Below are 41196 nucleotides of genomic sequence, written 5' to 3'. Positions count from 1 at the left end.
GTTAAAAACACAACAATATTATATGAGCCAATAATATTTGATTTCGAATTGGTAGAGTGGTGGAGTGGGTTTCTTAAAGCGGGGATAAAAAAAAGAGTCAAACCTCTTTTGAAGTTTGACTCTCTGTTGGGTGGCAGATGGGACTCGAACCCACGACATTCAGAACCACAATCTGACGCTCTAACCAACTGAACTACAGCCACCATGTTATTTGCTTTACTTAGCAGTATTGCTTAGTTCTTTAAAGCGAGTGCAAAGGTACGGGTTTTGTTTTAAACTACCAAATGTTTTGTCAACTTTTTTTGGATAAATCGTGTTTTTACTTGTTTATTGGTGCTATTGTAGGAATAATGTGCTCTATATTGCTAATTATTTCCCATATTCATATCTTTTGATACAGTTCGCTGGTATCAGTGTTGAACGTACCGAAAGTCATAAAAAAAACGTCTAAGACATTGCTTAGACGTTTTATTGTAATTGGGGCGTAATTTTCTTTTACTCTTTTGGTGTAGAGAGGTTCTTGCAAATTACTTTGCAGGAGCCTGCTGTGCTGGTGCCTGCTGAGCACCTTCAGCTGCTGGTGCTGCCTGCTGCTGGCTTGAACCGAAACCAGGAGTAGTGTTTGGGTTTGTTGTCTGAGTTTCAGTTGCAGTCTTCTCCATAACGCTTGTACCCTCTGTAGAAACAGGAGCCACGTGAGCGCATACGATGCTGAGAACAACCATTGTGATTGCGAGACCCCATGTTGCTTTCTCTACGAAGTCGGTAGTCTTGCGTACACCTAAGATAGCGTTAGATGATGAGAAGTTTGATGCCAAACCGCCACCCTTTGACTCCTGAATAAGCACAATGCCAATCATGAGCAAAGATGCTATCACGATGAAAATTACGAATAATGTGTAAATCATTTTTCTATTTGTTATTTTTGTTATTTATTATAAGTTTCTTTAAAAATCTTATTTGGTCTGCAAAGTAAGCATTTTTTTTTGGATAATTCAAATTTAAACGCTGAATTATTTCAAGAGCCTTCGAATATCTACCTTGTTTTATGTATATTTTGGCTAAAGTCTCTGTAAAATAGCCTTCTTCGCTTTCGTTCTCGCCCTTTTTCTCTTCTTCAAGTTCGGGTTTATAGGTGGGTTGATCTTGCAGTTGTATCTTGCCACCATCTTTGTTGATGAAGTCGTCGATGAGTTCCTGACCTTTCAGCTGGGGGCTCTGTTCGGAGGTGTCGTCTTCTTCGCTTTCTGTTTTTAGCAGGTATGCGACATAGTCTACAGCAGCATCTGCAGGCGTTGGCTTGCGTTTTGGTTCACTTTGAGGTTCCAGTTCCTGTTCTGGGGCAGAGTCGAGGAAGTTGTCGATAATAGATATAGTGCGGTCGTCGTTGCTTGTTTCTATCTTGTTGGTAGCTTCCTCGCTCGGGTTCTTGAACTCATAGTGTGCACTCTCCACAAGTTGGAACAACATACTTCTGTCTGTCACGTACAATGCAGTTCGACGAAGTTCATCGTCGAACGCACTATCGTGCAGCAGATACATGTTCTTCAACATCAATATTCGTGCCGTCTGATAGTATGGATAGAGCGCAACAATGTTTCGGAGCTCGTATAGAGTCTCCTTGCTCATCAGTTCAGGATGGTTTATGAGGCGTACTAAATCCACTTTTTTACGTTTTTACATTATTAATGTTTATATTACCAGTTGGCAACTGTTGCGTTGAATATCTGCTCTGTGATGTCTTTTACCATTTGTGTTACGAGTTCTTCTTGCACCGTGGCAAGACTTTGTGTTGTCTCGTACGATTTTGACGAGGTGAACTGGCGTTCAAAGTCTTCGCTATGGTTTACGTTGTTCGTAAATCGTACGTTGACGGTGATTGAAAGTTCGGTTTGTGCCGACTGTCCACTTGCTGACACAGACTTGTTGCGCTGCGAGTATTGTGTTATCTCACCCTCTATTTTCAGGTCGCCGTTACGCTTCACCTGACTCAGTTTGGTGTGGCTTGCGAACATGTCCTTCAACTGGTTGTTGAACATCGGTCCCATCGGTCCCCATACATAACTTGAACGGATAGGGAAGTCGGCTATCTGTATTGTCTTTGTCTTTGTATAGTCGATGCTCGCTCCGTTGAACTTGTAGCTTACCTTGCACGCCGAAATTGTTATAGATGCAATCAGTACAAGTGCTATATATATATAATGTGTACGGATTCGTTTCATGTCTTTATTATTTGTCGAGTCCATATTGCTTTATGCGTCTGTAGAGTGTGCGGTCGGAGATGCCCAGCTCCTGCGCAGCCTTCTTGCGGTTGCCACCATTGCGTTCGAGCGCTTTCTCTACCACCTGCCGACCGATGTCGCTAAGGTTCAGACTCTCGTTCTGTTCGTTTTGAGAGGTTGTTACGCCATCTCTTATCTCCTCGGCCTCTACATCCTGATACGGACTGAATGTGGCTGGCTGCAGAGCGTGTACCTGCTGGGCAGCTGCGAAATTGTCGAGTGTGCGGTTGTCGTCAATCTGTTTGCGCAGATTGGTCATCTCGCGGCGCAGATCGCTCACGTTGCCTCTCAACTCGTAGAGAATCTTATATAGAATCTCGCGTTCGCTCTCGTACGAGTGCGATCCGGTCGGCGTTGTGGTGGCAAGCTGCGTGCTTTCCTTGTCCTGCGGTATGAACTTGCTCAGCGTTTCGGCGTCTATCACGCGTGTTGTGCTGAGTACGGACATCTGCTCAGTGATATTCTTCAGCTGGCGCACGTTGCCCGGCCACTTGTATCTAAGCATTATTGCCTTCGCTTCGTCGGTTAGCGTGATGCGGCTCATGCCATACTTCTCCGCAATCTGCATTGTGAACAAACTGAAGAGTAGGAGAATGTCGTTGCCACGGTCGCGTAATGGCGGCATTTGGATAGGGATGGTGTTCAGACGATAGTAGAGATCTTCGCGGAAACGTCCCTCGCTTATTGCCTTGTGCATGTTGACGTTGGTTGCTGCAACGATGCGCACATTGGTTTTCATTATCTTCTGACCACCCACACGTATGTATTCGCCAGTTTCGAGCACACGCAGCAGGCGTGCTTGTGTTGCCATTGGCAGCTCGCCGACCTCGTCGAGGAAGATAGTGCCTTTGTTTGCCGTACCGAAATAGCCTTCGCTCTCGCCGATTGCACCCGTGAACGATCCCTTCTCATGTCCGAATAGTTCGCTGTCTATAGTGCCTTCCGGTATAGAGCCGCAGTTGATGGCGAAGTATTTCTCGTGTTTGCGTGGCGAATTGTCGTGTATAAGTCGTGGAATAATCTCCTTGCCGACTCCGCTTTCGCCAACAATGAGCACACTGAGGTCTGTCGATGCCACTTGTTTTGCAACGTCGAGAGCACGGTTCAACGCATCGCAGTTGCCCACGATGTTGTACCGTTGTTTTAATCTTTGCAGTTCAGATGTATCCATTTGGTAACAAAATTACATATTTCTATTAAAATAGATGCAGCTTTATGCTACTTTTTTAGCAACCGATTGTGTTATCGGTTGCCTTGCTGATTGTTGGTGTCGCGTTTCTTCGGAATAGAAAATCTCACCTTCTCGCTTTCATCGCGCTTCTCATGGTAGAGCTTCGGCAGCGGATTGGCAAGTGGTAGTTCGTATTCTTCGCGGTTACGCACGATGTCGATAGCTGCATAGATAGCGTGGCGCAGTGCGTTCTCATCAGCAACGCCAGCTCCAGCATTGGCGAAGTCGGGAGTCAGTGCGGGTGCTGTGCATACGAGTGGGAGTGCTGATATGTAATAGATGCCGTTGCTCTGCATTGTTGTAGAGAATGGTATGTTAGCCTGATCGTCGTACATTGCGAGCGTGCAGTCGAAAGCATCGCATACATTATTGCCGAAGTAATCTTCTGCGGCATATGGTCCGTATGCTGTGATGCCTTCCTCCTCGGCTTTCTTTATAGCTGGCAGTAGTATCTCCTTCTCTTCTGTGCCGTCAGCGCTTGGGTTAAGTGCGAGCACGCCTATACGTGGATTCGACAGACGGAAGTCGCTCTTGAGGCAGTTGTGCAGTTTGCGAATGTTGTTAAGGATATTCTCTTCTGTGATGTTTGCAGGTACGTCCTTTATTGCCAAACCATTGGTGGCGAGGGCGATGCGTAGTGATTCGTTTACCATTATCTTCATGCCCTTAGCACCATCACCGATGCAAGTCTCTGCATATTCCTTCAGTCCGTTGTATGTGTAACCAACTTCGTTGGCTGTCATGTTGGAGAGGCATACCGGACAAGCCACGAGCACGTCGTAGAGTTGGCTACGGAAATCGGTCATAGCCTTATCAAGGGCTTTGAGAGCCGATTCTCCAGACTCTTTTGTGGGTTGTCCGAGGTCTACTTTCACCTCTTCATCGAAGCAAGCGAGCAGATTAACGCGTCCATCGACAGCATCTTCAGCCTTGTTGATGATGCTGAAGTTAGCTTGCATGTCAAGGGCCTTACGATGATAAGCTGCAATCTTCGGCGAGCCGTATATGATAGGTGTGCATAACTCAAGCATTTCGGGCTCTGCAAAGGTTTTAAAAATAAGCTCATATCCGATACCATTGGTATCGCCGTGGGTTATTGCCACGCGGATTTTTCTGTCTTCCATTTGTTATTTTGTTTGGGTTGTATTGTATATAGTGCTGCTTCTGTATTGAGTAGCACGTTGCGTTTCTTCGTTCCTGGGGCGTAGACGAAAGCTTCTGCCACTATTGTGGTGTGCTTGTCTATGTGCTTTATTATGTGTTGCACGAACGGACCGCCCATTGCGTCGCCGTGCATCTCCCATAGTCCGCGACGTATGGTTAGTGTGTCTGTGTCGCTGCTGACATAAGTTGTGACGATACTGCCTTGCGTTGTCGTCATGTACATATCGTCGGTTTCGCCCTTTATGTTCACCTTCATCACACTGTCGCGGTTTTCCGACGTGTATATACAGATATTTGCCATTGCTGTTGGCGAGTCGTTGGATATCCAAATAAAGTCTTTTCCCTTCTTGCTCGCTCGCATATCTGACGGTATGCGCATATCTATACCGAACATCTGTTGCACTTCTGCTTCCAACTTTGTGTTATGCTTGTGCTCAAGCAGTGTTATGGCGTTCTTTATTTCGTTGCGTTTTAGCAGATTGCGTATGTTGTTGGCGGTTGATTGCGACCGCATGGCGCGCTGCAGGTGTACCATCGAAGGTGTGCTTACGTGTACAATGATCTGCGGTTCGGCATATACGTTGCGTTCGTATTTTATCTTGATTTGTTTCAATTTGTGGTCGGTTTCTACCACCACGATGTTGCGAGCAAGTCGTAATGTGGCATTCATTGATGTGCCGTTGCTCACGTCGAATGTAGGTTCGGGCTGCGGCAGGGCAGTGACAGGCTCTGTCAGTACCTTATATAATATGCTATCGCTATCGCCAATGAGCACTACTTCGTATGGTCTGCCACCACTGTCGGGCAGCATCGTCTGCTTGCCTCGGGTGCAGGCCATGAGTGTAAGCGTAGCGAAGAACAGTATTGTATATCGCATGGGGTTATTGTTGTTCGCGGCGTTTGCGCTCCTCTTCAATCTTTTTCGCAGTGCTGAGCAGTCCACATGCAGCGAAGATGTCCTGACCTCGACTTGCACGAATCGTGGTGAACACGCCGTGGTTAGTCAGATAGTCGCGGAAATTCTCTATATGGTGGTCGTCTGTGCCTTGCAGGTCTACGTTGGGGATAGGGTGGAAGCGAATCAGATTAAATCGACATTCCAGTCCTTCCACGAGCTTCACTATTTCGCGAGCATGTGTTGTGGTATCGTTCACGCCCTTGAACATGATATACTCGAAAGAGAGTCGGCGCTGATGTGTGAAGTCGTAGTTACGCATCAAGTCTACCACCTCTACGATAGACATACCACGCTCTGCAGGCATCAGCTGCGCACGCTGTTCTGGTATTGGCGAGTGCATACTGATAGCCACATGACAATCACTCTCGTCGAGGAAGCGTTGCAATTTCTTGCGTATGCCTACGCTGCTCACTGTGATGCGCTTCGGGCTCCAAGCGTAGCCATAGTCGGCTGTCATCACCTGTGTCACCTTCAGTACGTTGTCGAGGTTGTCCATCGGTTCGCCCTGGCCCATAAACACGATGTTCGTGAGTTTCTCGCGTTCGGGAAGCGAGTATATCTGGTTGAGGATGTCGGTTGTTGTGAGACTCTCTTCAAAACCCTGCTTGCCTGTTTGGCAGAACAGACAATTCATTTTACAACCCACTTGTGACGAAACGCACAGCGTAGCGCGGTCGTGATCGGGGATGTACACAGTTTCCACATGTTTGCCCGTAGCAGTGGGGAAGAGATACTTTATTGTTCCGTCCTTCGATACTTGGCAGTCTATCGGCTCCATACATCCAATGGTGTATTCTTCAGCCAGTCGCTCACGATTGGTCTTCGAGATGTTTGTCATCTCGTCAATCGATTTCACGTGTTGTGTGTATAGCCATTTCGCCATCTGTCCGCCAGTGAAGGCTGGCATACCGAGCGATTTTGCTACTTCTTTGAGCTCGTAGAGCGACATACCCATGAGCGGTTTCTTTATATCTGCCATATCTGTGTGTACTATTTGTTTGCTATAGTTGTAGTCCTAAGCTACAAAGTTACGCATTTTTTTTGAAAATAGTAGAGAGTATAATGAAAAAAGCGTGTAAAAACATATTGTTTCTACACGCTTTGTTTGGTAGTGGATAGGGGAATCGAACCCCTATGCCAAGATTGAGAATCTTGTATCCTAACCATTAGATGAATCCACCATCGGTTTTATGTCTTACTGCTTTGGTAGTGGATAGGGGAATCGAACCCCTATGCCAAGATTGAGAATCTTGTATCCTAACCATTAGATGAATCCACCAACAGTATTGATTACTCAAGAGAACAGCGGAAGCTGGGGGATTCGAACCCCCGGTACGGTTACCCGTACGGCAGTTTAGCAAACTACTGGTTTCAGCCACTCACCCAAACTTCCATGCGGTTGAAGTTAACCGGAGCACTGTTTCTCAATTGCGAGTGCAAAGGTATAGGTTTTTATTGTAACCACCAAATGTTTTCTGTACTTTTTTGTGATAAAATGCGCATTTTGCTACATTTTTGTAGCTGAGTGCGTTTGGTAAGGTCGTTTTGTGACGTTTTTTACTCTTGAATGCGCTTGTAGTAGCGCAGCTTGTTGTTTTGTGTGTAGAACATGTGTGTCAGTTCGGTGAGCAAAAAGTCGGGACGGAATGATATTTCTTCAAAATAAGTTGAGGTTTTGCCGTTACATTCGTATATGTTTCCGTCTTTGAACGCCTTTATTGTCTTGTATCCGCTGTATTCTGTGCTTAGTTGGTTACGTGTGAGCGGTCTGTCACCATAGTAGATGAACAACCAGATGTCGGCATTAATTGCTTTACTGATTACCATTTCGGGTGATAGATTCAGCGATCCGCTGTGTGTGTCGTCGGCAAAGATGTAGTCACCACCTGCATCTTTTATCAATTTTGCCATCGAGCTATTGCCTCCAGGGCAGTACCATACGCCACTTGTGACGCGTTCGGTGAGCACTTTAGGGTGATTCTTTTGCTTTTTGTTATGTTCGATGATTGTGTTGTAGTTGTGTTCAATAGTAGTAAACAACGAATCAGCGGTATTTTCTTTACCGATTAGCATGGCATAGAAGCGCATCCATTCGGCGCGTCCAAGTGCGGAGGTTTCCATATAGTCGGCACATTCTATAATTGGTGTGCCGATATTTTCGAGTTGTGCATGGCTGCTTCCCTCAAATGGTGATAGAAACATGGCGTCGGGTGCTACTGCGATGATGCGCTCGATGGTTGGCGACATACTGTTGCCACAGTTGGTGATGGTTCCTTTTGCTGCACGCTGTAGCACGTCTTGTTGGGTGATGTATGCCAAGTCGCATACGCCTTTAATTGTTTCGCCAGCACCCAAGTCGAATAGTAGTCGGCAGTGTGGTGATGTTGTCACTATTGCCCTACGTATTGGTGTGTATATGACAGTGGCATCTGAGGGTGGAATGACTTTGCCCGAGTCGCTGCGGTTGATTAGGGCATAGCGATGTAGAATTGTGCCGCTCTTCCAAGGGTTGCTAAGCTTTACGTCTACGTATCCATCGTGTCTAACTGCGGTTATATGTTCTGCGTATTTGAATGTGATGGTGTCACCATTGTTGTCGTCGTTTATTGTACTCTTTCCGTTACATGATGAGAGCAACAATGAAGTTATATATATATAAGGTATAATACTATATAATATATAATAATGTATAGACCGTTGTGTATTTGTTCGCTTATTCATTCTTGTTGATATTGTAGTATATTTGTTGAGTGATTTTTATGTAAAACAAAAAAGTGAAATGTTCGTTTGAACATTTCACTTTCGTTTGAGGTACCTAGCAGAGTCGAACTGCTCTACACGGTTTTGCAGACCGTTACCTAACCGATCGGCCAAGGTACCAAATGGCTCATTGCTTATTTGCGAGTGCAAAGGTAGGCATTATTATTGTAACCACCAAATGTTTTTGTTTCTTTTTTCTTATTTATCTTATTTTTTCCACGTTTTCTTGTGTTTCTTCTTTCGTGTGTTTTATGTTTAAGTATCCTTTTTCCTATAATTACTGCATTGTTCGGCGTGGAAAGTAGTGTTTTGCTTTTTGTTAAGTTTGTGGTTTTTTATCATTTGCTCTTTCAGTGCACAGCCCTTGCAGCCATAACATCCGCTTTCTGCTTCGCTAATGGCTTTATATGTTCTGTAGGCGATGTAGCTTATGGAGATAATAATTATGAGTATAACAGCGATGAGTTGTAACATATATGGGTGTGATAAAGTTGATAGTTAGTCAAATCGTGAAAAACTCGTATGTTATAGTTTGATAGTGAGAATCGGTACGTACATCTGCGATGAGTATCGCGGATGTACGTATCGATTGTTCGCCTTAGTTTAATAAGCGAAGAGAGGGTAGTCCTTCATTGTCTCGTTCACCTTGGCGCGAACACGAGCGATTACCTCTTCGTTTTCTGGGTCGTTCAGTACTTCTTCTATGAGTTCAGCAATCAGTACCATGAGGTCTTCCTTAGCACCACGTGTTGTGATGGCAGGAGTTCCGAGGCGTATGCCCGATGTCTGAAATGCGCTACGTGTGTCGTATGGCACCATGTTCTTGTTGACGGTGATGTCTGCAGCAACAAGAGCGTTTTCTGCCACCTTACCGGTGAGGTTGGGATACTTAGAACGGAGGTCGACAAGCATAGAATGATTGTCTGTGCCACCGCTCACGATAGTGAAGCCACGTTTGATGAGTTCGTCAGCAAGCACGCTTGCGTTCTTCTTCACCTGTTTTGCCCACTCCTTGAACTCTGGCTGCAGAGCCTCGCCGAAAGCCACAGCCTTGGCAGCGATGACATGCTCCAACGGACCGCCCTGCTGTCCTGGGAATACTGCAGAGTTGAGCAGCTGGCTCATCATCTTTGTTACGCCCTTTGGTGTCTTCAAGCCCCATGGGTTCTCGAAGTCCTTGCCCATAAGGATAATGCCGCCACGCGGACCGCGTAGAGTCTTGTGAGTGGTAGAGGTTACGATGTGAGCGTACTTCACGGGGTTGTCGAGCAAGCCGGCTGCGATAAGGCCTGCAGGGTGAGCCATATCAATCATAAGCAGTGCGCCAACCTTGTCGGCAATCTCGCGCATACGCTTGTAATCCCACTCGCGACTATATGCCGAACCACCACCGATGATGAGCTTCGGTTTGTGCTCCAGAGCGAGCTGCTCCATCTGGTCGTAGTTCACACGGCCAGTTTCCCGGTCGAGGTCGTAGCCGATGGCGTGGTAGAGTATGCCCGATGTGTTCACCGCCGAACCGTGTGAGAGGTGTCCGCCGTGTGCGAGGTTTAGACCGAGGAATGTATCGCCAGGCTTCAGTACGGCAAGCAGTACAGCGGCGTTAGCCTGCGCACCAGAGTGCGGCTGTACGTTGGCATACTCAGCATCGAAGAGTTCCTTCACGCGTTCGATAGCCAATGTCTCCACTTCGTCCACTACCTGGCAGCCGCCGTAGTAGCGTTTGCCTGGATAGCCCTCGGCATATTTGTTCGTGAGATAAGAACCCATTGCCTCCATTACCTCGTCGCTGACAAAGTTTTCAGAAGCTATAAGTTCTATACCCTTCAGCTGGCGCTGATGTTCTTTCTCAATGAGGTCGAAAATCACTTGATCTCTTTTCATAGTTAATAGAATTTTAATTATAGTAATGATTATACGAGTTCAACTTTCTCGATGAACTGTTCCTTGTCGCAGTAGTGGCATTTGAGGATGCCCTTTTCTTTGTTCACAACGTGGAATACGGTGTTCATCGGTTCGTTGTTGGTGATGCACTTCGGGTTGTTGCACTTCACGATGCCACGCAACTCATCGGGGGTCTTCACCGTCTTCTTCTCCACAACCTCGTAGTCGTGAATGATGTTGAGCACCACGTTCTGTGCTACAACCGAGAGTCGCGAAATCTCCTCGTCGGTGAAGAACTTGTCCGACACTTTGATGATACCCTTGCGTCCAATCTTGTTCGACGGATAGTTATAACCGATAGTTACTGGTGTTTCAAGGGTCTCTAATTGTAGTAAATTTACTACCTGATATGTCTTCTCTGCTGGTATATGGTCGATGACAGTGCCGTTCTTGATAGCAGCCACTTGTCTTTCTGTCTTGTTGCTCATGTCGTATTGTTTATTAATTGCTAAATAATTGTTTTATCGTTGCGCACCTCGTCGAGTGTGATGCCGAGCACGTAGCAGAATATCGCCTCACGAGCGAACAGGCCGTTGCCTGCCTGTTGAATGTAGTAAGCGTGTGAACTCTCGTCTACGTCGTATGCTATCTCGTTGACACGTGGCAGTGGGTGTAGAATTTTCATGTTGTCCTTTGCTTTGCAGAGCATCTGGCGCTTCAGGATGTACACGTTCTTCACACGTTCGTACTCCATGAGGTCGGAGAAGCGTTCTTTCTGCACGCGTGTCATGTAGAGGATGTCGGCATCCGCAATCACGTCTTCGTTGAAGTCGGTGTGCTCTTCGAAGCGGATACCGTGTTCGCGACAATAGATTTTGTACTCCTCAGGCATTGCCAATTCCTTTGGTGCCACAAAATGGAATGTAGGATTGAAGTGGCGCATGGCAGTGATGAGCGAGTGCACGGTGCGTCCGTACTTCAAGTCGCCAACGAGATAGATATTAAGGTTTTCGAGAGTGCCTTGTGTTTTGTAGATGGAATAAAGATCGAGGAGACACTGTGACGGGTGCATGTGTGCACCATCGCCTGCATTGACAATAGGAACCGGAGCAACTTCGCTGGCGTATTGCGCTGCGCCTTCAACGTAGTGGCGCATCACGATGACATCGGCATAGTTGGAAACCATAAGTATAGTGTCCTTAAGTGTTTCGCCTTTTGTTACGCTTGATGCCTTGGCATCCGAGAAACCGATGACGCGCGCGCCGAGGCGGTTTGCTGCGGTTTCAAAACTCAATCGCGTGCGGGTTGAAGGCTCGAAGAATAGCGTTGCCACCACCTTACCTTTCAGCAGTTCGCGGTTAGGGTGATTCTCAAACTCCTTTGCCATTTCGAGCAAATACATTAGCTTTTCCTTCGGCAGGTCGGCTATTGTTACAAAATCGTGTCTCATTATTATTTAGAATTAATGGTTGTCTACAATTTGTCTGCTAAGGTAGTTATAATTTTTCAGATATGGCGTAAATGAAAACTATTATTTATGCTTTTCTCACTTTTTTGCCTTACCTTTGCAAAATATAAGAGATATTACTAATATAATTCAGTCCTATTACTAATATAATAAGGAATACATTACTAAAAATATGAGAAAAGTATTCGTACGCTCACTATGGACGTTGCTTGCCATCGTCATTCTCGGTTCGGCAGTTGCGTTCACGGCTATATGGAACGGTTTTATCGGATATATGCCGCCAGTTGAGGACTTGCAGAACCCGATCAATCGCTTCGCAACACAGATCTATAGTGCTGACGGAAAGGTCATCGGCACGTGGAACTTCAATCGCGAGAACCGTGTCTGCGTTTCATACAACGACATCTCGCCATACCTGGTGCAGGCGCTTGTGGCTACAGAGGATGTTCGTTTCTACGACCACTCGGGCGTAGACTTCATTGCTTTGGGCAGAGCCATCGTCAAGCGCGGTCTGTTCGGTCAGGCTTCTGCCGGTGGCGGTTCTACCATCACGCAGCAGCTTGCCAAGCAGCTATATTCAGAAACCGCCAAGAGCACCATGCAGCGTGCGCTGCAGAAACCGATAGAGTGGGTTATCGCTGTGAAGCTCGAGCGCAACTACACCAAAGAGGAGATTATAGCTCTGTATCTCAACTATTTCGACTTCCTGCATAACGCTGTAGGTATAAAGACTGCGGCCAATACCTATTTTAATAAGGAGCCTCGCGACCTCAATATTGAGGAGGCAGCTACGCTCATCGGCTTGTGCAAGAACCCGTCGCTGTTCAACCCCGTGCGCTATCCCGACCGTTGTCGTGAGCGTCGCAACGTGGTGCTCGACCAGATGCGCAAGGCGGGCTATATCAGCGATGCCGAGTATGCGCAGCACGTCGAGTCGCCGCTCACACTCGATTTTCACCGCACCGACCACAAAGATGGTGTAGCGCCTTACTTGCGCGAGTTCCTGCGTGTGTACATGTCTGCCGAGCGTCCACAACTGTCTAACTATCCGTCATGGAACCGCCGTCAGTTTGTCATCGACTCAATTGCATGGGTGAACGATCCGCTCTACGGATGGTGCAACAAAAATCGCAAGAAGGACGGCTCGCCGTACAATCTCAATGCCGACGGCTTGAAGGTGTACACCACCATCGACTCGCGTATGCAACGCTATGCCGAAGAGGCTGTTTATGCTCACGTGGCTCGCTACTTGCAGCCGGAGTTCTTCAAGGAGCAGAAGGGCAAACCGAACGCTCCGTTCACCTCCGCACTGACACAGAAACAGGTTAACCAGATTATGGAACGTGCTGTGCTTCAGAGCGAACGCTATAGAGCACTGAAAGCTGCGGGCGCAAGCAATGAAGAAATTCACCGCTCGTTCCATACGCCTACAGAGATGACTCTTTTCACCTATCATGGCGATATCGACACCATGATGGCACCTATAGACAGCATACGCTATGTGAAGTCGTATCTGCGTGCTGGCTTTATGAGTATGGATCCGAAGACGGGAGCGGTGAAGGCATACGTAGGCGGACTCGACTACACACATTTTATGTACGATATGGTTACGGGCGGTCGTCGCCAGGTGGGTTCTACAATAAAGCCGTTCCTCTATGCGCTTGCCATGGAGAATGGTTTCACCCCATGTTCTATGGCTCCTAATGTGCAGCAGACCTACACCGTGGGCAATCAGACGTGGACTCCGCGCAACACCAACCGTAAACGCTACGGCGAGATGGTTACGCTGAAGTGGGGATTGGCGCAATCGAACAACTGGATTTCGGCTTATCTTATGAGTAAGCTTAACCCACAGCAGTTCGTCACCAAGCTGCACGAGTTTGGCATCGACAACCCCGAGATAGTGCCGTCGATGGCACTCTGTCTCGGTCCGTGCGAGGTGTCTGTGGCAGAGATGGTTAGTGCCTACACCACGTTTGTCAATAAAGGCATTCGTTCTGCTCCGATGTTCGTGAGTCGAATAGAGGATAACGAGGGCAATGTCATCACCGACTTCCAACCGCGTATGAACGAGGTGATAAACGCAGAGAGTGCCGACCGTATGCTCGTGCTTCTGAAAGGCGTTGTCGATGGCGGTACGGCTGGCAGATTGCGCTACAGATATAACTTTACAGGCGAGATTGGTGCTAAGACTGGTACCACCAACCGCAATGCCGATGCTTGGTTCATGGGCTTCACACCGCAACTCGTCAGCGGTTGCTGGGTAGGTGGTGAGGATCGCGACATCCACTTCGACACCATGCGCATGGGACAGGGCGCAACAATGGCTCTGCCCATCTGGGCAAACTTTATGAAGAAGGTGTATGCCGACCCCTCGTTGCCTTACGACGAAACGGCGAAATTCGATCTGCCACCAGGCTACGACGGCTGTTCGGACGGCGAGACCTCATCCGATGACCCCGGCGATGGGGCTCTTGACATAGAAGAGGTGTTTGAATAATAATAGGGTGCTGTCGCTTGCACATGCAAGAATAGCACCCCTTTTAAATTATAGTATTATGAAATATTTTGTAGCAAATTTCAAGATAGAATGTGAGGCAGAGCTGATGCAGCCCGCTCGTGAGTTGTTGTCGGCAGCTGCCTGTGAGGCTGGTTTCGAGGCGTTTGAGGATACCGACGACGGATTGTTAGGTTATGTACAGCGCCCGATGTATGACAAGGAGGCACTCGATGCAGCCATTGCCGACTATATGCCGGAGGGTGCAGCGGTGAGTTACGCTGTGGAGGAAGTGCCCGACCAGAACTGGAATCAGGGCTGGGAGGACGAGGGCTTCGAGCCGATTGGCGTAAGCGATAACCTCGTAATCTACGATGCCAAGCACACCGACCGCGAGATGTTCGCTGGCGACGACGGTGTGATGCGCATCTTTATTGAGGCACGCAACGCCTTCGGAACGGGTACGCACCAGACAACACGCATGATTCTGCGCCGACTGCTCGCAATGGACGTGCAGGGTAAGAGCGTGCTCGACTGCGGATGTGGCACCGGAATACTCGGCATCACTGCCTCACGTCTTGGTGCCAACCCCGTGCTCGGTTATGATATCGACGAGTGGAGTGCCGACAATGCGCAACACAACGCGGCGCTGAATGGTGTTGAGAATATGAGCGTTATGCTCGGCGATGCGTCGGTTCTTAATAACGTAGCAGAGCGCTTCGATGTGGTCATTGCAAATATCAACCGCAACATCCTTATAGCCGATATGTCAGCGTTCCGTGCACACATGAAGCAAGGTGCACAACTCATTCTCAGTGGATTCTACGAGGCTGACGTGCCGATGATAGAAGCGGCAGCTAAGGAGCACGGACTCTCGCTCTGCGACGTTGTTACGGACGAAGAGTGGGCTTGCGCGTTGTTCAAGTAAGATTATTATTGCTGTCCGGTAAAACTTTTGCAAGCAAAATAAATTAGGGCTGACACTTCTCTCACGAGGTGTCAACCCTTTTGGCTATCTTTGTTTTGCTAAATAAAAAATATAACCAAGAGCAAAGATGGCCTCACCTCTATTCGCCTTTGTCTCTTTGTGACAAGACGATATGGTTTTTCAATACATGAACCACCACAAAGATATACGCACATCAGAGAGCGTAGAATCTCACTATATTGATAACAAAACATTGTGCATCTCAATCCCAAGGTGGAATCTATAGTTTGAGCTAAAAGAGCATTAAATAGCTCCATAATCGAAAAAATACTCCAAAAGGAGTGAGTTTCTCTGATTTAATTTGTACTTTTACCATGTCATTCAGAGTTTTATTGTATTTTTTTTATTGCAATATTAAGATAAGTGAAATTTCTGACATGACATAATCCTGAGCAACTTATTGTTGCACAGGTGCTTAAAAGGTTTAATTTACAATAGTGTTGCGGAATTAAAGGTTATGAAGAAAATATTATTCACATTTATAATATCTGTGCTGGCACTTGACATGTCTGCACAGATTCAACGCACTTTCCTCGGCAACGTCTTAGCTGTATCTACTTATGAGGAAGTAAGAACTAACATGAGAAATAAAGGATATGGAATTTCAGATCTTATCAATAAAGATTGTGCCGTATATTCTTATATTAAATTTGCTGGATATAACTGTGAAGAAGCCTATTTCAATTTCATTGATAATAAGTTTTCCATGGTAACTTTTATTTTTGAAGAGACCTCTATTAAAGATACAGATACATTTAATTCATTGAAAGAGAAACTTATAAGTAAATATCCAGATTTCAAATACGAAGAAAAAGAAAATGTTGTCTTATTTTACGACAAATCTACTTTTCTTTCTCTACGCAATGAAATCTCTGATAGTACAGCAAAATATGTTTTATCCATTAGTTACTGGGATTTTAATCTTACTAAGGAAAAACTTTTAAATGATATAAATAAACGAAATTCTAACGATGAATTTTAAGGCTTGATTATAGAAAGAATTTTCGGCTCAGGAGAGGTTGTCTTATCCACGGACAATCTCCCCTGAGCCATTTTTATCGCTTTAAGTCATTCATCTTACCTTGCAGGCTTTTACAAGATAGCCGATTCGGCTATTCTTGTTGCGCAGTTTCGTGGCAATTTCAGAAAGAATAGCAACGATACCTGCTAAAAAGAAACATTTCTCTTTATAATTTGTCGCACGAACCTTTCAATCATCATTACCAGGAATACGTCTCCATAACCATTTTACGCCCTTCCAGACGAACTTTAATGCATACCAAATAAGATTAGCCCCAAGGCAGAAGCAATCAAGAATCCAACCCAGGCTGGAGCCCTCTCCGGGGTTATGAATATAGACATTCCGAGAACAGCAGCCGAAAGAAACAGATGAGAATATTCAATTTTATTGGTGACACCACCTATACAACAAGAGAAGGAATATCATACAGGATAGACAACAAGGAACATAATATTCAGCGAGTCGGCAAATCCTGGGTAGTGGATGGAAAGGCGAGTTCTCTTGAAGAAATGGTGAAGATGGGCATAGCTAAAAAATATAGCACGAGTTTACAACAGTACCGCTATTGGTAAAGTTGTGTGGTATATCTGAAGTGAACCCCGAAAGTTTTTTGTCTAACTTTCGGGGTTCACTTCATTTTGTGGTACGCTCCTTTTTTACAAATTAATCCTGGTTTCCGATTGTGAGTTTCTTCAGCGCATAGAATGAACCGTTGAAGATGTTGAAGTCGACGTAGCCCTTAATGCCTGGTAGTTGTCCTACATCGGTGTGTTGCCAGAAGTGCCACGTGCCCTTGTATTCCACCTTGTCTACATAATAATGCGCTATCCAGTAGGGATAGTCGTCGAATACGGGCGCATTAAGGTAGCTCTCCTTAAATTTATAATAGGTATATATGATAGGCTTCACGTGATATTTGTCCTCTACGATGTGCAGCCATGTAAGAATGTCGCGCTGAAAATCCTCTACGTTACGGTCTTGCGGTTTGTGCTCCACGTCGAGCACGGGCGGAAGGTCGCCGTCCTCCAGTCGCACTTGCTTTAGGAAGAAATAAGCCTGGTCGCGTGCCGACGATTTATTGCTCCAGAAGTGGTAGGCTCCGCGTATAAGTCCGTGCTCACGAGCCTGGCGGAAGTTCTCCTTAAACCTGTTGTCGGTGCGCGACGAACCTTCTGTCGACTTAATCATCACGAAGCGCAGCGGATAGCCTTCGATATTGCTGTCGCGCAACTTGTCCCAATCAATCTTGCCTTGATAGTGCGAGATGTCTATGCCGTGTATCTCGTAACCGGCAGGATAGTTGGTGTCGCCGAAGAGCGCACGCCAGCGAAATCCGGTAGGACTGACGAAGTAGGTGTAGAAAGCCCAAACATATACGCATATCATCACAGCCGAACTTGTCCACCATACGGCACGCGGATGGCGTGAGAGTAGGGCGGAGAGGCTTGAGCAGCGCTTTTGTTTAGTTGTTGAGCGTCGTTTGCGAGGTTTGTATGTGCGTTTGTTTGCTTCCATATTGTTGTTTCTGTCACCGTTTGCGTCCGCAGTCTGATCGGATTGCGTTCGGTGTCTGATCGGATTGCGTTCGGTGTCCGATCGGATTGCGTTCGGTGTCCGATGATAATCTCTTTAGATAAGGACGCTTAAAGTCCTGCTTTTACATAAAAAAAGAAGAGCAGAATGACGGTTGTCACTCTGCTCTTGCTGTATAAAGTCTTTTGTTTTGAACAAGCAGAGTTTTTACTTAGCCTGCTCAAGCTTCAGAGTCTTGGTTGTCTGGTCGCATACCTCTGTTGGTCCCCAGTACTGGATTGGGCCAGGATATACGTAGCATGTGTTCTTAGCCCACTCCTCGCGATGAGCAGCGAAGAACTTGAACGGAGCACCATCGAGCTCAACAAGAGCCTTGCGGATAACAGGCTTGTTAGCACCGTTGCGACGCTCGATGTTCATCATCATTGTGATAGGCACACCACCTGCGATCCACTGCTCTGCAGGCGCTGTTGTGTTCTGGATGATTGACATGTAGCCAGTCTTGCCGTTGCTGATGAGGCGTGATGCGTTGAAACCGAGTGAGTAGCAGTAGTCAGCGTCGTAGTTAGACGGAGCTGCGCAACGTCCCTCGTAGCCGAAGAAGTGGTGCTGTGCAGAGAACTTGCCGCAGAACTTGCCCTCAGCCTTCCATGCGTTGAGCTTGGTTGCTACCATGCGAGAGAGAAGTTTCTCTGTCTCGATGAGCGATACCTGAACGTTGCCGTGCGGGTCGCGGTCGAGGCAGAGTTGGCGTGCAACGTCAGCAGGGAGCGACTCGAGAACAGCGAGGTTCTCCTTAGCGATAGAGCTCTTAACGAATGCAATCTGCTCCTCAGCATTAGCGAACTCGCGTGACTCGCCTGTTGCAGGGTCGGTGAGCACCTCGTTGAGCTCAGCGATGAGCTTCTTGATAGCCGGGATGAACTCGATGAGACCCTCAGGGATGAGCACTGTACCGAAGTTGTTGCCGTCAGCAGCGCGGTCAGCAACAGCCTGAGCGATGTATGTTACAACGTCGTCGAGCGACATCTCCTTAGCCTCAACCTCCTCTGATACGAGGCAGATGTTAGGCTGTGTCTGCAATGCGCACTCAAGAGCGATGTGAGAAGCTGAACGGCCCATGAGCTTGATGAAGTGCCAGTACTTACGTGCAGAGTTGCAGTCGCGCTGGATGTTGCCGATAAGCTCAGAGTATGTCTTACAAGCTGTGTCGAAACCGAAAGAAGTCTCAATCTGCTCGTTCTTCAAGTCGCCGTCGATAGTCTTCGGGCAGCCGATAACCTGGACACCGTACTTCTTTGCTGCGTAGTACTCAGCGAGCACACAAGCGTTAGTGTTAGAGTCGTCACCACCGATGATAACGAGAGCCTTGATGCCAAGCTCGCGAAGAATCTCAATACCCTTCTCGAACTGCTCTTCCTTCTCGAGCTTTGTACGACCAGAACCGATGATGTCGAAACCACCAGTGTTGCGATACTGATCCATGAGCTCTGATGTAATCTCGATGTACTTGTGGTCAACCAGACCGCCAGGACCGAGGATGAAGCCATAGAGCTTGTTCTCTGGATTCAATGATTTAACACCGTCAAACAATCCTGAAATTACGTTGTGACCGCCAGGAGCCTGACCGCCAGAAAGAATAACGCCTACGTTGAATGCAGGAAGCTCAGTCTTCTCGCCAGCCTCGAAAGTGATAACCGGCATTCCGTATGTGTTAGGGAACAACGCCTTGATCTCTTCCTGGTTACCTACTGACTGTGTTGCCTCACCCTCTACGGCCTTAACCGGACCCTGGAGAGCCTTAGGCAATTTGGGCTGATAAGCAGCTCTTGCAATCTGCAATGCACTAATTTCCATGTGATTTTAAATATTAAAATATGTAACGTATAAATAGATACTTTTTTTGCACTGCAAAAATACTCTTTTTCTGCGATATACTGAAAAAAAAAGAAAAGAAAACATACAATTAGAAGATTTTTAGCAATAAAACTTGTTGCGTATTAATATTTTTCTTATCTTTGGCATGTTAATTTAATCTTTTAATCAATAATCATTTTATTTGTTATGGCAAACAAACGAAACCTGAAACGCAATATCAATTATGTTTGTAGCGAACTTTTTTCAGAGGCAGTGGCTGCTTCCATGTACAGTTCAAAAGCAACAGAAGAGGACGTGAACGCATTGCTCGCTTCTATCCTTGTAATACATAATGACTATGTACGACGTGTGTCGCATCAAGAGCCAGGACTCTCGCCAAAACTGTTCTATAAAGACCTTGTGAACAACTTCAATAAGCAGGTGTCTGAGATTGTAGACCAGGTCGTAAATCTCGGCTAATCAGAATTTTCAAAACATAAACATACATAATACACAATGAGTTTTTTGCAACGCATTTGCAAGACATTGTTGTATAAACGCATGGGGTGGACCGCTCATATAGAAGTGGACCACCCCGAAAAGTATATACTCTGTCTTGCTCCACACACCAGTAACTGGGACTTTATCATCGGACTTCTCTACTCGCGTGCAGAGGGAATAAAGGCTAACTTCCTTATGAAGAAGGAGTGGTTCTTTTGGCCACTTGGTGTATGGTTCCGCCATCTTGGTGGCATCCCCGTCAATCGTTCAAAACATACAAGCATGACCGACGCTATGGCTGAGGCTGCGCGTCGTGCGCCAAACTTTAAGCTTTGTGTTACTCCGGAGGGTACACGCTCACGTAACCCAAACTGGAAGAAGGGATTCTATTTCATCGCTTTAAAGGCAGAACTGCCAATATTACTATATGGTCTCGACTTTGAGCGCAAACTGATAGAGTGTAAGCACATGATTGTGCCGACGGGAGATGTGGAAGCGGATATGAAGCGTATCAAGACTTATTTTAAGGACTTCAAGGGTAAGAACCCTGAACTGTTCACCGTCGGTGAACTTTAATTTATATGAAGAACAGGTTATTGTCGATTTTGGTATTTGCAGCAACCCTTGTGACGCTTCCTGCTTCAGCAGGGGAGCATAAGACATCGTCAAACGGGGGGCTGGATATTCGCCTTAAGAATTATGTGCTCGCCACACGAGCCAAGAATGTCGTCTACGCCGTACAGCCATATATGGAGTCGTACAGCGTAGACGACGCTCGTCGTGTGCTTACGCTGAATGTAAGCACAGGCTTTGCCACGCAGAACTTTACGGAGAAAAGCGTGGGCTATTATTATAAACGTCTTGCTAAGGCTTTGCCAAAACCTTACAATCGCTATAGGCTATGCATCAACACGGCAGGTATGCCGATAGAGATGCTTGTGCCAGGAGCGAAGTTGCGCGACGGTAGTGCACCAGCAGGGTGGGGGCGTATCGATTACTGTGATGCACCATGGGTGATGAACGAGTCGCAACCACATTTCGTTTCGCACGGACTCTTCGACCGTCATATCGCCCTGTGGCAGTCGCACGGCATCTATTACGACCAGAAGAAGAGTCGGTGGAAGTGGCAGCGTCCGAACCTTTTCTGTACTAACGAAGACCTTTTCACACAGACTATCGTTGTGCCTTATCTCATTCCGATGCTCGAGCGGGCTGGTGCTGTGGTGTACACACCGCGTGAGCGCGACTGGCAGCGCAATGAGGTGATAGTAGACAACGATGCTGAGAAAGGATACGTTGAGGATAATGGTCGCGAGAAATGGCGTACAACTGAGGAGCGTGGTTTTGCCTTCCATCGTGGCATGTATCGCGATGGCGAGAATCCGTTTGAGCAAGGCACAGCACGCATGGTGCGCACTACACGGAAGAACAACGAGTCGTGGGCATCATATCAGCCTACCATTCCGCAGTCGGGTCGCTATGCCGTTTATGTGAGCTATCAGACCATAGCCAAGAGCGTAAGCGATGCGCAATATATAGTAGTGCATAAAGGTGAACGCACCTTGTTCCGCGTCAATCAGCAGATGGGTGGCGGTACGTGGGTGTACCTCGGAACGTTCGACTTTGATGCAGGCAATAGTGCTGCCAATCGGGTGATTGTCACCAACTCGTCGGCAGAGAAAGGCGTAGTTACTACCGATGCCGTGCGCTTTGGCGGCGGTATGGGTAACATACAGCGAGGAGGAGCAACAAGTGATATGCCTCGTTGTTTGGAAGGTGCGCGTTATAGTGCCCAGTGGTCGGGTGCTCCTTATTCGGTATATGCAGGTAAGGGTGGCTCCGACGACTATATTGATGATATCAATACGCGCTCTAATATTGTAAACTGGCTTGCCGGAGGGTCGGTATATGTGCCTACACACGAAGGCAAGAAAGTGCCTTTCGAGCTTAGTCTTGCCGTGCATAGCGACGCAGGAGCCACGCATGTGAACGACTCGATTATTGGTTCGCTTGCTATCTGCACCACCAATTTCAACGACGGACGTCTTGCTGCTGGTGTGTCGCGACAGATCTCGCACGACTTTGCCGATATGCTTCTTACAGGGGTACAGCGCGACCTTACTGCCACCTATGGCAAGTGGACACGTCGCTACCTGTGGGATCGCAACTATAGTGAGACTCGCAAGCCGGAAGTGCCGTCGGCTATCATTGAGACTCTGTCGCATCAGAACTTCGCTGATATGCGCCGCGCACTCGACCCTAACTTCCGCTTCACCCTTGCACGATCGCTTTATAAGACCATTCTGCGTTACGTCAATGGTAATCATTCGCTTGCTTGCGTTGTGCAACCACTACCAGTGAGCAACTTCCGCATAGTGCGTACTGCAGACAACCAGCTGCAGCTCTCGTGGCTGCCAGTGACCGATCGTTTAGAGCCGAGCGCAGTGCCTACTACATATAATATATACATAGCCGAGGGCAAGAACGGGTTCGACAACGGACGTAGTGTGTCAAGCACATCGTTCACGTTCACTCCGAAGCCGAATGTGGTGTATCAGTTCTGTGTTACGGCTGTAAATCGTGGTGGCGAGAGCTTCCCGTCAACAACGCTTGCTGCCTGTGTAAGTGCTCATACAGGAGCACGCGATGTGCTTGTAGTGGATGGCTTTACACGCTTCGCCGGTCCGGCAGTGGTTGACGACGGCACACGCCAAGGCTTCGATCTTGATGCAGACATGGGCGTGTCGCTTGGCATTAATGCCGGCTTTGTGGGCAGACAGATTGATTTCGACCGCACGCGTGTGGGCAGTGAAGGTCCTGGTGCTTTGGGCTATTGTGAGGACGAACTCGCAGGCAAGTTCTTCATGGGTAAGCAGCAGAACGAGTCGGTGTGTCATGTGACAGACATAGCTTTGTCTGGCGCATACAATGTAGTGTCGTCATCAGTCGAAGCGGTGGAGAACGGCTTTGTAAAACTTGAGAACTATCGTGTGGTCGATATCATGTTCGGACTGCAGAAGGACGATGGCTACTCGCTTGTGCGCTATAAGACCTTCTCAGCGTTGCTTCGCAAGGCTTTGGAGTCCTATGTGCGTGACAACGGACGAGTGTTTGTGAGTGGCGCATACGTGGCGAGCGATATGCAGCTTGATGCTGAGCGTAGCTTTATGTCCAACTTGTTCAAGGTTGGCTTCGGCGGACAGAACACCAATATAGCTACAAATCTGGTGAACGGACTCGGTATCAGCTTCGACATCATACGCCGTCCAAACGACCGCCATTATGCCGCGCAGTCGGTAGATGTAGTCAGTCCGCTTGCACCAGCGTTCTGCGCTATGCGCTACGCCGACGGCACCGATGCGGCTGTGGCTTACGACGGCATCGACCATAAGGCGTTCGTAATGGGCTTCCCCGTAGAATGTATCAATAATGTGCGCTCACGCCAGCAGGTGATGAAGGCTGTTATGACATTTCTTGCCAAGTAATTTGGCTATTTCATACAAACAATATAACTTTGCATATATATTTAAGAAAAAACTAAAACATATAATATAATGTATAGATCGAATACATGCGGAGAGCTTCGTCTCTCTGACTGCGGCAAGACCGTAACACTTGCCGGATGGGTACAGCGCGCTCGCAAGATGGGTGGTATGACATTCGTCGACCTTCGCGACCGCTATGGTATCACACAGCTTGTCTTCAACGACTCTGACGACAGCGACCTTTGCACACGTGCAGGCAAGCTGGGACGCGAATACTGCGTGCAGGTGACTGGTGTAGTAAACGAGCGTGAGAGCAAGAATGCTAATCTGCCTACTGGCGATATCGAGATTATCGCCAAGGAACTGAATATCCTCTCGGAGAGTGCTACACCTCCGTTCACTATAGAGGACAATACTGATGGTGGCGACGATATCCGTATGAAGTATCGCTACCTCGACTTGCGCCGTCCGACAGTGCGCAAGAATCTTGAGTTGCGTCACCGCATGACAATCCTTATCCGCAACTTCCTCGACTCGCAGAACTTCATCGAGGTAGAGACTCCTATCCTCATCGGTTCCACACCTGAGGGCGCACGCGACTTTGTTGTGCCTTCGCGCATGAACCCAGGACAGTTCTATGCACTTCCGCAGAGTCCGCAGACGCTAAAGCAGCTGCTCATGATTAGTGGCTTCGACCGCTACTTCCAGATTGCAAAATGTTTCCGCGACGAGGACTTGCGTGCTGACCGTCAGCCGGAGTTCACTCAAATCGACTGCGAGATGTCCTTCGTTGACCAGGATGATGTTATCAACCTCTTCGAGGATATGGCTCGCCATCTGTTCAAGGAAGTGCGTGGTGTAGAGTTGCCGGCTAAGCTGCAGCAGATGACATGGCACGAGGCTATGCGCCGTTTCGGTAGCGATAAGCCCGACTTGCGTTTCGGCATGGAGTTCGTAGAGCTCATGGACGTGCTGAAGGGCACAGGCACATTCTCTGTATTCAATGAGGCTGAGTATATTGGCGGTATCTGCGTACCTGGTTGCGCTGACTACACACGCAAGCAGCTCGATCAGATTACCGATTTCGTAAAGCGTCCGCAGGTAGGCGCAAAGGGCTTGGTTTACATCAAGTTTAACGCTGACGGCACAGTGAAGTCGTCTGTAGACAAGTTCTACACACCTGAGGTGCTCGCAAAGGTTAAGGAAACAATGGGTGCTAAGGATGGCGACCTCGTTCTCATTCTCTCTGGCGACAACGCCAACAAGACACGCGTTCAGCTCTGCACTTTGCGTCTTGAGATGGGCGACCGTCTCGGTCTGCGCGACAAGAACAAGTTCGAGTGCCTGTGGATTGTCGACTTCCCTCTCTTCGAGTGGAGCGATGAGGAGCAGCGCCTTATGGCTACTCACCATCCGTTCACAATGCCTAACCCCGACGATATCCCATTGCTCGACGAGCATCCTGAGCAGGTACGTGCCAAGGCATACGACTTTGTTTGCAACGGTATCGAGGTAGGCGGTGGTAGCCTCCGTATCCACGACAGCAAGCTTCAGGAGAAGATGTTCGGCATCCTCGGTTTCACAGAGGAGCGTGCTATGGCACAGTTCGGCTTCCTCATCAACGCCTTCAAGTACGGAGCACCTCCTCATGCAGGTCTCGCATTCGGTCTCGACCGCTTCGTTTCTATCATGGCAGGTCTTGATTCAATCCGCGATTGCATCGCATTCCCGAAAAATAATAGTGGTCGCGATGTAATGCTCGACGCTCCTTCAGCTATTGATCAGAAGCAGCTCGACGAACTTCAGCTGAAGGTAGATTTGACTGAGGAATAAGTATTTAGATATGCAAAACACGTTGATGTAAATCAATAAATGTGAAAAATATTAAGAAAAAGTCCGGGTTCCCGGACTTTTTTTTGTATAAATATGGGAAGTTTGCAAAATATTTAACTAATTTTGCAAACAAAGAAACCCATAGCGTGCTCTACGTGAGGGACTTTATTAATGTTTTTATTAGATTATGGCAGAAAAGAAAGCAACAGAAAAGAAGGTAGCTGTAAAGAAGACTGCTACTAAGACAACTGCAACAAAGACTACTACAAAGCGTTGTGCTACAAAGAAGGCTGAAGTTGTTTTGAATGTGAATGCAGAAAGCGTAGGCTTCCGCGCTGGTGATGTTTATCAGGCACTGGCTGCAGCTGAGAAGGCTTTGAGCATTCAGGAAATCGCAAAGGCTGCTAACATCAGCAGCGAAGAAGTTTACCTCGGTATTGGCTGGCTCTTCAAGGAGGGCAAGGTAAAGAACGAAGAGAACCTCATCACCTTGGCATAATCAAGGCAAAATTGCATACGAAAGGAGCTTTTACATATTATTATGTAACAGCTCCTTTTTCTATTTGTATATACAGATAAATATTGTTCATATTTATTTTAAGAAGTGATAAAAAATATTTATCTTTGCATATCTAAAACTTTTTCGATATGACTCAAGATAGAAATCACCTGGTAATCATGGCTGGTGGAGTAGGAAGTCGTTTCTGGCCTATGAGCACGGAAGACAATCCGAAACAATTTATTGATATCCTCGGAGTTGGCAGAACCCTTCTGCAGCTTACGTATGACAGATTTAAGGAAATCTGTCCGCTTGAGAATGTTTGGGTGGTCACGAATAAGAAGTATGCAGCTTTGGTGCGCGAGCAGCTTCCGGAGGTGCCAGCCGAGAACATCCTTCTTGAGCCATGTCGTCGCAATACAGCTCCTTGTATTGCTTACGTCACTTGGCGAATTAAGGCGATAAATCCTAAGGCAAATGTAGTCATTACACCGAGCGACCACTTCGTGACTGATGTGGAGGAGTTCCGTCGTGTCATCAAGTCGTGCATGAAGTTCACGGCAGAGACAGACGCTATCGTTACATTAGGCATGTCGCCAACCCGTCCAGAGACTGGGTATGGTTATATACAAGCCGATCTTTCCACCTCTTCGCCACGCAATCGTGAGATTTATCGCATAGACTCATTCCGCGAGAAACCCGATTTGGAGACTGCAAAGGAGTACATATCGCATAAGAATTACTTTTGGAATGCTGGTATCTTTGTATGGAGCGTTTCGACTATCGTTAATGCATTCCGCGTTTATAGCCCTACAATCAGCAAAATATTCGAGAGTATGCTGTCCATCTATGGAACGCCTGCAGAGCGTGAGACAATTGATCAGCGCTATCCGGAATGCGAGAATATCTCTGTCGACTATGCCATTATGGAGAAGGCAGAAGAGATTTTTGTCTGTCCAGCAAGCTTTGGATGGACTGATCTTGGCACATGGACATCGCTGATGCTTCTCAAGCATCACGATCTCTACGGCAATACTACTATAGGTGAAAATATCCAATTATACGATTCGCACAATTGTGTGGTACACACTCTAAATGAGAAGAAGGTTGTTGTTCAGGGACTCGACGGATATATCGTTGCTGAGAACGACAACTCGCTTCTTGTGTGCAAACTTTCTGAGGAGCAGCGCATACGCCAGTTCGCTGAAGAGTAGGGCATTGGGTATCAGAACATAAAAAGAGAGTGGGACAAAACAACAATTACGTTGCTTTGTCCCACTCTCTTTTTATCATCTGTTCGGGTATCAAATGCTGTTATAGACGTTATCTATTCGGCATCCAACGCTGTTCAACCGACACTTCCACACTAAAACTCGGATTGAAATTGTAGCGTAGCGTAGCTCCGATGCGGTCGCCAAAGTTGCCGAGGTCGTACATGGAGTAGGGGGATATGCCGAAGGCGTTGCGACTGAAGCGTCCCATGCCATAGCCTCCGCAGTAACCATCATACAGCCCGTATTGTAGTCGGTTAGCAATGTTGTTTGTTATAGACTTCTGTCCGTAGAGATAAGCCTCCCAATGCTCATTGAACCGATATCCAAGAACTGCTGACAGACCAGCATCGCGCCAGTTGTTACCGGCATAGTTGATGTTGTTGAAGTATCCGCCGATGGCTACCGACAGTTTGTCGGTGACAGGCATGGCGTACATCAACGCTATGTTCTCCTGAAAACCAGCACCACTGTGTGCTCCCTTGCCGAACGCAGCGAACACAGATGCACCTAACTGTACGTTCAGTCCGCGATGCAGCGCCCAACTGTTGAACCCGCAGCCCCAACCGAATGGATAGCGACTGACGGGTGATGCTGTTGTGGCACTGAGCATGGGCAGATGTAGCGAGTCGTCGTGAGTCGGTTGCAAATCGTACGACGGTTCTTCTGCTTTCTGCAGTTTGCGCAAACGTCCACCGTAGCGTGTCGGCATGATACGCTGCGGAGCCGATTCGTCGAAGCGTGCCTGACAGTTGCTCAGGGTGCTTGTTGTCGTAGCATTTACCTCTTGTGCTGTAGCCGACGTTGTGAAGACTACCGACAAGACCAATGCTACGAGTGCTCTTGCCTTTTTTGTCATAAATGGTTTTTTCTTATTCGCCGAGATACTGACCGATGAAGAATATCGCACCAGTCTGTCTTTCTGTGATGATGTAGACGAACGGACGGTTGGCGTGGAACTTCACGTGGCGTGGCTCATCGGGGTTGAGTGCCGTCATCGCAACCATTCCTGCTGTTATAGCTGCTGCCTTTGTTCCCTCTTCGCTGACCTCTATCTTCGCCTTCTGCAGCATCTTTGATATGAAGATGCTTGCGTCAGACATGTTCTTGAAGTTGGCTGCGCCTGTGAAGATAGATGGTGCACCGAGTTTTGATATGGCATCGTTGAGAACCACCTCTGTGCTTGTGGTGAATTTCGGCAGCTTCAGGTCGACAACGCACTTCTCCATATCTCTATATAGCGAGCCTATTTTCTGCGCGTCGAGTTGCTTCATCATCTCCTCAATCGACACGCCTTCCTTAGGCAGCAGTACAGTCATGTTGTATGTGCGATTGCCGTAGGGCAGGGTGACCGTCTCAAAGGTGTTGTTGCTGAGGTAGCTGAAGTTGTCCTCCTGGTGCATCATTTGTACGCGTTTGATGTCGCGTGTGTAGCCACGGAAGTTTTCTTCTTTCGTCAGCTCCTTTTCAAATGGTGTCTCCCACGTGCCTTCAAAGTAGATGGCGTTCATCAGTACCGCAACGTCAGAAGCCGAGAGCTGGTCAACAATCTTCGGAATCATGCCATTGGTCTGCTTGCTGCACCACTGGTTGATTTTGTCTACTGCCTTGCTCGATGAGAAATCAAGACTCTCTACGCCAGCATCGTACATCTTGCCGACTGTGTTCCGGAAGTCGCTTTTCAGCTGGAAGTGTTTGTCGGCAGCTATGTAGTTTGCAATGTTGATTGTTGTCTGCTTGTCGGCGGTTGCCGTACTGTTGAGCAATGCACGATACGACTCGTTAAGAGTCTGCAACGTCACATCGCCGACACCGAGCGATGCGAGTATCTCTTTCTGCGTGTCGCCGTCGGCACCATTCGCCAGCATACCCATCAGATATGATACGCTAAGCGGTGATATAACTTTGCTCTGCATGTCAATCTGAGTCTTGAACAGATTGACGGCGAACTCATTGCCCTTGTTGATAGTGGCACGCTGGTCGTTTGAGAGAATCAAGTATTTCGCATCGGTATCCATGTACGAATTGGGTTTTGTGGCGTTGTCCTCCTTTGCAATCTTGTTTGTTGAAGAGCAACTTGCCAGTGCCAGTGCTGACAAACCGGCAAGTGCTGCAGTCTTTATCTTTTTATTCATATCGTGTTTACTGTTATCCTTTTCTATTATTTACGTTATTCCTCCTCTGGGGTAATCAGCTTGTAGCCCTTACCATGGATGTTGATAATCTCAATCTGATCGTCGTCCTTGAGATGCTTGCGCAACTTGGTGATGTACACGTCCATTGAGCGTGCGTTGAAGTAGTTGTCGTCAATCCATATTGTCTTCAGGGCGAAGTCGCGCTGCAGAATTTCGTTGGCATGGCTGCAGAGCAGCGCAAGCAGTTCGTTCTCCTTTGTGGTGAGCTTAGTCTGCTTGTCGCCGATGACGAGCAACTGTTTCTGTGTGTCGAACGTGAAGCGACCGATGTGGTACACCGAGCTCTCTTTGTTCTTCTTGCCACGAACACGGCGGAGGATAGCCTCAATACGGAACACCAACTCTTCCATTGAGAACGGCTTGGTGATATAGTCGTCGGCACCGATCTTGAAGCCTTCGAGGATGTCCTCTTTCATTGTCTTCGCTGTGAGGAAGATGATAGGCACTTCGGTGTTTGCCTGACGAATCTCCTGAGCAAGGGTGAAGCCGTCCTTCTTAGGCATCATCACGTCAAGAACACAGATGTCGTATTTTGTTTTCATAAAAGCCTTGTAGCCAGCATCGCCGTCGGGGCATAAGTCGGCTGCGTAGCCCTTTGCCTGCAAGTATTCACGAAGCAGCATACCGAGGTTCTCATCGTCTTCACAAAGTAAGATTTTCAAATTGTCTTCCATAATTGTATTATTTAATTGTTTTATTCTGTTATTTATATTCTAATTGCGCACCTTGCGTGTTGAGCCGTCAGCGTAGCGCACGATGGTGATACCCTTTGCAGGAGCGTTGAGGCGTTGTCCGTCGAGCGAGTAGTAGCCGGTAACGGTGTTTGTTTCGTTGTTGCCAATCTGCTTGATGCCAGTCTCGCCCAACTCTACGCGGCATTTTGCTGCATTCTCGATAGTCGCCTTTATCTTGTCGCCATTAGTAACCTTCTTGATGATCAGTGCGCAGACGTTCAGCTTCGATTTGTCCTGGATCAGCTTGTGCTGCGATATGTTCTCGAAAGTTACTTTGTGAGTCTGCGTGGTGCCTACGGTATAAGGACGAGTCAGCGAACCCTCTACGCCATACTGCACGCCTCTGCTGTCGATTGCAACCTGGTTGAACTCCAGTCCGTATATAGTAGATTCGTTGCCTTTGAATCTGTCATATTCTGGCAATACCTGATCGTTCCATTCGCCTACACGGTTAGCCTGTCCCCAATTATCGTTCTTCAGTCCATCGGCTGTGAGCACGTATGCCACATCATATTCGGTGCCCTCTTCCACATCCAGACAAGGCAGTACATTAGCTGTTACGTTGATGTCCTTTCCGTCGTATGCAGCTTTCACGCTGATGTCGAAAGATGCAGTCTTGTCCAACTCGTATTTGAAGTTGCTTTGACCGTCATGGGTGTTCACCTTTTCGTCTCTTGCGCACATGATGAGTGGACGGTTCGTATTACTCCATGTTGAAGACAATATGCTGCTATATGCATTTGTTGCAAGAGCGTCGCCGTCGTGAATAGAAATGCCGATGAAGTCATCCGGATAGAGTCGTTCCAACGACTCCATGATGGCAATGCCACGCGGACAATACTGACACCACAATCCGGTTACGTCCTCGAACACCACACGTTTCTTGGCAGCCTGCAGCACAGTCCAACGCTCAATGTATGTATAGGTTATGCTTGTCTCATTAGGATGTCCGTCCACCTCTGTCACGTTGAAGATGACGTCGCTCTTGCCGAGTGTCTTGCCTGGCTTAATCGGAATCAACACCTGCTGCGTGTTGTCGAACGGAGTCTCGAAGTCGATGGTCTGTGGCTCGCTTGATTCCTGTGTGTCGAAGTCGTAGAGCGTGTATGTAATCTGTTTCACCGGATTTGTTCCGTAGTTGACGAGGTTTATCGGTGCGTTTACGAACTCGTCGTTCGGGCTTACTGTCACCTTGCCTGCTGTCATTGGCGCTACTTTGTATGAGTCTGCCTTTGCAGTGAGTGTCGTACCCATCAGCATAACGAGCAGTAGGGATAGAATGTGTAGTAGGTTTTTCTTCATAGCTGTGAATTTTAAGTGTTTATGTTTAAGTGATTAATCCTTTCTTGTTGATATTTTCTTTTATCATATAGCATATTAATCTTTAATTATCGGCAGTTTTATGGTGAACTTTGTTCCCTTGCCGTATTCGCTCTCGATAGAGATGTCGCCATCGTGGAGCATCACTATTTTCTTCACGTAAGCCAAACCTAATCCGAATCCTTTCACATCGTGCACGTTGCCGGTATGTACACGGTAGAACTTGTCAAACACCTTGCGGAAGTTGTCCTTCTTTATGCCCAATCCGGTGTCGCGTACGGAGAAGTAGAGGTGGTCGTTGTCGTTCCAAGTGCGTAGGTATATGTCTACCGGCTGGTCGGGCTTGCGATATTTCACAGCGTTGTCCAGGAGGTTGTTGAGCACGTTCTGGAAGTGCACCTCGTCGACATACAATGTCGAGTCGATGGCCTCAATCTCTGTGTAGATTTTTCCGCCGGTGTGCTCCACGCGCAGCGAGAATGAGTTGGAGATGTTCTCCACCATCTCGTTCAGGTCGAGCTTCTTCTTCTTGAACACCGCCTTCTTGCGGTCGAACATCGACATCTGCAGCACCTTCTCTACAAGGAAGCGCAGTCGTTTCGACTCGTCGAAGATCACCTGTCCCAAGTGCTTCGTCATAGCCGGACTCTTCGTTACCGACTCGTCGTTCATCATCTGTGCAGCGAGCGAGATGCTGGCTATAGGTGTCTTCAGTTCGTGGGTCATATTGTTGATGAAGTCGTTCTTTATCTCGGTGTAGCGTTTCTGTCTGAAAATCACTACTATAGTGAAGATAAACGTCACGAGCAATACGAGCGTGAAGGCTACCGACGGTATCATAAATCTTACTGACGAGAAGATGTACGAACCCATGTCGGGGAAGTGGATGCGCACTACGCCCATCTTCGACTGTGGGTCGTTGCGGAACAGCACCTGCGAATAGGTGAACTCTTCGCCCTCTTCTGTGTAGTCTGGACAACGATACACCTCGCGTCCGTCTTGTGTGCTGACGGTGAAGTGATATGGTATGTTCACTCCGTTGTTCATCAGCTCGGCTTTGAGGTCTTGGTCGAGCAGCTTGAAATTGATGCGCTCCTTAAGCGGACGTTCCGAGGCGGAGTAGAGTATTGAGTAGACCACCTCGTCGAGCAACGCCTTCTGATAGATATAGCGGTTCTTCACAATCTCTTGCAGCGACTTTGAGGCTTCGCTGAGCGAGTTTTTGTCCGTGCTCAGAATCATTCCCTTCGGCATCTGCGATGGCTTTATCGTGATGGTCTTCAGCTCGAACGATGAATATACCGTGCCGTCCTTTCCTGCAACGCTATACTGGTGCGACTGCTGTATGCTTCCGTCCAACTGTCCTGAGCGTGTGCCGATGGAGTCTTTGCGGAAAGCGCGTCGTTCTGTCTCGTTCACGTCTTTCTCAAGATAGCGCAGAGTCTCGTTGAGTTCCAGGTTGCGTGATGCCTGATACAAGGCGCGGTTGACCGACTCGTCAAACTGCTCCTTCTTCATGTCCACCATCGCTTGGATGTATTTCAGCTGAAGGAATAGCAAACCAAGGAAAGAAAATCCCATAATGATTGCTATTGTCCATATCGTTTTCTTCTTCATAATTTAAAATCTTACATCTGCAAAGATAGAAATCTTAGTTGATACTAAAGTTGAAATAGTTAATAAAAAACGAAAGATTCGCAATTATTAACCAAATTAAGCGGTTATAATTGCGAATCTTTAATTATACACATTGTATATGTCTGCTTACTGTCTTGAACTGATAAAGCCTTCGAGGTTTTCGTATTTGCGCTTCATCAGTCGGTTGTAGACATTGCGCAGCCACAGTCGGTGGGTAGCAATGAAGCCTAATCCGATGAGTAGCATTGTAACGTAAGCGACGTTCTCTGAGAATATTGACTGTAGTACATTAACAAGAATGTTTGGCACGATGAACACGATAGCCACTAATACTAATTGTATGTAGTTGGTCTTCAGACCTGCCTTGTCAGTCATCTTAGTGTTCAGCGGAACTGTTATCTTGTTATATACAGCCGTCTGGAAGGCTATGAAGTACTGGAAACCCATTGTGAATATCAAGTAGCTCACGAGCATCAGCAGCGACCATTTGCCGCTTATCACTGCAGGCAGCATAAGCAGGAACGGCGCAATCAGTAGCAGCGAGTAGAACACATACTTTGCCTTGAGTAGCGAGAGAATGTTCTCGCGGTGTGTCAGCAGACAGTCGATGTAGTTGCCCTCGTAGCTCATCAGTCCGAGCAGGTTCATTGTGCCGAATATCATAAACGCATACAGTCCCCAAAAGTTTGTCATGCCGCTTGAGTCGTACACGTCCGACAAAACAATAAACGCGCAGATCATAGCCATAGTGAAGAAGCCCGACCTCAAGGCTTTCTTCGGAGTGGCGTTCCTAAGCAGCAGCTTTATCTCGAGTTGCATGAAGAGTCCAATCTCGCCATACTTCTCGAAGAAGGCAAACTTATTGACCTTCTTCACACTCTTCTTCACCTCCGTGCGCATCAACTCGCGCTCTATACTTACGTATTGCAGTCGGCGGTTGACAGCAGTAATGCCTACAAGCACCACGATTGCAATAAAGATTGGTAGCACGTTGTGTTTGTCGAGCATAGTGCCGACGGTGGAGTAGAGGTTGCAGAACTGATTCCAGCCTGCATTGCTGCCAACGTACAGCGGCATTGCTTCTATACCATATATAATAATAGGTAGTATCCACCATATTACCGAGCGGTTGATGAGCGTGCGTGCTATCGCGTACCACTGACTGTTGATGAGGATGAGCACCATGCAGAGCAGCATTGTCAGCGTAGCTGTTGCCATGCCATAGCTGAACACTATCGACATCAATGCGTAGGGCAGGAAGAATGCAAACCAGACAAAGTTGCTTTTGCTGATGAGCGAGCTGTATATGAAGGCGTCGATGCATGTGTATCGTGGCAATGGTAGTAGTATGTAGGGCTTGATAATGTGTGCAGGTGTCTGCTGCATCGTAAACCTCATGTTGAAGTCGACAAGTAGCAGAAACGGTATGCCTATGCACAGATTTTCGGTTGCCGTTGCAGTGATGTCGCTATTTACAATGAGTGATAAGCCAACCGCCAGTCCCATAAGGTAGATGACGATAATGAGGATAGAGAATAAAATGAAAAACTTGGCAAACTTGTTTTCCGTTGCGCTCAGACTGCGGTCGTCGGCAAGCTTACGATGCCGCAACAGCAGTCTGATAAGTTCAAATTTAGGGATGGTGCATTTCATGTTGTATTTGTCTGAAGCCAAGTCGTCGACCTTAAAATCTTATCTAAGGTCGATAACTTCAGCTGTGGGATAATCCTTTGAGTTGAATGTGAAGATTGCGTTAGAGAGGCTCTTCGGCGAGAAGTTGCTCACAGTGATGGTACTCCACTTTCCCTTGTGCTTCATCTTTACCTTTGATGGCACACCCGTCTTACGGTTGATGGTGATGTACATCTCCGCGATGCTTTTGTTTTTGTTCTGTGCCACGAGATGCACCTCGTCGTTTGCGCCAGAGGTTGTAGCCGACATCTTGTAGCCTGTCTTGTACATTGTGATGAACGAGTAGGGGTTCATCATCTGCTGCTGAGCCTGTGTAGGCGTACTTACGTTTACCTCGTTGTTCTTCTTCATGTACGTCCACTGCGTCTTGCCGTTGTACCATACTGTCATTTGCGATGTGCGAGCGTTGAACTTGTTGCCCTTAATGGCTATGGTGCCCGACACGGTTCCGGTTGAAGCATTGTTCATTGTGAACGAAGCACTTGCTCCGCCCGATCTGCCTATTACTTTTGCCGTGCGGTCCAGTATCTTTCGTGCTGCGGCATCGTTCTTCTGTGCTGCGCCTGTGCTTACACCAAACCAAGCCATGCACATTGTAATGATAATTCCTAAAAACAAACGTTTCATAATTCTACTATGTGTTTTGTTATTTATATCCAGTTTCTTATTAACCTCTCAGTTGGTTCATGATAGCTGTCAGCTGGCCCTCGTCAGCGATGAGCACATCGCGCGGCTTACTGCCGTGTGCTGCGCCCACGATGCCTGCCTTCTCGAGCTGGTCCATGAGTCGTCCGGCACGGTTGTAGCCGATAGAGAAGCGACGCTGAATCATACTCGTACTGCCTTGCTGACTGACGATAACGGAGCGTGCTGCCTCCTCGAAGAATGGGTCGAGACTGCCCATGTCTGCACCGCCCGTGTTGCCACCGCCTTCCGAGTCGTCGCCCTTCGGTTCTGGCAGCTCCATAGGATGTGTCGGACCCGACTGATGTTCGATGAATTCGTTAATCTCGCCAATCTCTTTCGTGCTGATGAATGCACACTGCACACGTGTCGGCTCGTTGCCGTTGAGGTAGAGCATATCGCCCATACCGATGAGCTGGTTAGCACCCGGACGGTCGAGGATGATGCGCGAGTCCATCATCGAGCTCACCTTGAAGGCGATACGTCCAGGGAAGTTCGCCTTGATATTACCAGTGATGATTGATGTGGTAGGACGCTGTGTGGCAATAATCATATGTATGCCGACAGCACGTGCCAACTGAGCGATACGTGCGATTGGCATTTCCACCTCCTTGCCGGCTGTCATGATAAGGTCGCCGAACTCGTCGATGATAACCACTATGTACGGCATGAACTCATGGCCGTGTTCCGGGTTTAGACGGCGATGCAGGAACTTGTCGTTGTATTCCTTCAAGTTGCGTGCGCCTGCTAATTTCAGCAAGTCGTAGCGGTGGTCCATAAGCGTACACAGACTCTTCAGCGTGCGTACTACCTTTGTCACATCGGTGATGATTGGCTCGTCGTCGTCGTCCACCTGTGCCATGAAGTGGTCAGCGATAGGCGAGTAGACACTGAACTCCACCTTCTTCGGGTCGATGAGCACGAGCTTCAGTTCGTTAGGGTGCTTCTTGTAGAGCAGCGAAGTGATGATCACGTTCAGACCTACCGACTTACCCTGACCCGTAGCACCGGCTACGAGCAGATGTGGAATCTTCGTAAGGTCTGCCATGAACACCTCGTTGGTGATGGTCTTTCCGAGCACGATAGGCAAGTCGTACTTCGTCTCCTGAAACTTCTTCGAGTTCAGAATACTCTCCATCGATACATTATGGCGCTTTTTGTTCGGCACCTCAATACCGATAGTGCCCTTGCCTGGGATTGGTGCAATGATACGCACGCCGAGAGCCGAAAGGCGTAGCGCGATGTCGTCTTCGAGATTGCGTATCTTTGTGATGCGAATGCCCTCTGCCGGAGTGATCTCGTAGAGCGTGATAGTCGGACCAACTGTAGCTTTTATCTCGCGTATCTCGATGCCGAAACTCTTGAGCACCTTGATAATCTCTTCGTTATACGCCTTGATTTCATCCATATCGATGTATGGCTTGCCGTCGTTCTCGTCTTTGGTGAGCAGACTAAGTGTCGGGTACTTGTATCGTGTGAATGGTTCAAGCGGATTAATCGGCGTATTGATAGCCTCGTCGGTGAGTTGTTCGCCCTTCGCTTTTTCGTCTTTACCTACCTCTACGGTCAGTTTTTCGCCATCCGTTTTGATGGGGGTAGGGGTGGGAGTAGCGGTTATTATCGGTTCGGCTGTAGCCTTGTTCGGTTTCTTTGCTCCGAGGTTAGAGAATTCGGTGAGGTCTATAACCGGTGTTGGTTCGCTCTCTTTTCCCGTTTCTTTAGCAGAGTTTGTTGTCTTGTCATCTTCCGTGCTTAACTTGGTGTGCCCATCCTCAATGCCCGTTGTGTCGCTGTCGGTGTTCGACAGTTTGTCCGTAACAATCTCCGAAGCCTTACCCGTGAAGCTCTTTATGGGATTGAACATACGGCGCACCCATGTGATGGTCTGCTTGCTGACGAATGTGAGCAACGCTATCGCCGTGAAGAATAAGACAGCAGTTAGTCCCGGAGGTCCAATCACATTTTCGGTGAAGTCGACGCAGACTGATCCGTGGTAGCCACCAGGGTTGAAAATAGCCTCTGGCATGAGTGGTGCAAGCACCTTGGCAAGGAACACCGACAGCCATATCATGGCTATGCCCATTCCGAAGAACCACTTCCAAATGTTCAGCGTGTATATCTGCATCATCTTGATGCCCGAAATGAGCAGGAAGCAGGGTACGAAGAATGCTGCATATCCGAAGTTCTTTGTTACGAGGATATATGACAGAATGGCCCCCATTGAGCCACAATAGTTCTTAAACACCTTGCCTTGATTGAGCCATTCGCCAGGGCGTGTGTGTTCGAGCAGGCTTTGGTCTTCAGCTCCCGTATTTATGTAAGAGAACAATGCCACGAAGGTATAGACAGCGAACAGTGCTATTACCATGCCCAACAGGAAGTCGGTACGCTCACTTTTGAGAATACTTTGCAGTCCTATTGCTTCTTTAAAATTAGAGGCTTTGCGCTCCGTCTTTTTCTTTGCCATATATTTTGTTTGAAATTGTGTTCATATATTAGGAGGTATGGGCATCCTGCCCATACCACGTTGCCCACGCAGTAGGAGGTATGGGCATCTTGCCCATACCACGCACCCACGCAGTAGGAGTTATGGGCATCCTGCCTAAATTGTTTACAAAATTAGTGGAAAAAAGTTGGAAACGACCATAAATTCGCAACTTTTTTCTAATTTTGCAAAATCTTTCCACATCAAGATGAAAACAATATACAATAAATTTGATAAAAGCATTATAAATTCTCTGCCATTGGTCGATTTTCAGGGTCGGATAACAGTGGTACTCAACGAGTCAGAAGCTGACCGCGCTGTCGACTATCTTCTCACGTGCGACGTGTTGGGGGTCGACACCGAGACGCGCCCTGCATTCCGCCGTGGGCAGAACCATAAGGTTGCGCTATTGCAAGTTGCCACCCACGACCAATGCTTTCTGTTCCGTCTCAACCACATCGGTTTGCCCGATTCGCTCGTGCGCTTGCTCAGCAACAAACTCGTGCCGATGATTGGTCTTTCGTGGCACGACGACCTGCTCTCGCTCCATCGTCGTCGCGAGTTCGAACCGGGTTGGTTCATCGACATCCAGGACATCATCGGCAATATCGGTGTCGAGGATAAAAGTCTGCAAAAACTCTACGCCAACCTCTTCGGCGAGAAAATCAGCAAACGACAGCGCCTCACCAACTGGGAGGCGGACGTGCTTACCGACAAGCAGAAGGAGTATGCCGCTATCGATGCATGGGCGTGCATAAAGCTCTACAACGAGATAATGCAACTGATGGCTACCCACGACTACGAATTGAAGATAGTCGAAGAAGAATAAAACTACGCACCCCACCAGGGGGTGCAGTGGTCTCCACTGCACCAACCAAATAGATATTAATAGATGGTATGGGCAGGATGCTCATACCTCCTAAGTATTAGAATATGTACAAAACACTATATTTAAAGAAAGGTAAGGAGGAAAGTCTCAAACGTTTCCATCCTTGGATATTCTCCGGTGCCGTAGCCCAGATTGAAGAAGGCGTAGCCGAAGGCGAAATCGTGCGCGTATTCACCTCGCAAGGCGACTTCATCGCTGTCGGCATGTATCAGATCGGTTCTATCGCAGTGCGCGTGTTGTCTTTCCGCGATGTCGAGATAGACGGCGAGTTCTGGTTCTCGCGCCTGCGGTCGGCTTGGCAGATGCGCCAGGCTATCGGACTCATCGGCCGTGAGAACAACAACACGTTCCGCCTTGTGCACGGCGAGGGCGACAACCTCCCCGGTCTCGTCATCGACTGCTATGGCGACACCGCAGTCATGCAGGCACACAGCGTTGGTATGCACCTCGTTCGCCATGAGATATGCGAGGCTCTTGTGAGAGCTTCCGAAGGCGAGATAAAGAACGTCTACTACAAGAGCGAGACAACGCTCCCGTTTAAGGCAGACGTAGAGCACGAGAACGGCTTCATCTACGGCTCAATGGGCAGCGACGTGGCTATGGAGAACGGCTTGAACTTCCACATCGACTGGCTGAAAGGACAGAAGACCGGCTTCTTCGTCGACCAGCGCGAGAACCGCCACCTCCTCGAGACTTACTCGAAGGGTCGCTCCGTCCTCAACATGTTCTGCTACACCGGCGGCTTCTCCGTTTACGCCATGCGTGGCGGAGCAAAACTCGTCCACTCCGTCGACAGCAGTGCAAAAGCCATCGAGCTCACCAACAGAAACATCGCCCTCAACTTCCCCGGCGACGAGCGTCACGCAGCCTTCTGCGAGGACGCCTTCAAGTTCCTCGATGCCAACGACAAGACCTATGATCTTATCGTGCTCGACCCTCCCGCATTCGCCAAGCATCGCGCAGCCTTGCGCAACGCCCTCAAAGGCTACACACGCCTCAACGTCAAAGGATTACAGCGCATCAAGCCCGGTGGCATCCTCTTCACCTTCAGCTGCTCGCAGATAGTCACAAAGGAAAACTTCCGCAACGCTGTCTTCACAGCTGCAGTGCAGGCCAACCGCAAGGTGCGCATCTTGCATCAAATCCACCAGCCTGCCGATCACCCGATTAACATCTACCACCCAGAGGGCGAATACCTCAAGGGATTAGTCCTTTACGTCGAATAACAGTAGGAGGGTATGGCATCCTTGCCATACCCAAGCACCCCACAGGGGGCACTTGTAGGGGGTGCACTTGTCTCAAGTGCACCAACCAAGTAATCGTGCACCAACCAAGCAAGAACTGCACCAACCAATAAGTGTACAAACCAACCTCTGTTGGTGCACTTGAGACAAGTGCACCCCCTAAGGAACCGCACCCCACTTAGGAGGTATGGGCATCCCTGCCCATACCACGCACCCAAGTTGTTTACAAAAGTGGTATGGGCATCCCATACCCATACCTCCTACCCACACAACAAATGGAAAAAAACTCTCCAACAATCAGCACATTCGTCAACCAAGTACGACACTTCGCCCACCACCACCAACTATTCACCCCCCGTGGCAAGTACATCATCGCCCTTTCCGGCGGTGCCGACAGCGTGTCGTTGCTCCTCGTGCTGAAACACTTAGAGTCCGAGTTAGGCATAAGCCTCGAAGCCGCCCACTGCAACTTCCATCTGCGTGGCGACGAGTCCCTGCGCGACGAGGAGTTCTGTAAGCAGCTATGCCGTCGCCTCCACGTACCCCTCCACCTCGTCCACTTCGACACGCACGCCTATGCCGATCTGCATCATGTCAGCATCGAGATGGCAGCACGCGACCTGCGCTACACCTATTTCGAGCAGCTCCGCCGCGACATCCGAGCGCAGGACATCTGCGTCGCCCACCATCGCGACGACAGCGTCGAGACCCTCCTCCTCAACCTCGTACGCGGCACAGGCCTGCGCGGACTGCGAGGCATACAACCGCGCAACGCCCACATCATCCGCCCCCTCCTTTCCCATAGTCGCCAGCAGATAGAGCAGTACCTCGATGCCCTCGGCGAGAGTTACGTCACCGATTCAACCAACCTCCATAACGACGTAAAACGCAATAAGATACGCCTGAACGTTATACCATTACTGCGTGAGCTAAATCCGAGTGTGAGCCAATCCATCTTCGAGACATCACTGCGCGTCACTGAAGCCCTGAAGGTCTTCGACGAAGCTATACAGCGCAGCATAGCCGACGTCACGACCCCTCCAAGTGGGGACACTTGTAGGGGGTGCACTTGTCTCAAGTGCA

Annotated in this window: 34 protein-coding genes, 5 tRNA genes and 1 pseudogene; 13 read left to right on the top strand and 27 right to left on the bottom strand. The window is 48.2% G+C overall.

Features of this window, described 5'->3' with window-relative positions; translation table 11 throughout:
• Positions 1-129: 129 nt before the first annotated feature.
• From HMPREF0673_RS12035 to pyrB, 16 genes are all read right to left on the bottom strand, one after another.
• Positions 130-203, bottom strand: a tRNA-His gene (locus HMPREF0673_RS12035).
• Positions 204-527: 324 nt separating this feature from the next.
• Positions 528-908, bottom strand: a complete 381-nt coding sequence (gene secG / locus HMPREF0673_RS12030; protein ID WP_007902893.1) for a preprotein translocase subunit SecG — start codon at positions 906-908, stop codon at positions 528-530.
• A 4-nt stretch (positions 909-912) separates the two neighbouring features.
• A complete protein-coding gene (locus HMPREF0673_RS12025; protein WP_040596963.1) occupies positions 913-1665 on the bottom strand; it encodes a hypothetical protein in 753 nt (250 codons plus the stop codon).
• A gap of 32 nt (positions 1666-1697) precedes the next feature.
• Positions 1698-2222: an LPS assembly lipoprotein LptE gene (lptE, locus tag HMPREF0673_RS12020; RefSeq protein WP_022430747.1), complete on the bottom strand. Its 525-nt coding sequence runs from the start codon at positions 2220-2222 to the stop codon at positions 1698-1700.
• 7 nt (positions 2223-2229) lie between these two features.
• Entirely contained in the window at positions 2230-3453 is a 1224-nt protein-coding gene (locus HMPREF0673_RS12015) for a sigma-54 interaction domain-containing protein (RefSeq protein WP_007902884.1), read from the bottom strand.
• A gap of 71 nt (positions 3454-3524) precedes the next feature.
• Entirely contained in the window at positions 3525-4637 is a 1113-nt protein-coding gene (locus tag HMPREF0673_RS12010; protein ID WP_007902882.1) for a PdxA family dehydrogenase, read from the bottom strand.
• Positions 4607-5554 carry a DUF4837 family protein gene (locus HMPREF0673_RS12005; protein ID WP_007902880.1) on the bottom strand — a complete coding sequence of 316 codons (948 nt, stop codon included), beginning with the start codon at positions 5552-5554 and terminating at the stop codon, positions 4607-4609. Before HMPREF0673_RS12005 ends, HMPREF0673_RS12010 begins: the two co-directional genes overlap by 31 nt.
• Positions 5555-5558: 4 nt before the next feature.
• Positions 5559-6614, bottom strand: coding sequence for a 23S rRNA (adenine(2503)-C(2))-methyltransferase RlmN (rlmN, locus tag HMPREF0673_RS12000; RefSeq protein ID WP_007902878.1), 1056 nt, complete (start codon positions 6612-6614; stop codon positions 5559-5561).
• Positions 6615-6741: 127 nt separating this feature from the next.
• Positions 6742-6816, bottom strand: a tRNA-Glu gene (locus HMPREF0673_RS11995).
• A 23-nt stretch (positions 6817-6839) separates the two neighbouring features.
• Positions 6840-6914 (bottom strand) — tRNA-Glu (locus HMPREF0673_RS11990).
• Between the two features lie 27 nt (positions 6915-6941).
• A tRNA-Ser gene (locus tag HMPREF0673_RS11985) sits at positions 6942-7028 on the bottom strand.
• Positions 7029-7192: 164 nt separating this feature from the next.
• Positions 7193-8275 carry an ABC transporter substrate-binding protein gene (locus HMPREF0673_RS11980; RefSeq protein WP_007902877.1) on the bottom strand — a complete coding sequence of 361 codons (1083 nt, stop codon included), beginning with the start codon at positions 8273-8275 and terminating at the stop codon, positions 7193-7195.
• 169 nt (positions 8276-8444) lie between these two features.
• Positions 8445-8515 (bottom strand) — tRNA-Cys (locus HMPREF0673_RS14400).
• A gap of 483 nt (positions 8516-8998) precedes the next feature.
• Positions 8999-10279 (bottom strand): serine hydroxymethyltransferase, encoded by a 1281-nt coding sequence (gene glyA / locus HMPREF0673_RS11970; protein WP_007902874.1) that lies wholly within the window; start codon positions 10277-10279, stop codon positions 8999-9001.
• Positions 10280-10308: 29 nt separating this feature from the next.
• A complete protein-coding gene (gene pyrI, locus HMPREF0673_RS11965; RefSeq protein ID WP_007902872.1) occupies positions 10309-10767 on the bottom strand; it encodes an aspartate carbamoyltransferase regulatory subunit in 459 nt (152 codons plus the stop codon).
• Positions 10768-10787: 20 nt separating this feature from the next.
• Positions 10788-11732: an aspartate carbamoyltransferase gene (gene pyrB / locus HMPREF0673_RS11960; RefSeq protein WP_040596961.1), complete on the bottom strand. Its 945-nt coding sequence runs from the start codon at positions 11730-11732 to the stop codon at positions 10788-10790.
• Between the two features lie 187 nt (positions 11733-11919).
• Between pyrB and HMPREF0673_RS11955 the strand changes: the two genes are divergently transcribed.
• The gene (locus tag HMPREF0673_RS11955) at positions 11920-14247 is read left to right on the top strand and encodes a transglycosylase domain-containing protein (RefSeq protein WP_007902868.1); all 2328 of its coding nucleotides are present in this window, start codon (positions 11920-11922) and stop codon (positions 14245-14247) included.
• A 58-nt stretch (positions 14248-14305) separates the two neighbouring features.
• Positions 14306-15172 (top strand): 50S ribosomal protein L11 methyltransferase, encoded by an 867-nt coding sequence (gene prmA, locus HMPREF0673_RS11950; RefSeq protein ID WP_007902860.1) that lies wholly within the window; start codon positions 14306-14308, stop codon positions 15170-15172.
• A gap of 179 nt (positions 15173-15351) precedes the next feature.
• Here the strand turns inward: prmA and HMPREF0673_RS13955 are convergent.
• A pseudogene (locus HMPREF0673_RS13955) lies at positions 15352-15548 on the bottom strand (IS1380 family transposase); the annotation flags it as partial.
• Positions 15549-15689: 141 nt separating this feature from the next.
• Here HMPREF0673_RS13955 and HMPREF0673_RS11945 point away from each other — a divergent pair.
• Together HMPREF0673_RS11945 and HMPREF0673_RS11940 are read left to right on the top strand one after the other, a co-directional pair.
• Positions 15690-16214: a hypothetical protein gene (locus tag HMPREF0673_RS11945; RefSeq protein ID WP_007902858.1), complete on the top strand. Its 525-nt coding sequence runs from the start codon at positions 15690-15692 to the stop codon at positions 16212-16214.
• Positions 16215-16621: 407 nt separating this feature from the next.
• The gene (locus HMPREF0673_RS11940) at positions 16622-16825 is read left to right on the top strand and encodes a hypothetical protein (protein ID WP_007902854.1); all 204 of its coding nucleotides are present in this window, start codon (positions 16622-16624) and stop codon (positions 16823-16825) included.
• Positions 16826-16916: 91 nt separating this feature from the next.
• Here HMPREF0673_RS11940 and HMPREF0673_RS11935 read toward each other — a convergent pair whose 3' ends face one another.
• Both HMPREF0673_RS11935 and HMPREF0673_RS11930 read right to left on the bottom strand, forming a co-directional pair.
• A complete protein-coding gene (locus tag HMPREF0673_RS11935) occupies positions 16917-17768 on the bottom strand; it encodes a glycoside hydrolase family 25 protein (protein WP_040596960.1) in 852 nt (283 codons plus the stop codon).
• A 225-nt stretch (positions 17769-17993) separates the two neighbouring features.
• Entirely contained in the window at positions 17994-19643 is a 1650-nt protein-coding gene (locus tag HMPREF0673_RS11930; RefSeq protein WP_007902847.1) for a diphosphate--fructose-6-phosphate 1-phosphotransferase, read from the bottom strand.
• A 207-nt stretch (positions 19644-19850) separates the two neighbouring features.
• Between HMPREF0673_RS11930 and HMPREF0673_RS11925 the strand changes: the two genes are divergently transcribed.
• The 6 genes from HMPREF0673_RS11925 (at position 19851) to HMPREF0673_RS11900 (ending at position 27175) form a co-directional block, all read left to right on the top strand.
• Positions 19851-20123: a hypothetical protein gene (locus HMPREF0673_RS11925; protein WP_007902845.1), complete on the top strand. Its 273-nt coding sequence runs from the start codon at positions 19851-19853 to the stop codon at positions 20121-20123.
• A gap of 36 nt (positions 20124-20159) precedes the next feature.
• Positions 20160-20720, top strand: coding sequence for a 1-acyl-sn-glycerol-3-phosphate acyltransferase (locus HMPREF0673_RS11920; protein WP_022430735.1), 561 nt, complete (start codon positions 20160-20162; stop codon positions 20718-20720).
• Positions 20721-20725: 5 nt separating this feature from the next.
• The gene (locus tag HMPREF0673_RS11915) at positions 20726-23629 is read left to right on the top strand and encodes a golvesin C-terminal-like domain-containing protein (RefSeq protein WP_007902841.1); all 2904 of its coding nucleotides are present in this window, start codon (positions 20726-20728) and stop codon (positions 23627-23629) included.
• Between the two features lie 69 nt (positions 23630-23698).
• Entirely contained in the window at positions 23699-25462 is a 1764-nt protein-coding gene (gene aspS / locus HMPREF0673_RS11910) for an aspartate--tRNA ligase (protein WP_040596958.1), read from the top strand.
• A 187-nt stretch (positions 25463-25649) separates the two neighbouring features.
• Positions 25650-25961, top strand: a complete 312-nt coding sequence (locus HMPREF0673_RS11905) for a winged helix-turn-helix domain-containing protein (protein WP_007902838.1) — start codon at positions 25650-25652, stop codon at positions 25959-25961.
• 149 nt (positions 25962-26110) lie between these two features.
• Positions 26111-27175, top strand: a complete 1065-nt coding sequence (locus tag HMPREF0673_RS11900) for a mannose-1-phosphate guanylyltransferase (protein ID WP_007902835.1) — start codon at positions 26111-26113, stop codon at positions 27173-27175.
• A gap of 109 nt (positions 27176-27284) precedes the next feature.
• On the opposite strand, the gene HMPREF0673_RS11895 is transcribed toward HMPREF0673_RS11900, so the two are convergent.
• The 8 genes from HMPREF0673_RS11895 to HMPREF0673_RS11860 form a co-directional block, all read right to left on the bottom strand.
• Positions 27285-28091 carry a hypothetical protein gene (locus tag HMPREF0673_RS11895; protein WP_007902832.1) on the bottom strand — a complete coding sequence of 269 codons (807 nt, stop codon included), beginning with the start codon at positions 28089-28091 and terminating at the stop codon, positions 27285-27287.
• Positions 28092-28104: 13 nt separating this feature from the next.
• Positions 28105-29367, bottom strand: a complete 1263-nt coding sequence (locus tag HMPREF0673_RS11890) for a serpin family protein (RefSeq protein WP_007902831.1) — start codon at positions 29365-29367, stop codon at positions 28105-28107.
• 35 nt (positions 29368-29402) lie between these two features.
• Entirely contained in the window at positions 29403-30101 is a 699-nt protein-coding gene (gene rprY, locus HMPREF0673_RS11885; RefSeq protein ID WP_007902828.1) for a response regulator transcription factor RprY, read from the bottom strand.
• A gap of 39 nt (positions 30102-30140) precedes the next feature.
• Positions 30141-31463: a thioredoxin family protein gene (locus HMPREF0673_RS11880; RefSeq protein ID WP_007902826.1), complete on the bottom strand. Its 1323-nt coding sequence runs from the start codon at positions 31461-31463 to the stop codon at positions 30141-30143.
• Between the two features lie 75 nt (positions 31464-31538).
• Positions 31539-33098, bottom strand: a complete 1560-nt coding sequence (locus HMPREF0673_RS11875) for a sensor histidine kinase (protein WP_007902823.1) — start codon at positions 33096-33098, stop codon at positions 31539-31541.
• A gap of 147 nt (positions 33099-33245) precedes the next feature.
• A complete protein-coding gene (locus tag HMPREF0673_RS11870; protein ID WP_007902818.1) occupies positions 33246-34772 on the bottom strand; it encodes a DUF5687 family protein in 1527 nt (508 codons plus the stop codon).
• A gap of 39 nt (positions 34773-34811) precedes the next feature.
• The gene (locus HMPREF0673_RS11865) at positions 34812-35438 is read right to left on the bottom strand and encodes a LolA-like putative outer membrane lipoprotein chaperone (protein ID WP_007902816.1); all 627 of its coding nucleotides are present in this window, start codon (positions 35436-35438) and stop codon (positions 34812-34814) included.
• Between the two features lie 40 nt (positions 35439-35478).
• Positions 35479-37962 carry an FtsK/SpoIIIE family DNA translocase gene (locus HMPREF0673_RS11860; protein WP_007902814.1) on the bottom strand — a complete coding sequence of 828 codons (2484 nt, stop codon included), beginning with the start codon at positions 37960-37962 and terminating at the stop codon, positions 35479-35481.
• Between the two features lie 226 nt (positions 37963-38188).
• Here HMPREF0673_RS11860 and HMPREF0673_RS11855 point away from each other — a divergent pair, with 226 nt between their 5' ends.
• The 3 genes from HMPREF0673_RS11855 to tilS form a co-directional block, all read left to right on the top strand.
• Positions 38189-38809 (top strand): 3'-5' exonuclease, encoded by a 621-nt coding sequence (locus HMPREF0673_RS11855; protein ID WP_007902813.1) that lies wholly within the window; start codon positions 38189-38191, stop codon positions 38807-38809.
• 104 nt (positions 38810-38913) lie between these two features.
• Positions 38914-40095, top strand: a complete 1182-nt coding sequence (locus HMPREF0673_RS11850) for a class I SAM-dependent rRNA methyltransferase (protein ID WP_007902812.1) — start codon at positions 38914-38916, stop codon at positions 40093-40095.
• A 293-nt stretch (positions 40096-40388) separates the two neighbouring features.
• Positions 40389-41196 (top strand): tRNA lysidine(34) synthetase TilS (gene tilS, locus HMPREF0673_RS14395; RefSeq protein ID WP_157591713.1); only part of this gene is annotated, 808 nt, incomplete at its 3' end.

This window comes from Leyella stercorea DSM 18206, from assembly GCF_000235885.1.
Classification (GTDB): domain Bacteria; phylum Bacteroidota; class Bacteroidia; order Bacteroidales; family Bacteroidaceae; genus Prevotella; species Prevotella stercorea.
Note: the sequence above shows the minus strand (reverse complement) of the source record. Positions and strands in the feature narration are given on the sequence as shown.

Coding starts and splice junctions, on each gene's coding strand:
- secG (WP_007902893.1), bottom strand. CDS start 908: ATGATTTACACATTATTCGTAATTTTCATCGTGATAGCATCTTTGCTC.
- lptE (WP_022430747.1), bottom strand. CDS start 2,222: ATGAAACGAATCCGTACACATTATATATATATAGCACTTGTACTGATT.
- HMPREF0673_RS12015 (WP_007902884.1), bottom strand. CDS start 3,453: ATGGATACATCTGAACTGCAAAGATTAAAACAACGGTACAACATCGTG.
- HMPREF0673_RS12010 (WP_007902882.1), bottom strand. CDS start 4,637: ATGGAAGACAGAAAAATCCGCGTGGCAATAACCCACGGCGATACCAAT.
- HMPREF0673_RS12005 (WP_007902880.1), bottom strand. CDS start 5,554: ATGCGATATACAATACTGTTCTTCGCTACGCTTACACTCATGGCCTGC.
- rlmN (WP_007902878.1), bottom strand. CDS start 6,614: ATGGCAGATATAAAGAAACCGCTCATGGGTATGTCGCTCTACGAGCTC.
- glyA (WP_007902874.1), bottom strand. CDS start 10,279: ATGAAAAGAGATCAAGTGATTTTCGACCTCATTGAGAAAGAACATCAG.
- pyrI (WP_007902872.1), bottom strand. CDS start 10,767: ATGAGCAACAAGACAGAAAGACAAGTGGCTGCTATCAAGAACGGCACT.
- HMPREF0673_RS11955 (WP_007902868.1), top strand. CDS start 11,920: ATGAGAAAAGTATTCGTACGCTCACTATGGACGTTGCTTGCCATCGTC.
- prmA (WP_007902860.1), top strand. CDS start 14,306: ATGAAATATTTTGTAGCAAATTTCAAGATAGAATGTGAGGCAGAGCTG.
- HMPREF0673_RS11945 (WP_007902858.1), top strand. CDS start 15,690: ATGAAGAAAATATTATTCACATTTATAATATCTGTGCTGGCACTTGAC.
- HMPREF0673_RS11940 (WP_007902854.1), top strand. CDS start 16,622: ATGAGAATATTCAATTTTATTGGTGACACCACCTATACAACAAGAGAA.
- HMPREF0673_RS11935 (WP_040596960.1), bottom strand. CDS start 17,768: ATGGAAGCAAACAAACGCACATACAAACCTCGCAAACGACGCTCAACA.
- HMPREF0673_RS11930 (WP_007902847.1), bottom strand. CDS start 19,643: ATGGAAATTAGTGCATTGCAGATTGCAAGAGCTGCTTATCAGCCCAAA.
- HMPREF0673_RS11925 (WP_007902845.1), top strand. CDS start 19,851: ATGGCAAACAAACGAAACCTGAAACGCAATATCAATTATGTTTGTAGC.
- HMPREF0673_RS11920 (WP_022430735.1), top strand. CDS start 20,160: ATGAGTTTTTTGCAACGCATTTGCAAGACATTGTTGTATAAACGCATG.
- HMPREF0673_RS11915 (WP_007902841.1), top strand. CDS start 20,726: ATGAAGAACAGGTTATTGTCGATTTTGGTATTTGCAGCAACCCTTGTG.
- aspS (WP_040596958.1), top strand. CDS start 23,699: ATGTATAGATCGAATACATGCGGAGAGCTTCGTCTCTCTGACTGCGGC.
- HMPREF0673_RS11905 (WP_007902838.1), top strand. CDS start 25,650: ATGGCAGAAAAGAAAGCAACAGAAAAGAAGGTAGCTGTAAAGAAGACT.
- HMPREF0673_RS11900 (WP_007902835.1), top strand. CDS start 26,111: ATGACTCAAGATAGAAATCACCTGGTAATCATGGCTGGTGGAGTAGGA.
- HMPREF0673_RS11895 (WP_007902832.1), bottom strand. CDS start 28,091: ATGACAAAAAAGGCAAGAGCACTCGTAGCATTGGTCTTGTCGGTAGTC.
- HMPREF0673_RS11890 (WP_007902831.1), bottom strand. CDS start 29,367: ATGAATAAAAAGATAAAGACTGCAGCACTTGCCGGTTTGTCAGCACTG.
- rprY (WP_007902828.1), bottom strand. CDS start 30,101: ATGGAAGACAATTTGAAAATCTTACTTTGTGAAGACGATGAGAACCTC.
- HMPREF0673_RS11880 (WP_007902826.1), bottom strand. CDS start 31,463: ATGAAGAAAAACCTACTACACATTCTATCCCTACTGCTCGTTATGCTG.
- HMPREF0673_RS11875 (WP_007902823.1), bottom strand. CDS start 33,098: ATGAAGAAGAAAACGATATGGACAATAGCAATCATTATGGGATTTTCT.
- HMPREF0673_RS11870 (WP_007902818.1), bottom strand. CDS start 34,772: ATGAAATGCACCATCCCTAAATTTGAACTTATCAGACTGCTGTTGCGG.
- HMPREF0673_RS11865 (WP_007902816.1), bottom strand. CDS start 35,438: ATGAAACGTTTGTTTTTAGGAATTATCATTACAATGTGCATGGCTTGG.
- HMPREF0673_RS11860 (WP_007902814.1), bottom strand. CDS start 37,962: ATGGCAAAGAAAAAGACGGAGCGCAAAGCCTCTAATTTTAAAGAAGCA.
- HMPREF0673_RS11855 (WP_007902813.1), top strand. CDS start 38,189: ATGAAAACAATATACAATAAATTTGATAAAAGCATTATAAATTCTCTG.
- HMPREF0673_RS11850 (WP_007902812.1), top strand. CDS start 38,914: ATGTACAAAACACTATATTTAAAGAAAGGTAAGGAGGAAAGTCTCAAA.